Origin of the sequence: Acidovorax sp. 22279 (assembly GCF_052045435.1) — a bacterium.
GTDB classification, from domain to species: domain Bacteria; phylum Pseudomonadota; class Gammaproteobacteria; order Burkholderiales; family Burkholderiaceae_C; genus Acidovorax; species Acidovorax delafieldii.
Genome location: NZ_JBQEOV010000014.1, coordinates 1 through 53,123, shown reverse-complemented (window position 1 = coordinate 53,123; position 53,123 = coordinate 1). Strand labels below are relative to the sequence as shown.

The window sequence follows — 53,123 nt, the reverse complement described above, 5'->3', positions numbered from 1 at the left end:
AATCCAGCCCATGGGCGCCTGGATGATGGGGTAGCGCGCGCCCGTGTGGGCAAGGACGCGGTTGGTGGCGGGTGAGGTCATGGGCAAGGTCTCCTGATTTTTTGAGAGCGCCCATTATTTCGACGGGCATGCCGTCGCCGTGTCGCCCGCGTTACGGGGCCTGGGCGGGGGGCTCGTGCCAGGGCAGCTTGGCAAACAGGCGCTGCCAGTCGGCACATGGCACGGTGGAGTCGTCGGCGGGGGCGTGCCCGCAGTCCCAGTCCGCGGGCCCCGGCCAGCGCAGCCCGCTGTCGAAGGTCATCGCCACCCCCAACACCGGGTGCGGCACCGTCAACTGCCAGGCATGCAGCCACAGCCGCTGCTGCCCCAGCCGCTCGGCCCACCAGCGGTTGAGCGGGCCCTTGCCGTGCGTGGCATCGCCAATGATGGGGTGCGCCAGGTGCTTGAGGTGGCGGCGGATCTGGTGGCGCCGCCCCGTGGTCGGAATGGCCTCGACCAGCGAGGCGCGGGTGGTTGCAAAACGCGCGTCGCTGGCCTCGGGCAGCGTGAGCTGCGCCAGCCGCCGAAAGCGTGTGTGGGCGTCCTGTACGGCGGCGTCCGCAGGCGCATCGTCGGGCTTCAAGGCATGGTCCACCTCGATGGCCTCAGGCGCCCAGCCGCGCACCATCGCCAGGTAGCGCTTGTGCGTGGCGCCATGCTCGAATGCCTGTGACAGCGCGCGCGCCGCATCGCTGTGCAGCGCCATCACCAGCACGCCGCAGGTGCCCTTGTCGAGCCGGTGCACGGGGTACACATGTTGGCCCAGCTGGTCGCGCAGGGTCTGCATCACAAACCGCGTCTCGCCCGCGTCCAGCCCCGTGCGGTGCACCAGCCAGCCTGCGGGCTTGTACACGGCCACCAGGTGCTCGTCGCGCCAGAGGATCTGCAGGGGAGGGGGCATGGAGGAATGTGTGTGGGCCATCGCGGGCTAGGGGAAGGCGCGGATTGTGCCGCACGCCCCGCTGCCTACACTGGCCCCGTTCAACCCTTGCAAAGGATGCCCAGGTATGTCCGCTGGAGACTGGAAAGACATGTACGCCGCCGCCGTGGCGGGCGACCTGGCGCTGGTGCGCCACCACATCAGTGCAGGCGTGAACCCCAACTACCAGCATCCCGAGATCCTTTGCACGCCGTTGGTGGCGAGCCTGATCCACGGCCACCACGAGATCGCTCACTACCTGCTGGCGCATGGGGCTGACCCAGGGCTGCGGTCGGACTTCGACGACATGACCCCGCTGGAGGCCGCCCGCCGCTACCGGCGCACCGAGTTCATCGCCTTGCTACAGGCGCAAGGCGCCAAGGAAGAGCGCAAGCCGTTCTGGTGGCGCTGGTTGCCCATTTAGCCCCCTGGGTTGCTTGGCGTCCTTTTTTCCCAAAGGGACGCCACCCGTGCGCTGCGGCGCACACCGGGGCCGCGTCCGTCTCAATGGGGCGACTGGCCGGCGTGTGCCGTTTCTTTCGCCCTGAGCTTGGCGCCGATGTACTCGCCATGCGTCACATGCAGCAGGCCGGCCACCTTGCTGATGGTGTGCATCTCGTTCTCGTCAGGGCGTGCGTCCGCGTAGGCGACCTGCCACATGGCTTCAACGAGCTGGATCTTCTCGTCCTGCGTGAAATGCTCGTTCAGCTGGCTGGTGAAGCGCTGGTAGTCGTAGGCGGTTCTGGAGGTGGCTGCGGCCTGTTCCAGCAGGCGCTGCAGTTCATCGTCACTTAGTGCAAATTGCCGGTGCAGTGCAGTCTGCATCACGCTGCGCTCCGCATCGCCCACCGCCGACTGGGTCCGTACCACCTCCACCAGCAACACGGCGGCTGCCAGTTGCACAGACCGCGCACGCTCTGCAGGAGATGGCGTGGGGTTGAACGGGGTGAGGCTTTCAAGCAGGTCTTTGAGGGCTTGGAACATCGTGTGGTTTGCTGGCTGCGTCAGTAGGGTGGAGGCGTTGGGGGTGGGGTTGGTTCCGCTGACGTGTGCTGGCTGCGCACGTTGCGCTCGCTGCGGCACAAAGCCCCGGCGACAATCGGGGGCCATGACGAAGAAAACCATACTCCCCTTGCAACTGCTGGTTGCCCCCGACAAGAACGACCCCGCACCGCTGATCCTGTACCACGGGCGCAATTGCCCCGATGGCTTTGGTGCGGCGCTGGCGGCATGGCTGTACTACGGCGACCAGGCTGAATACGTGGGGCTGGACCACGGCGATGTCAAGACCGTGGACGACCTGCCGCCCCTGCAAGGCCGCGCGGTCTACATCCTCGACTTCTCGTTTGCCAACGAGGTGATGGCCGCCATCGACGAGCGCGCCGCCAAGCTGGTGATGCTGGACCACCACAAGAGCGCGGCCGAAAAGCTTACCGGCTTTGCCTGCCGCTGCGGTGTGGTGCACTTCGACATGAACAAGTCGGGTGCGCGGCTGGCGTGGGAGTTTTTCCATCCGCACGAACCGATGCCTGCCCTGTTCAAATACGTGGAAGACCGCGATATCTGGAAGTGGGAGTTTGCCGAGAGCGCTGCCTTCCTGTCAGCCCTGGACATGGAAGAGCAAGGCTTTGCCCGCTGGCGCGAGATTGCCGACTTCACGCCCGATCAGCTCCAACAGTTCATGGTGCGCGGCGAGGCCATGGACCAGAAGTACCGCAAGCTCTGCGCCGACATCGCCGAAGGCGCGCAGCCGCTGGTGTTCAACGGCATCACCGGCCTGATGGTCAATGCCCCCGGCATGTTCCACAGCCTGGTGGGCGACATCCTCTCGGCCAAAACGGGCACCTTTGCGCTGATGTGGAGTGCTGGCGAAAAGGGCGTGAAGGTGGGGCTGCGTGCGCAGCGCAACTTTGACTGCATCGCGCTGGCCGAAAGCATGGGCGGCGGTGGCCATGCGCAGGCCTGCGGCTTCAAGATGAAGGTGGAGCGCCTGCCAGAGCTGCTGACAGGTACCTTCAACGCGTGATGCCCGGGCGATTTTGAGGATAAATCGCCTGTAGCGCTACATCTACATGCCTGAGTAGCTATCAAAAATATAGTGAATGATGTGGGGCGCCAGCGCGGCTAAACCAGCCGCAGGTCGGCCCCCTGGGTCCCTGGAAACACCCGCGCCACGGCCGCCGGGTTCAGCCCGTACATGCGGGCGAACAGTCCCCCCAACACACTGCGGTAGTCGTTGAGCACGGGGTAGTCGCGGTTCTGGAACAGCGTGGTGGCGGTCAGCGCCTGCTGCTCGCCCGCAATGCGGCCGCCATTCACCCCGCCGCCCAGCACCCAGAACACCGTGCCGTGGCCATGGTCCGTGCCCCGGTTGCCGTTCTCGCGGAAGGTGCGGCCAAACTCGCTGATGACCACCACCACGGTGGACTTCCACGCGGGGCCCATCTCGTCGGCAAAGCCTGCCAGGCCCCGGCCCAGTTCCTCCAGGCGGTTGGCCAGCGTGCCGGTGGCGGCGCCCTGGCCCACATGGGTGTCCCAGCCGCCCACGTCCACAAAGCCGAGCTGGTAGCGCGACTGCATGAGCCGCGCCATGCGCTGGGCCGTGCCCTCAAAGCCCTTGGTACTCAGCGCATTGCGGCTGGCGGCCTCCATCTCGCCCTGCATGGTGCGGGCGACCTCATCGCGGGTGGCAAAGCCTTCGTTCACAGGCGTGGCCAGCGGTGTGCCCCGGTACATGGAGGCGATGAGTTCGGCCTGCCGCGCATCCACACCACCGCGCCCCGCGCCTGCGCTCAGTGCGGTGTTGGGCACATCCACCGCCCCGCGCAGCACCAGGGGTAGGGTGCTGGTGAACGCCATCGGCTGCAGCGCCACCGGGGCACCGTCGGCGCGCGGGTTCAGCTCGGCCACCAGCCGGTTCAGAAAGCCCGATCGGTAGTCGCGCCGCCCGCCCAGGGGCTGGCCCAGCTCAATGCTGTCCTGGGTGTCGAAGTGGCTGCGGGAGAGGTCGTCCGTGCCTGCAAACGGAACAAAGGCGAGCTGGCGCTGCTGGTAAAGCGGCAGCATCGATTCAGCCAGTGCTGGGTGCAGGCCCCAGTCGGGCGTGAGCGGCAGGGCGCCGCCCTCCTGCCCCGGCCGGGCGATGGCGATGTTGGGCCGTGTCTCGTAGTAGTAGCTGCTGGCCGTGGGCACGAGCAGGCTGGCGCAGTCGTAGCCACCGCGCAAGAATACAAGCAGAAAGCGCGCGTCCTGCGCGCGGGGTGCGGCGAGCACGCTGGCGCTGTGCACGCCCAGGCCTGCGCCGAGTGCGCTGGCGCCCAGGGCCTGGAGAAGGTGTCGTCTGTGCAGCATGAATCTTCTCCTCATCCGTGCATGAACTCGGGGGATGCGAGGAACAGCAAGTTCCATTCGCGCGGTGAGGTGGCCTGTGCCAATGCACCGCGCGTGGCTGGGGACCAAGTGGGCTCCAGCGTACGCACGTAGGCGGTCTGCGCCAGGGCCGGGGGCGTGCGCGGCGCGGCGCGGGGTGCCGCGTCATCGTTCGCTGGTGGGGCGGCCATGGCGCCTGCACCCAAGGCCCGCGCCATCTCAAAGCGTGTGCTCATCTGCCCCGAGCCTGACCATGTCGCGGAGTCCAGCGGGTAGCCATCGGGCGTGACACGGCCATACAAAGGCTCGGCCAGCCGTTGCAGCCAGGCCAGCGCAGGGTCGGTGCTGGGCAGCACGGCATCGCCGTGGGCCAGGCGCAGGCCCGCCAGTGCGTAGTGCACCGGGTCCCGAAAACGCTGGCCCAGGGATGCGCGGAACTCTGGTGTGTGGAACAGCGTTTCCAGCACTGCCGCAATGTCGCCGTCCGTGCGCTCAAAGCTGCGGGCCAGGGTCTGCAGCAGTGCGGGGGGCGGGTTGTCGCCCACCAGAAAGAGCGCGATCTTGCGGGTGATGAAGCGCGCGGTGGCAGGCGCGCGGGCCAGGCGGTCCAGGGCCTCGTCCACCTCGGCCAGGCCCTCGGCGCGCAGCGGCTGGCCGAGCAGTGTCTTGGGCTCCCAGTCGTGCCGCTGGGGGTTGAACTCGAACAGGCCGTCGCGCACGTAGTGGCGGCGCAGCGCAGGCTTCATGCGCGGGGGCTCGTCGCCCGGCGGCCGCTGCGACACGCCCACGCCGGTCAGCACGCGGGCCAGCTCCTGCACGTCCTGCTGGCTGTAGCCACCGTCCACGCCCAGCGTGTGCAGCTCCATCAGCTCGCGCGCGTAGTTTTCGTTGATGCGGCCTGCAGCGTTCTGCGCGTTGTCCAGGTAGCGCAGCATGGCCGGGTGGCGCACGGTGGCGCCCAGCAGGTCGCGAAAGCGGCCCAGCGCGTGGGGGCGCACCGCACGCTCTTCGTAGTCGCCCACCAGGGCGCGCAGGTTGCCTTTGCCTGCAAACACGTTGAAGTGGTTCATCCAGAACCAGGTCATCTTCTCGCGCAACTGGCTGGGCGAATACAGCGCGCGCAGCACAAACCGGGCGGCAGCCTCTTGCTGCAGGGCGCGCATGTCCTGCTGCCAGACCTTGAGCGCGGCCTTGCGCTCGTCCTCGGTGGGTTGGGCCTTGGCGGCGCGGTTGCGGGCTTCCATGTCGGCCGCCAGCGCCTCGATGGGGGTGCGCGAGATGGCCATGGCGTCGATCTGTGCCTGGGCTTCGCGGGGCAGTGCGGTGTGGACACCTGGGCGCAGTTGCGCAGCCAGATACGCGCTGATGCTCAAGCCACCCAGCGCTTGCGTGCCCTGGGCGGTGCAGCCCCAGGTCACGCGGTCCAGCAGGCGGGCCAGGGTGGATTCGTCGGCCGCGCTCCAGGTGCCCGGGCCTGTTGTGTGGGGCACTGCGGCTGCGGGGGGCGCGGCTTGTGTGGCAAGGGGGGCGCCAAAGACGGCGCAACCCGCCAGGCCGAGCAGCAGGGTGCGGCGGTGGAGGTGCAGTGGGTTAGTGGGGGTCATGGGGCCTCGCGGGCAGCCAGCCAATGGCTGTCCGCATGGTGCCGCTGCCACCACCCGCATGCAAGCCCGCACGGCGGGTTTTACCTGCGCGACACAAACGCCAGGGAGGATGTATCGAGGGGTATCTTCAAACCCCCAGACATGATCGCCTGAGAACAGGTTCTCGGTGCTATGGCGCTGCGCCCGTGGCCTGTGCGGCCTCCTCAAAGCGGTCTACCTTGCGCAGGGTCTGGAACGCCATCATCCAGCCACCCACCACACCCAGCGTGCACAGGCCGCCCACGATGGCGGCGGGCACCACGCCCAGCCATGCGGCGCTGGTGCCCGCGCGGAATTCGCCCAGTTCGTTGGACGAGCCGATGAACAGCATGTTCACCGCGTTCACCCGCCCGCGCATGGTGTCGGGCGTGGAGAACTGCACCAGAGCGCCCCGGATGTACACGCTCACCATATCGGCCGCGCCTGCCACCAGCAGCGCCGCAAACGACAGCCAGAACAGCGTGGACAGCGCAAACACCAGGTTGGCCACGCCAAACACCGCCACCGCGATGAACATGGTGCGGCCCACTTGGCGGTTGAAGGGCCGCATGCTCAGGTACAGCCCGGCGCTGACTTCGCCCACAGCCATGGCACTGCGCAGCGCACCCAGGCCCGCCGGGCCCACGTGCAGCACCTCTTGCGCATAGATGGGCAGCAGCGCCACCACGCCGCCCAGCAGCACGGCAAACAGGTCCAGCGAGATGGTGCCCAGGATGATGGGCCGCGTGCGGATGAAGGTGATGCCCGCGCCAAAGCGCTCGAACATCGTGCCTTGCGCGGGGCCGGGTGCCGTGGCATGGGCCACCGCCACGCGCAGCAGCAGGGCCACCCCGAGCACAAAACACGCGCAGCAGATGGCATAGGTCAGCTCGCCGCCGCCCAGCGCATACAGCAGCCCGCCCAGCAGCGGCCCGCCAATGCTGGCCACACGCATCAGCATGCTGTTGGCGGCGATGGCCTGGGCCAGTTGTGCACGGGGCACGATCTGTGGCAACAGGCTCTGCATGGCCGGGCCCGAGAACGCGCGGGCACAGCCATACAGCACCAGCACGGCATAGATGCCCGCCACCCCACTGCTGCCGTGGCCAGACAGCCACCAGAGCAGGGCGCTGCACAGGCCGCCCACCGACCAGGCGATCGCCAGGATGCGCTTGCGGTCAAAGCGGTCGATCAGGTCGCCCGCGGGCAGCAACAAAGCCAGCATGGGCAGAAACTGCGCAAGCCCCACATAGGCCAGCGCGAGCGGCTGCCGGGTCAGGTCGTACACCTGCCAGGCCACCACCACCGCCTGTACCTGGGTGGCGATGACGGCCACCACGCGGGCTACCAGAAAGGAGACAAAACCGTTGTGGCGATAGACGCTCTGAGCGTCGCTGGCGGCGGGAACAGGCGAAGTGGGCTCGGGAACGGGCATGGACAAGGCGTGGGAGCAGAGAGGCGGCCCAGGGCTGCGCGGACCTGGGGAGAACCCTGATGCTAGCGCCCTCGGCGCGGGCGCGCTGTGAAGGCGGGGTAAAGCCCGGCGCCCAGGCGGTGCGCCCGGACCTCAGGTTCTCTGTCGACCTGCCGAAAAGACGACAGAGGCCCTGAAAAGCAGGCCTGCTCCGCCCGTGGCGCCTGTGCGCTGCGCCGATTCACCCCCTGGAGACCAATGGTCGAGCCATGGCGTTGACGATCAACACCAATGTGATGTCGCTGAATGCGCAGCGCCGGCTCGGCAATGCACTGGGCGACCTGGCGACGACCGTGCAGCGCCTGTCTTCGGGCCTGCGCATCAACACTGCCAAGGACGACGCGGCGGGCTTGGCCATCTCGGAGCGTTTTACCTCCCAGGTCCGGGGCATGAACCAGGCGGTGCGCAACGCCAACGACGGCTTGTCGCTGATGCAGACGGCCGAGGGCGCCCTGCAGGGCGTGGCCGCCAGCCTGCAGCGCATCCGCGAACTGGCCGTGCAGGCGGCCAATGACACCAACAGTGCCTCCGACCGGGAGGCCATTCAGGCAGAGGTCTCGCGCCTTGCGCAGGAGATTGACCGCACCGGCCGCACCACCCAGTTCAATGGCATGAATGTGTTCGACACCTCCAGCGCGAGCGTGGTGGGCGATGAAAACCTGCTGGGCGTGTACGACGGCTTGACCAGCGCGGGCAGCTGGCTGGAAAGCAGCGAACAGCTCATCCGCACTTACTACGGCCTCAAGGCCGATGGTGCCAAGCTCGATATCCGCTACACCGGCTACACCGACGGCGCCGGCGGGGTGGCTGCCTATGTGCAAAACACGGGCTATGACGCCAACGGCCGGGGACTGAGTCTGGTGTTGCAGGTGGACATGGCTGACTTTGTGCCCCCCAACCTGCCCAACGGCGGCACCGCGCCGTACTACAACGACCGCATCATCGGCCACGAGATGGTGCACGCCGTGATGGCCCGCAGCACCAACTGGCAGAACCTGCAGGCCGGCAACCTGTGGTTCATCGAAGGCACGGCCGAGTTCATCCAGGGGGCGGATGAGCGGGTCAAGAACGACATCGCTGCAGTGACCACGGCAGGCGTGGTGGCCGCCATCAATGGCCCCACCAACACCAGCGAGTTCTACTCGTCCAGCTATTCGGCGGTGCGCTACATGCATGACCGCATCAAGGCGGCGGGGGGCACAGGGGTCAAGGATGTGCTGACCTACATGACCGCCAACCCGGGCGCCACCCTCGACACCGCCATCGCCAATGCCTCGCACGGCGTGTTTACCAACGCAGCCGATGTCAAAAGCCAGTTCGCCACCAACGGCGCCGCGTTCATCGGCACCTTTGACCTGAACAACGACGACACGGGGGCGATCGGCGGGCTGGATGTGGACGGCGGCGCCGCGCGCAATGCCAAGGCCGCCATTCCCAACATGGGCAGCCGCTCCGGCCAGGATGTGCTGGAGGGGTTCACCGAGTCGTACGAAACGATTGCCAAGAACGCCGGGGCCGTGAGCACCAAGGTGTTCCAGGTCGGCGCCAATGCCAACCAGACGCTGGAGACACGGGTGGGCGTGATCAGCCTGGGGGCGCTGGGCCTGCGCAACACGCTGGACGTCACGGTGTCGCCCGCACAGGCCATCGTGGCGGTGGACCGCGCGCTGGACTATGTGAGCAGCCAGCGCGCCGTGCTGGGCGCCCAGGCCTCGCGCCTGGAGGCCACCATCGGCAATCTGCAGGTCAGCAGCGAAAACCTGTCGGCCAGCCGCGCACGCGTGGTGGACACAGACTTCGCAGTGGAAACTGCTTCGCTGGCGCGCCAGCAGATTCTGCAGCAGGCTGGAAACGCCATGGTGGTGCAGGCCAACCAGATGCCCCAGGGCGTGCTGGCCTTGCTGCGCACCTGATCGCCTTCCGCTCAGGATCGTCAGCGAGGCGGTGGTGCGCGCCGTTTCCCTGGCGAATCAACGGCGCTGCCGGTGCCGGTAGTCCCAGGGCGCCAAAGGCCGCTTCTGGGACCACAGGCCCGCATGCTGTGCCTGTGCAGAGCGCTGCAAGGGCGCCAGGTGCGGGTAGTGGCTGGCGTAGGGCGTGTACACCCAGGCCATGCCTGCGCGCACCTGTGCCGTGGCGACATCGGTGCCACCACAACGCACCTGCGCCACCATGCGTCCGTAGCTGTCCTCATCCACGGGTTGTAGCGTGGCCCGTTGTCGAAAGCACAGCTGTGCCAGGTGCTGCCGCGACTTCTGCCCAAACGCTTGCCGCGACTCGGGCGCATCGATGGCGGCGATGCGCACCTTCACCTGCTGGTAGGCACCAGGTGGCCCGCAGCGGGCAGTGAGGGTGTCGCCGTCGCTGATGGCAACGACCAGGCAAAACAGGGAAGCGAGGGGCACAGGGAGCTTGGGTGTGTGTTTGCAGGCACTGGCGCCAGTGTTTCTTGCAAAAATGGAGCGATTTGGCTGGGTGCGCTACAACAGCATGCTTTTGTAGCTATTAATAGTATAGCGGCGTGCTGCGTGATGACGGTGACACAACAAGGGCTGGTATGGGGGCATGCGCCTGCCGCCGCCCTGCGTAGCATCTGGCGGGCCACAGGTCTGCTTTGCTTCAAGGTGAGACCACGCTGTGGTGTGCATGGCATGAAGAATCTGGGGAACCGGGAGCGGTTACTGCCGTCAGACACCCCAGGCGCTGTGACAATGGGGTGCATTGTCCAATGCGCTCGCGTCGCGTTTGCTTCGCGCTTGTTATCGTCGGCGATAGCCGCCCACCCCCAAGGAGTCCCGGTTTTGCGTTTCCCCTGGTCCACAGAATCCCATGCCCTCCAACCAGCGCTCCTGCGCACCGCTGCAGTGGCCCTGGCCTGTGGCGCGACTTTGGTCATGGCAGGCTGTGCCGGCACAGGGGCCAAGACGTTTGGCGTGCAGGAGAACTTTGGCTCAGTCGCCACGTACTCGCGCCTGTTCGATGCCACGCCGGCCCAGACGTGTGAAGCCTCGCGCCGCGCGCTGCTCAGCCAGGGCTACGTCATCTCGTCCAGCGCGGCCGACCTGGTGGAAGGCAAGAAGAGCTTCCAGCCCGAGCCCGAGTCGCACCTGCAGATGGTGGTGCGCGTGGTGTGTGTGCCCGAGGCCAACGACGGCAAGGTCAGCCTGGGCTTTGTGACGGCCACCCAGGACACCTACGCATTGCGCAAGACCAACAACTCGGCCAGCGTGGGTGTGGGCGCCATCGGCTCAGTGTCGCTGCCGTTCTCATCCAGCAGCGAGTCCCTGGTCAAGGTGGGCAGCGAGACCATTGCCAAGGACACCTTCTACGACAGCTTTTTTGATCTGGTCAAACGCTACCTGGTCATCGACCAGGCGCTGGCAGACTGAGCAGCCGGGGGCGTGCCCGGCTTTTTTTCGCTCGTCTCTCGGCCCACTTCCCGCCGGTGCTTTATCAGGCGGCGCGCCAGCGTTGTACCCAGGCCCAGCCTTCAGGCCAGTCGCCCAGGCCGCTGTCGGCATTGATATGCCCCTTGGCCCCCAGGTCCACCTGCTGGGCACCCCAAGCGGCTGCGCAATGGGCCGAGAAGGCAGGAGTGGAATACGGATCGTCGCTGCTGCTCACCAGCATGGCCTGCCGCGCAGGCTGACCCGGGGCGGTCAGCGCCGCAGGCACGGGCGTGAAGCCTTTGGCATCCGGTGGAAAGTCGGGCCCATCCGGGTCTGGTACGGCCACCAGCAGCAGGGCATGCACAGCGGTCAACACGCTGGCAGCCCACCGCGCCAGTGCCAGGCAACCCAGGCTGTGGGCCACCACGATGGGGGGCTGGCCTGCTGCGGTGATGGCCGCTTCAATGGCCTGCACCCAGGCGTCGCATTGCGGGTGTGCCCAATCGGCCTGCTCCACCCGCACCACGCCCGTGTGCTGGGTTTGCCACAATGATTGCCAGTGGCGGGGGCCGGAGTTGTAGATGCCGGGAACAAGCAAAACAGGTCTCATCGTCAAAATTCCTTCAGGTCAAAAAAGCAGTGGTGTCACTGCCTGCCAACGATAGGTGCCGCGCCTGTGGATGGGCAGGGGGCATCATCGGAAAGTGGCCCTCCAAACCTTGAAGTCATCGCCAAGGGAGCATTGCACCGTGGAGCTGGACAAAAAAGACCGACAGATCCTCATGGCCCTGCAGGCCGACGCTCGCCAGAGCCTGTCTGCCTTGGGCAAGCAGATCGGTCTGTCGCAGCCTGCGATGAGCGAGCGCGTCAAGAAACTCGAAGACGCCGGTGTGATCGTGGGCTACCAGGCCCGCATCGACCTGGCTGCCGCTGGCCTGGGCTTGCAGGCCGTGGTGCGGGTGCGCACCACGCACGAACACATTCAGCGCTACGTGCAGCTGTTTCAGACCATGCCCGAGGTGCTGGACGCCGTGCGCGTGACGGGAGAGGACTGCTTTGTGGTGCGCTGCGCATTTGGACAGCCGGCAGACCTGGAGCGCGTGGTGGATGCCCTGGCGGCGTTTGGCAGCGTGTCTACCGCCTTGGTGCTGTCGCACCCCGTGAGCAAGATGGTGCCGCTGGCATGACGCGGCGGGTCAGCAGAACCTGCGGGTGAACTTCGCGGGGTGTCGTCTGCTCAACGGGTGACCAGGTACCGCAGCTCCGCAAAAATGCCGCCCAGCGTTGTCACTGACTTGAGCTGCAGCGGGGGTTGCATGATCTGGCGCGGCAACAACGGCGTGCCTGCGCCCAGCGTGACGGGGGCGATCTGCACGATCAGCTCGTCCAGCAGGCCCGCGTCGTAAAACTGCCCCACCAGGTCACCCCCACCCACGACCCACACATTGCGCCCCGCTGCAGCCTGCACCATGGCCTGGTGCACGGGCCGCACATCGCCACGCACAAAGCGCACATCCGCGCCTTCAATGCCGCGCAGCGTGCGTGCACTGAACACCCAGGTCGGCGGCGTGTAAGGCCAGGGCTGGCCCGCATCGATGGCATGTTTCAGCATCCATTCGTAGGTGTGCGATCCCATCGCCAGCGCACCCACGTCGCGGATGAAAGCGGGGTAGCTGGAGCCATCGATCTCGCCAAATTGCAGCAGCCAGCCAAGGTCATGGTCGGGCGTGGCGAGGAAGCCATCGAGGCTGGCTGCGCCATAGAACTGGGTCTTGCCGGGGCGGGGGTGGTTGCCTTGTGGGGGCATGGTGGGGCTCCTCTCTGAGGGTGGGTAGGTGCGCGGGCCCGGTGCAGGTGCGGCGGGCACGGTGGGGCACAGTCACTGTAGAGAGGGGCTGCTGACAACGGCCTGGCAGCAGATGTCAGGCCGGGGTCAGCCCGGGCTGCGGGCACCGGCCTGCAGGGCCTGCACGGCAGCTACCAGCACGCCGGTGGCTTCTTCGGCGCTGAGCAGTCCGGCGCTCACGAATGCGCCGTTCACCACCACCGCGAGCTGGGCGGCCAGCTGCTCGGGGTGGGGGGCCTTCAACCGCACCGCGACCTCGTGCAGGCGCCCCCGCAGCGCTTGCATGTGCCGCCGCGCCACGTGCCGTGCAGGGTGGTCCTGCTCGGCGAACTCGGCGGCCACGTTGATCTGGGGGCAGCCCCGGTAGTTGGAGCGGGCCAGGCGCTCGCCAATCCAGCGCATGTGGGCCTCCAGTTCACCGGCGGGGTCGTCGGCGAACTGGGCTGCCACGCTGTCCCACTGGTCCCAGAACTCGACGTCTTCCCGCTCCAGGAAGGCCACGATGAGGTCGTCCTTGGTGGGGAAGTAGCGGTACAGGCTGGTCTTGGCCACGGCGGCTTCCAGCACGACCAGGTCCACGCCCACGGCGCGCACGCCGCGTTCATAGAACAGCCGGGACGCGGTGTCGAGGATACGGCTGCGGACATCGGCGGCGGGCTCGGCCACAGCGGCCGGGCCGCTGGTGGGGGAGAGGTCTCTGGTGGAACGGGAATTTGTGGTGCGCATGCTTGACATGATACAGACCTGTCTGTAATCTTAAAAAAACAGACAGGTCTGTATCGTTGAATTTCAACCACCCACCCAACGCAAAGGATGACCATGAACCCGCAACAACACCGCCCCATCGCCGTTTACGGCGCCACCGGCCACACCGGCCAATTTGTCGTGCAGGAAGCACAGCGCCGCGGGCTGCCCGTGGTGGCCGTGGGGCGCAGCGCCGCCCGGCTGGACGAGGTGTTTGCCCCTGGCGTGACCCGGCGCATCGCCGATCTGGCCGACCCCACCAGCCTGGAACAGGCGTTTGCCGGCTGCGCCGTGGTCATCAACTGCGCGGGCCCCTTTCTCGACACGGCTGCCCCGGTGGCGCAGGCCGCGCTGCGGGCAGGCTGCCACTACATCGATGTGACGGCCGAGCAGGCGAGTGCGCAGGCCAGCCTGGCCGATTTCGATGCGCCGGCCCGCGCTGCGGGCAAGGTGGTGATTCCGGCCGCCGCCTTCTATGGCGGTCTGGCCGACCTGCTGGCCAGCGCGCTGGCCAGGGCCGGCACCATCGACGAGATCACTGTGGCGATCGGGCTGGACCGCTGGTGGCCCACCGCCGGCACGCGCAAGACGGGTGAGCGCAACACCGTGCCGCGCCAGGTGGTGGCCCACGGGCGCCTGGTGCCGCTGGTGCCTTCCGAGCACGTGCCGGACTGGGCGTTTGCCGCGCCCCTGGGCAGCCAGGCCATGGTGGAGATCCCGTTCAGCGAGGTCATTACCATCGCCCACCACCTGCCTGTGGGCCACATCCGCTCGCTGCTCAACCGCTCGGCGCTGCAGGACATCCGCGACACCGGCACCCCGCCGCCCACGGCCGCGGACGACAGCGGACGCTCTGCGCAGCGCTTCGAGCTCATGGTGCAGCTGGTGCAAGGCGGCCGGACCCGCACCGCCGGCGTGCGCGGGCAGGATATCTATGCCGTGACGGCGCCTATCGTGGTCGAGGTGGCCCAGCGCCTGCTGGCGCCTGCCTACGCCCACAGCGGTGCACTGGCCGTGGCGCAGGCGGTGGACCCGGTGGACATGCTGCGCGCGTTGCACGGCACGGCGCTGGAGGTGTTCGGCGACGCCTTGCCCGGCTGATGTCCAGGGGCGCTCAGGGCAGCTGCACGGTCTCCGCCAGATGCCCGTACACCGCTGCAATGCGCCGCAGGTGCCGCGACTCCGGGTGGGTCAGCAGCCACAGCTCGGTCTCGCCGTCGGCCAGCGCGCCCGTGAGCGGGCGCAGGTCGCTGCGGCCCTGGGCCAGAAAGAGGGGCAGCACCCCCACGCCCATGCCCAGGGCCACCAGTTCCATCACGGTGAGCAGGCTGTTGACGCGGTAGGTGGGCTGTGCCCTGGGGTATTGCTTCTTGCGCCAGCGCACTGAGGGGTGGTCGGGCAGGGCGTCGTCAGGCGCAATCCAGGCGGCGCGGCCCGCCTCCACATCCGACAGGGCCAGGGTGCTGGCGGTGCCTGCGTAGAGGGCCGAGCGGATCATGCCCAGCTGCCGCCCCACCAGGTGCTGTGGCGGGCGCTTGGTGGCGCGCACGGCGATGTCGGTGTCGCGCCGCGTCAGGCTCACCAGCTCGTTGCCGGCGTGCAGCTCGTACCCCAGGGCCGGGTGCCGGGGCTGCAGCATTTGCAGGGCTGGGGCGATGAGGCCGTGCAGGATGGTGTCGGTGGTGGAGATGCGCACCGTGCCCGACACCTGTTCGGGCTGCGCCTGTGCGGCAGAGCGCGCGGCCTCCAGGGCGGCTTCCACCCGCTCGGCCTGTTCGGCCAATGCCTGGGCCAGTTCCGAGGGGCGGTAGCCGGCGCGCGACCGGTCGAACAGCGACTGGCCCAGCCCCCGTTCGATGCGCTGGATGGCGCGGAACACCGTGGACGCATCCACACCGAGCCGCTCACCGGCGGCCGCCAGGGTGCCGGTGCGCACCATGGCCAGCAGCACTTCCAGCTCGGCCGCGCCCAGTTGGTATTGCGCTGATGCAACGGTTGATTTCATGGGTGCTTATTTTGTTTGCGTTGTTGCAAGCATAGATTCTGCCTGTCGCCGGGCCTTGCCGTGTACCGATGGGTGTCTGTGGCTGCCAAGGGGCGACATATTCCAACCGTTTTTACAGAAAGCCCCGTTCCCATGAAGCTCTACTACGCCCCCGGTGCCTGCTCGCTCGCCGTCCACATTGCCCTGCGCGAGGTCGGCGTTGCGTTCGATCTGGTCAAGGTGGACCTGGTGCACCACACCACCGAGACCGGCGCCAACTATCTCGACATCTCCCCGCGCGGCTATGTGCCCCTGCTGGAGCTGGCCGACCAGTCGCGCCACACCGAAGCAGCGGCGCTGCTGCAGTACGTGGCCGACCTGGACCCGGCGCGCGCACTCATCGGCCAGCCCGGCTCCAGCGAGCGGCTGGCCGTGCTGGAGTGGCTCACCTTCGTCAGCACCGAACTGCACAAGGGCTTCAGCCCCTGGCTGTGGCACAAGGAGACGGCCGACTCCACGCGCCAGGCCGTCAAGGCCAAGCTGGCCGTGCGTTTTGCCGAGATGGAGGCCGTGCTGTCGCGCAGCGATTTTCTGGCAAGCGGCTACAGCGTGGCCGACGCGTATGGCTTCACCATCGTCAACTGGTCGCACCTGCTGGGCATCCCGCTCACTGCCTACCCGGACCTGCAGGCCTGGATGGCACGCGTGGCGGCCCGCCCGCAGGTGCAGGCTGCGCTGCGGGCTGAGGGGTTGCTGTCGTGATGGCCCAGACCACAGCGCCCGCTGCGCTCACTCTGGTCTCGCACGCGCTGTGCCCCTATGTGCAGCGCGTGGCCATCGTGCTGCACGAAAAGGGCCTGGCGTTCGAGCGCCGCACCATCGACCTGGCCCGTAAGCCCGACTGGTTCCTGGCCCTCTCGCCGCTGGGCAAGACCCCGGTCCTGCAGGTGCGCGGCCAGAGCCTGTTCGAGTCGGCCGTGATCTGCGAATACCTGGACGAGGTGGCCATGCCCGTGCTGCACCCGCCAGATCCGCTGCAGCGCGCACGCCACCGGGCGTGGATGGAGTTTGGCTCTGCGGTGCTGAACACCATCGGCGCTTTCTACGCCGCGGCGGATGAGGCCACGCTGCAGGCCCGCGCGCAGGACCTGCGCAGCCGTTTTGTGCAGATCGAAGAGGCCCTGGGCCAGCGCAGCGTGCCGGGGCCGTACTTTGCCGGGCCGGACTTTGGCATGGTGGACGCGGTGTTCGGCCCGGTGTTCCGGTACTTCGACGTCATCGACACCTTGCCGGGCATGGATGACCCGGGGCTCTGGCACGGCTTGCCGCTGGTGCAGCAGTGGCGGGCTGCGCTGGCGGCACGCCCTTCGGTGCAGCAGGCCGTGGGTGTGGACTATGCCGAGGGCTTGCGGGCCTTTTTGCGCGCGCGCGGGTCAGCGCTGTCGCGGCGCATGCAGGCGGTGGCCGCGTAGACCCCGCACGCCTGCCGGCTCAATCCGCCCAGGTGCCCGGCGCCAGCCCGTCCAGCGTGTACGGACCGATGGCCGCGCGGATGAGCCGCAGCGTGGGGTGGCCCACGGCAGCCGTCATGCGGCGCACCTGGCGGTTGCGGCCTTCGCGGATGATGAGTTCGATCCACGCGGTGGGGATGGCCTTGCGCTCGCGGATGGGCGGGGTGCGGTCCCACACCGCAGGGGCGGGCTCCAGCAACCGTGCGCGGGCGGGCAGGGTGGGGCCGTCGTTCAGCACCACGCCGCTGCGCAGCGCGGCCAGCGCGGCCTCATTGGGGATGCCCTCTACCTGCACCCAGTAGGTCTTCTCCATCTTGAAGCGCGGGTCGGCAATGCGGGCCTGTTGCTTGCCGTCGTTGGTCAGCAGCAGCAGCCCTTCACTGTCGGCGTCCAGCCGCCCGGCCACGTACACGCCGGGCAGGTCGATGTAGTCCTTCAGGCCCTGCCACTTGCCCTCGGGCGTGAACTGGCTCAGCACGCCGTAGGGTTTGTTGAAACGGATCAGGCGCGGGGTCATGGGGGCGGTTTCAAGCAAAAAGGGCCGGATGCGCTAGTGCAATATGCGCTGGGTGCTATCAAATGCATAGTAATGAAGCCCTGCGCCATCAGGCCGGCACGAACAGCGCCGGGTCCACCATGGTGCGGTTCAGCATCACGCCCCAGTGCAGGTGCGGGCCGGTCACGCGGCCGGTGGCGCCCACCTTGCAGAACGCGTCGCCCGCCTGCAGCACATCGCCCACCCGCACCTCCATGCTGCTCAGGTGGCAGTACATGGTGAGCAGGCCCTGGCCGTGGTCCAGCCACACCGTGCCGCCGTTGAAGAAGTAGTCGCCCACGTCAATCACCCGGCCCGGCAGCGGCGCCACGATGGGCGTGCCGGTGGCGGCGGCAATGTCCATGCCGCTGTGCGGATTGCGCGGCTGGCCGTTGAACACGCGGCGCAGCCCGAACGAGCTGGACCGCCGCCCCGGCACGGGCACGCGCATGCGCAGCGATGCCAGCGCCACGCCGGCGGGCTGCTCGGTGAAGGTGGCCATCACCTGGGCCTGGTGGTCGCGCTCGCGCTCGTAGCGGGCCTGGTCCTCGGGCGAGAGGTCCACCGTGCGGGGCGACACCTTCAGGTGCTGCTCCTTGTATTGCTTGGGGGCCACGCTGTAGTGCACCAGGCGCGGGCTGCCGCCGCCCTCGGGCAGCACGCTGATGAAGGCATCGCCCGGCGCTGCCGCCAGCGGTATGCCCACGATGGCCGTCCACTCGATGGCATCGCCCACCACCCGCAGCGGCACATCCACCTCGCCCTGGCGCACCTGCGCCACCGGCCGCGTGGCCGCCGGGCCCAGCGACAGCCGTGCCACGCCCCCGGGCACCTGTAGCGCCTGGGGCCACACCGTGGGCGCGGGTGGCACAGGCTTGGCATGCAAAGGGGCCACCAGGGCAGGCTGCGCCAGCAGGCCCGCCGTGCCGATCAAGGCGCTGCGGCGGGTGATGGAGAGGGCGGGGCGGGCGGAAGCAGGGCGGGCAGATTCAGACACGGCAGAGGAAGGCATGAACAAAAACAAAGTGGCTGCGCGGGGGGCTGGTACGGGTGCAAAGCGCCCCGCTGTCGCGGCCGACAGGGGCAATTGTGCCCCCGGTGTTGGCGGCGTCCGCCTACATCGCGCCTGCATGTCGGCACCTACCATCGCGCCATGCCACCCGCCGCCCCTTGCCGCCGTTCCACCATGCTCACTGTCTTGCTCACGGCCCTGGCCACGGGGGCTCTTGTCTTGTTGGCACTCAACTTCACGGCGGGCGAGAAAAAAGTGCAGCAACAGCTGCCGCGCCTGTACAGCGCCGCCCACCCGCAGTTCGAACGTGCCCTGGGCAGTCTGCTGGGCCCGGGCATTGTGGGCGGCAATGCGGTGACCGAGCTGCTCAACGGCGACCAGATTTTTCCGCCCATGCTGGCCGCGATCAAATCCGCTCAGAAAAGCGTCACCTTCGAAACCTACATCTATTGGTCGGGCGACATTGGCAAGCAGTTTGCCGACGCCCTGAGCGAGCGCGCCCGCGCCGGTGTGCCCGTGCATGTGCTGCTCGACTGGGTGGGCAGCGCCAAGATGGAAGAGAGCTACCTGGCCGAGATGAAGGAGGCCGGGGTGTTGATTGAAAAATTCCACAAACCGCACTGGTACAACCTGGCCCGGCTGAACAACCGCACCCACCGCAAGCTGCTGGTGGTGGACGGGCAGGTGGGCTTTACCGGCGGCGTGGGCATTGCCCCGGCATGGACGGGCCACGCGCAAGACCCCGACCACTGGCGCGACTCGCACTACCTGGTGCGCGGCCCCGCCGTGGCGCAGATGCAGGCCACGTTTCTGGACAACTGGCTCAAGGTCACCGGCAAGGTGCTGCATGGCGAGGCGTACTTTCCGGCCATTGCGCCGGCGGGTGGGCAGAAGGCGCAGATGTTCTCCAGCTCGCCATCGAGCGGCAGCGAGAGCATGCAGCTCATGTACCACCTGGCCATCACAGCGGCCGAGCGCAGCATCGACCTGTCGGTGGCGTACTTTGTGCCCGACGACCTGACCCGCAAGCTGCTGATGGCTGCGCTGGCGCGCGGCGTGCGCGTGCGCCTGGTTACCCCCGGCGAGCACACCGACACTGAAACGGTGAAGGCCGCATCCCGTGCCACCTGGGGCGAGCTGCTGCAGGCCGGGGCGGAGATCTACGAATACGGGCCCACCATGTACCACTGCAAGGTCATGATCGTGGACGAGTTGCTGGTGTCGGTGGGCTCCACCAATTTTGACAACCGCTCGTTCCGCCTGAACGACGAGGCCAACCTGAACGTGTACGACGCTGCCTTTGCACAGCGCCAGACTCAGGTGTTTGAAGACGACATCCGGCGGTCACGCCGCGTGACCTACGAGGCCTGGCAGGACCGCCCGCTGCGCGAGAAAGTGCACGAGACCTTGACCGGCTGGATGCGGTCGCAGCTGTGACGATGTTTGAATGAAATCAGCCGCTGGCGCCAGTGAACAATGCGCCAGGCGCTATCAAAAGTGTAGTCGCCGGTGGTGGATGCGCGGCGGCGGTTGCGGTGCGCCGCCGGGGCAGTGTTTGCCCTGGCGGGCATCTCCGCCGTGCTTATGGATCAGTGCGTCACGAACTCGTAGGTCACGGCTTCGCTGTCCACCATGTCGAGGATGTCGTCCAGCACGTCTTCGTCTTCGGTGCTGGCCCACAGGTCTTCGGGGTCTGTGGCAAACAGGGGTTCGATGGCGATGTCCATGAACTTGCCATCGGGCAGCTTGATGACCGGCGTGCCCTCAGAGGTATCGACCAGCTCCCAGTTGTCGGGCACGGTCATTTCGAGCTGGATGGTGACGTTGAGTTTTTTCATGGCGAATCCTTGTTGCAGAACCAGCCAGGGTAACCCAGTTTGGTGCCAGATGGATGTCTGGCGCCGAACGGATATGCCTAATGTGCTATAAAAATTAGAGCATCCGAAGGATTTGTGACTGCAGGCGCTCATGCCTGCGCCGGGCGAACTCCGTGCTCTCGCGTCTGGCATGGGCTTTGCGTCATGCAGGGCGCAACGTGTCGCGATGCAGACCGTGGGCCGCCGATGTGCCCTTGTACTGCGTGCCATTTGCTGTAACGTGTCTGGCCCAGGCCCCTGTGAGTCCGCATTCGCTGCGGGCCACGGAAATGCCTGTTTTTGTCCCATCTTCTGACCTACTGGAGAACCTGCCCATGATCATCAAGAAAACCCTGGCCCTTGCCGCAGCCGCCGCCGTGGTCGCCAGCCTCGCCTTCAGCCCGGCCGCGCAGGCAGGCCCCCGGCTCGACAAGATCATGGAGGCCAAGGTCATCCGCGTGGGCACGCCCGGCGACTACCGCCCGTTTGCCATCAAGACCGACGCGGGCTACAGCGGCCACGACATCGATGTGATCGAAACCATGGCCAAGGAGCTGGGCGTGAAGATCGAATACGTGCCCACCACCTGGCCCAACCTGGTGAAGGACCTGCAGGGCGACAAGTTTGACGTGGCCGTGGGCGGCATCACCCGCAACGTCAACCGCATGCGCATTTTTGACATGCTGCCCGGCTACGCCCCGTTCGGCAAAGTGGCCCTCGTGCGCGCGGCCGACAAGGCCAAGTACACCAGCGTGGACGCCATGAACCAGCCCACCGTGCGCGTCATCAAGAACCCCGGCGGCACCAACGAAACCTATGTGCTGGCCAACCTCAAGGCCGCCCAGGTCAGCACACACGACAAGAACGCCGAGATCCCCGCGCTGATCGCTGAGGGCAAGGGCGACGTGATGATCACCGAGACGTATGAAGCCCTGCACTACGCCAAGGCCGACCCGCGCCTGCACGCCGCGTTTGTGGACGCACCGCTCACGCCCAAGAACTACCTGGGCTTCATGCTGCCCACCGACGACGCCGACTACGTGCGCGTGATGGGCTTTGTGTGGGGCCTGGTGGACAGCCGGGGCACCATCAAGCAGGCCGCAGACAAGTGGCTGAAGTGACGGCTTTGAAGTGACTTGGGTCGGGCGCAGTGGACCTGTGGGCTACTCGCCCGGAATCTCCGGCTCCACCAGCAGCGCCAGCAACTGCAGCGACTCCTGCCAGCCCAGGTAGCACATCTCGGTGGGGATCACCGCCGGGATGCCTGCCTGCACGATGGACACCTCGGTGCCCGTCATCACTTTTTTGAGCTGAATGGTCGTGCGCATCTCGCCGGGCAGGTTGGGGTCGTCAAACCGGTCGGTGTGCACGATGCGCTCGCCCGGCACCAGCTCCACATACTCGCCGCCAAACGCGTGCGTGCCGCCGCTGCTCAGGTTGGTGAACTGCATGCGGTAGCTGCCGCCCACGCGCGCATCCAGGCTCAGCACCCGGCCCGTGAAGCCGTGGGGTGGCAGCCATTTGCACATGGCATCGGCATCCAGAAACGCGCGGTAGATGCGCTCGGCCGGTGCGCGCAGCACGCGGTGCAGGGTGACGGTGCCGGTGGTGGTGGAGGGGGTGGGGGTCGTCATGCAGGGTCTCCTTGCGGGAATCGGGGTGGATGGATGACAGCGTGCGCTCCAACACCATGACGGTCAATGGCCTGGGGCTTTTACGCGTTCACACCTCTACGACGAACGGGCCGGTGCGTTTTCGACAACCGGCCCTTTGCATCACCACATTTTTTTGTGGCGCCGGCTCAGGCGGCGATGGTGCGCACCTCAAAGCTCTCGCTGCCCTGCGCCCAGGCCAGCAGCCGGTCGATGTTGGGGTGCTTGCCCGGAAAGGCGCGCGCATCCGCCACATGCTCCGCATACCACTCCAGCCCCAGGCTGGCGGCTGCAGGCGTGATCTGCCCGCCATACAGGGCCGCCAGTGCGGCATACACCACCAGCGACCCGGTCTGGCCGGGCTTGTTCTCGATGGTGGCCTGCACCTGGCCGTCTGCGCCCAGCAGTTGCAGGGCGGCGAGGTGGCTGGCGGAAGGGAGTTGCTTCAGGCGGTCTGCGAAGTTCATGGCGGTCAAATTCAAGTGAAATGAGCCGCAAGCGCTAGAAGATCATGCGCGAGCAGCTATAAAAATGTGAGTAACGGAATCAGCGGGGCGGAATCTTAAAGGATGCGCGAAGGGGTCAAGACTTTGAACAGGCTCTGACTTTTGAACACACGCTCACGCCTGCCACACCCCAAACCCGGCCGAGCGCAGGTCGATGCCAATCTCGATCTCCCGGTCCACGGCCTCCTCGTAGGTCATGGGGTTGAAGCCCTCGTACAGGTCCGGCAGCAGCCGCAGGCCGTACTGCGTCACAAACCGGTTGGCCTGGATGCCCGCCTTGTGCTTGTCAAACCGCACATCCGGGTCCAGCCCCGTCATGCCCACGTACACGCAGGGCTTGCCGTCGATGTAGCCGGGGTTGCACTTGCGAAAGCGCGGCTCCAGCAGCACGTCTTTGGAGAGCTCGACCACGTAGACGTGGTGGTGGGGCTTGCGGCGGCGCATGGGGCAATGGCAGGTTAGAAGCAGGCCGTCTGGTCACCTACTCGTCGTCCTCATCCGCCAGCCCGTCATCCCGCAGGCGCCGGTCCAGCTTGCCGCGCAGCGCATCGGCGTCTTGCAGGAACTGGTCCACCGGCACCGCAGGGGCCACGCGCAGGGCGGGCGGGAACAGGCTGCTCATGTACAGCTCGTTGCCCAGCCGCATGCGGTTGAGCCACTGCGCGCCCAACCACGACGGCACACCCAGCAGCACCACAGCCGCCATGGCCCAGGCCAGGCCCACGCGGCGGCGGGGCAACACGGTGGCCAGGTGGGCGTACAGCGCGCCGGCCAGCACCAGCACCATCAGCACCGGGGCAAACCGCGACAGCGACTCCAGCGAGAACGTGAACGCCGTCAGATAGCTCAGCAGCTGCACCGCGTCGGCCACCAGCACTGCGGCGCACGCGATGCGCACATGGCGCCAGAAGCGCAGCTGGCTGCCAAACAGCTTGTTGGCCACGGACCACAGACCCGCCCAGGCCCCCACCACCGCCAGCGTGGTCAGCAGCAACAGGGGCAGCGACTTCAGGTACTGCGCGGCGTCGCGTGCCTCCAGCCACGACTCTCCCAGCCCGGCCAGCAGCACCAGCACCGCCAGCGCGGCCGTGGTGCCCACCGTGCGCCACGGAAACTGCGGCAGCGCCTGCTCCTCGGCAATGGGCGCATCGGCCAGGCGCAGGTGGATGTGGGTGTGGCCCAGGTCGATGGGCATGCCATCGGGCCAGTCAAAGCGTTCGCCCTGGGCATGCAGCTTGCGCTGCAGGCGTGCGCCGTTGCGTGTCTCCAGCACCTCGACCTGCACGGTGCGGGGCTCGTCCACCGCGCGGTCAATGCGCAGGTGCCGGGGCGCCACAAACGGGTCGTCCAGCACCAGGTCGCAGTCCAGCGCGCGGCCCACCGTCACGGGCCAGCGGGTGATGGGCGCACGCGCCAGCAGCGCGCCGTGGCGGTCAAACGCCTCGATCAGCCCCAGGGTGGTGGTCGGCATCGCGCTCATGGTGCGGCCTCCCAGCGAAAGGCCTTGAGGTAGTGGCTGGCCAGCTTCATGCCGTTGTCAAACGCAATGCCTTGCACATCCAGGCGGCCCAGCACGCCCCGTGTGGGCTGGTTGACCGAGGTGGCCAGCACCGTCATGTTGTACAGGCCGGTCAGCTTGCGGTAGGCCGACAGGCACACCACCGCACGCAGCGGCACGGTGCCGGGGTCCACAAACCGCTCGGTGCACTCGGCCGCCGTCTGGTGGCGGTTGCCGCGTGTGGGCAGGCGCTCGTTGGCAAAACTTTGCGAGTACATGCGGGCAAACCGGGCTGCGCCCAGCGTGGGCGCGTTGTAGGCCTCGTAAGACAGGCGCACCGCGCCGGTGCTGAAGTCGCCCGCCACCACATCGCTGTCGGCCTGGCACTGCGTGCGCTCCAGGTTCAGCCCGGGGAAGGCCGGGTCACGCCCCGATCCCCAGCACCGCGCCAGCGCATCGTCGGGCACGGGCAGGCGGTAGTTGCCATGGCGCTGCTCACGAAACGGCGCTTTCAAAAACCGGTCCGTCAGCAGTTGCTGGTGCTCCATCAGCTGCCGGGTCATCTCGGCATGCGCGGCCTGGGTGATGGGCTGGGCGTTGGCTGCGCGCTGCACCAGCGCCTGCGCAAACTCGGCAGGGATCAAAAAGCTGACCTGGTCGCCATCGAGCCGCTTGGCAACGTTCACACCCAACACCCGGCCTGCGTCGTCCACGGCGGGGCCGCCGCTCATGCCGGGGTTGAGCGCGCCGCCAAAAAAGATGCGCGGATAAAAGCTGCGCTTGACAAGCCCGTTGTAGGTGCCCTCGGTCACGGCAAAGCCGATGTCCAGCGGGTTGCCCAGCGAGTAAATGCGTTCGCCCTGCGCCAGCGCGTCGGTGTCGGGCCGAAAGCCCAGCACAGGCGCAGCGGCCGTGCGCCCTTTGGCGCGCAGCACGGCCAGGTCGCGCTGCACGTCAAACGCCAACAGCTCCACCTCGCCCTCCTGCCCCTCCATCGTCACGTACACGCCCCGGTAGCGCTCGGGCTCCAGCGCGAGCTGGCTGGCCACGTGAAAGTTGGTGACGATCAGCCCATCGGCCGACACAAAAAAGCCCGAGCCAATCGACGCTTGCGTGTTGGCGTTGCGCAGCAGCGTGCGGATCTGCACCAGCTTGTCGCGCGACAGCTCGTAAATGCGCCGCGCGTCGCGCGACAGCAGGGCCGCATCGGCCGCTGTGGGCGCGGCGGCTGCGGCGCCCCCCGCTGTGGGTGTTGTGCCATCCACAGGGGCACTGCCTGCCGGGCGCGTGGCCGGGGTGCTGGCAGCTGCGGGTTGGGGGGCGGGCTGTGCGTGCGCCAGCGCACACAGCAGCAAAAGCAGCGACGAGGTCGCCAGCCGCAAGGGCCGAATCGAAGGGAAGGGCATCGCGGTATTCTATGAACGCCCTGCGACAAGCCTTAGAGCGGCTAACAAAACTCTTCTGGCGTCGTTGCTGTGTCTTGTCGTACTGCTCGTACTGCCTGCGACACAGCGCCTAGCCAGAACCGCTTCGCTGAGTTTTGTTAGCCGCTCTTGTTGGCGTTGTCCGTTCCGTCGGCCCCGTTTGCCGCCGGGCCTGCCATTCACCTGCCACTCCATCCCACGCACCCATGCAACCCACCTCCACCTATCCCATCGGCACACCCGGCCAGCCCTGGGGCGCGGCAGAACGCGACCAGTGGCGCGCACGCCAGGTGCGCCAGCGCAGCTACGCCGACGACGTGCTCACGGCCATCGAGGCACTGCGGGGCCGGTTTGACGTGGAGATGTATGGCGACGTGATTTATGCCGACGCACAGCACCCGGCAGAGCGCTTTCCCCTGCGGGCCCTGCGCAGCCGCGAGTGGCAGCCCGGCCTGCCCACCGTGCTGGTGACCGGGGGAGTGCACGGCTACGAGACCAGCGGTGTGCACGGCGCTCTGCGGTTTGTGGACACGCAGGCCGAGCGCTTTGCAGGCCGCGCCAATCTGCTGGTGGTGCCGTGCGTGAGCCCCTGGGCGTACGAGCGGTTTCAGCGCTGGAACTTTGACGCCATCGACCCCAACCGGTCGTTCCGCGACGGCTCGCCCGCTCAGGAGTCCGCGGCCCTCATGCGCCTGGTGGCGCCACTGCACGGCCAGTTTGCCGCCCACATCGACCTGCACGAAACCACCGACACCGACGAATCCGAATACCGCCCCGCCGTGGCCGCGCGCGACGGCAAGGTGTTTGAACCCGGCAGCATCCCCGACGGCTTCTACCTGGTGGACGACACCGACAACCCGCAGCCCGCTTTCCAGCAAGCCATCATCGAGGCCGTCAGCCGCGTGACCCACATTGCGCCGGCGGATGACAAGAACGAAATCATCGGCACGCCCGTGGTGGCGCCGGGCGTCATCCACTACCCGATGAAGCAGTGGGGCCTGTGCGCGGGCGTCAGCGGCGCGCGCTACACCACCACAACGGAGGTCTACCCCGACAGCCCCCGCGCCACGCCCGAGCAGTGCATTGATGCACAGGTGGCGGCGGCCTGTGCGGCGGTGGAGTTTGTGCTGGCCGACGCGCAACTCTGAGAGTTGCGGCCCTGTGCGGCGCGGCTTCGTATTTTTGGTGCTTTCTTGGCGCTCGTTACCCAGCGCTTCCCAACGCGCCCATCAGCCGGGCACTCACCTCGGCCTCATCGAGCGTCGCGAATGCCATGTTGTGCTGCTCCGTCAGCGGCCCATGGCCCGGCTCCATGCGACCTGCGGCGTCGTAGCCCATGGCCTTGAACTTCCAGACCCCGCCGACCAGCTTGAGGGAACCCAGATGCGCGCCATCGGCCGTGTGCACGGACACCACGCCAGCGTTGACGGGCACCAGCTGCAACGGCCCTGCCAGCGGGCCGGGCGGTATGTGGGCGAAGGTGGGGTGTTTCAATCCTGCTCTTCCAGAAGAGTCTGTACCGCGCGCAGCAAGGCGGGCAGGGCTGATTGGGTGATGTTCCACACAGTACCCACGTTCACCGTCGCATAGCCGTGGATGAGTTGGTTGCGAAACGCCACGATCTGCGCCAGGTCAGGAATGCGGGCGGCCATGGCCGCATCCAGCTTGGACAGTTGGTTGAGTGCTTCGCCAATGATTTCAAATTTGCGCTCTACCGCCGCCTGGGCCATGGCGTTGGCGCCATAGGCTGCTGCATCCATGCCCTGGGTAAAAGACTCAATGGCGGCAGCCGCCTCGCGCACATCCCACAAAAAGGCGCGCGGGTCACGCTGCATACACAGCCTCGCGGTGGCGGTTGATGTTGGCTAGCACGTACGGGTTGCGCACAGCGCCGGGTTCCACCAGGTCCACGCCCCGGCCCAGCAGTGCTTCCAGATCGGCCTTGGCGCCAAAAATGGAGTGGAGCCCGGGTTCGACACCCGGAGCAAACTCCACCAGAAAGTCGGCGTCGCTGTGGGCGGGGTCAAAGTCACTGGCCCGTGCCGCCGAGCCAAACACCTCCAGCCGCCGAATGCCGTAGCGCTGGCAGATAGCGGCAATGCCGGAGCGGTATTGGGCGATGGCGGGATGCATGGGCGCAGTTTAATCGAGCACCTCATTGACCACCATATTGGCCTACGCTTGTTTGATAAGCAGTAGGCGCTATGAAGAATATAGCGAATTGGTGCGATGCCTAAAACGACGACCCCGGCTCGCTCAGAAACGCCAGTTCTTCGGCCGTGGAGGTGCGGCCCAGCAGCGCGTTGCGATGCGGGTAGCGCCCAAAGCGGTCGATGATGGCCTTGTGCCGTCGCTCAAAGTCCAGGTTGTTTTCCATGCCCGGCTGCGCAAACAGCTCAAGCGCTTGCTCGTGAATCACGGCAGATTCGCTGTGCATGTACGGCATGTAGGCAAACACGCGCTGCGCCGTGGGCAGGCTGCGGTCCTGCCCGCTGGCCACCAGCTCTTGCGCAAGGGCAAGGGCCAGTGCGTCTTGCGCAAAGGCGCGGGCGGTGTCGCGGTACACATTGCGCGAGAACTGGTCCAGCACCAGGATTTCTGCCAACCGGCCTTCTGGGGTAGCCCGCCAGGGGAACAGTTCACAGCGGGCTGCGGCCTCCAGCGTGGGGCCGCAGCGGGTTCGGATGGACTCGTCCAGGGCGGCGTCTTTGACGAAGTGCTGCTGGGGAGTGAGTTCGGCGAACCAGAAGTAGAGGATTTGGGTCGGTGATAGCGGCGCCATATCGTGTGATCCGTGGGGGTACTGTTCGTGCCTGCATACAACCAAGATCGGCGGTTCGCAGCGAATTAAGTCAAGAGAATTAGGTTTTGATGGAGACAATCCCCACCTCGAATCACCAACGGTGAGCATTCCAAATGCAAGCAGATTACCTTCGGCTCTACCAGCAACTCGGTCGACTTCTTGAGATGGCACCGGATGTGTCTACGTATCAAGCTTGTAGTCAACCAGCAGTTCTTCAATGGTTGGGGCGAGGTCACGCACTGGTCAAGGCCGTCAATGTCGGTGCTGGCTACGATGCCATCGCGTTTACAAGCGCAATGGATGGTTTGCGAACCGCGGGTTGGTCGTCAGCCATTGCACAGATTTTTCAGATTCTGTATCGCGCGATTGGTCACTGCGAACTTCAATTACCGGCAGGATCTGGTGGTTCTTTTATCGCGGTTGGGAATAGCTTTGACGCATTTACAGCGGTTACAAAAATTTTTGATGATGCAAAGCTAGACGTCCTGATCGTTGATCCATATTTGGATCAAACTGCTCTCGTCGATTTTGGTCTCGCTGTTCCGGAGGGCGTACACCTCAGACTTTTGGCCGACACCGCTGATCACAAAGCAACCTTGAAACCTGCCGCTGAAAAGTGGATTTCCCAGTACGGAGACAGAAGACCATTAAGTGTTCGCCTGGCGCCTGCCAAATCTATACATGACCGGGCAATCTTCATAGATCAACGAGAAGCCTGGACGATTACTCAGTCCTTGAAGGATCTTGCGAAGCGTGCTCCCGCCGAGATTATTCGGGCGGACTCTATTGCTGCACTCAAAGTGGAGGCATATGAGCAAATATGGGCAACGTCCGTGAGCTTGGTTTAGGCGAGTGATTCACTGACAGCTTCGGGTCAAGCTGTCTCCAGCCGATAAAAAAGGCCAGCAGAAGCTGAAAGTCTGCCGGCCATTTTCATCAATGGAGAATTACTTTCCCCAAGAATCCTTCAACCCCACCGCCAAGTTAAACACCGGCTTTCCTACCTTGTGGTCAATACGGTCCGCCACAAAGTACCCATGCCGCTCAAACTGGAACTTGTCGTCCGGTTGGGCATTGGCCAATGACGGCTCCACGATGGCGGTCACCACCTTCAGGCTGTTCGGGTTCAGGCTTTCGATGAAGTCCTTGCCGCCCGCGTCGGGCTGGGCGTCCAGGAACAGGCGGTCGTACATGCGCACTTCGGCGTTCACGCCGTCGGCCACACCCACCCAGGTCATGGCGGCTTTGACCTTCACGCTGTCGGCGCCGGGGGTGCCGCTTTTGGTGTTGGGCACCACGGTGGCCAGCACTTCGGTGATGACTCCGTTAGCGTCCTTGGTGCAGCCGGTGCATTCAATGACGTAGCCGCCCTTCAGGCGCACCTTGTTGCCGGGGAAGAGGCGCTTGTAGCCCTTGGGGGGCACTTCTTCAAAGTCTTCGCGCTCGATCCACACTTCCTTGCCGATGGTGAAGTGGCGGACGGGGCTTTCCACGCCTTCGGGCGGGTGGGGCAGGGCGGGCAGGCTGCAGGGCTCCAGGTGGCCTGCGCCCATCACGTCGTCCCAGTTGGTCAGCACCAGCTTGACGGGGTTGAGCACGGCCATGCCGCGGTGGGCCTTGAGCTCCAGGTCTTCGCGCAGGCAGCCTTCCAGGGTGCTGTAGTCGATCCAGCTGTCGGATTTGGTCACGCCAATGCGCTCGGCAAAAGTCTGGATGGCGGCGGGTGTGTAGCCACGGCGGCGCAGGCCCACGATGGTGGGCATGCGGGGGTCGTCCCAGCCGCTGACCTTGTGGTCGTACACCAGCTGGGCGAGCTTGCGTTTGCTGGTGATGACGTAGGTGAGGTTCAGGCGCGCAAATTCGTACTGGCGGGGGGGCGGGCTGGCCAGCAGGCCGCCTTCGGTCAAACGTTCCAGCAACCAGTCGTAGAAGGGGCGCTGGTCTTCAAACTCCAGCGTGCACAGGCTGTGGGTGATCTGCTCCAGCGCGTCCTCGATGGGGTGCGCGTAGGTGTACATGGGGTAGATGCACCAGGTGTCGCCCGTGTTGTGGTGCGTGGCGCGGCGGATGCGGTAGATGGCCGGGTCGCGCATGTTGATGTTGGGGCTGGCCATGTCGATCTTGGCGCGCAGCACCATCGATCCGTCTTCGTGCTGGCCGTCCTTCATCTCGCGGAAGATGCGCAGGTTCTCTGCCGGGGTGCGGCTGCGGAAGGGGCTGTCCACGCCGGGCTTGCTGAAGTCGCCCCGGTTTACGCGCATTTGTTCGGCGGTCTGTTCGTCCACGTAGGCGTGGCCAGCTTCGATCAGGTATTCGGCCGCGCGGTACATGAAGCCGAAGTAGTCGCTGGCCTGGTAGGGGGCAGCGCTGCCGGGGGTCTGGCCGATCTGTGTCCAGTCAAAACCGAGCCACTTCACGGCGTCGATGATGCTGTTGACGTATTCGGTGTCTTCTTTTTCGGGGTTGGTGTCGTCAAAGCGCAGGTGGCACACGCCGCCGTAGTCGCGCGCCAGGCCAAAGTTGATGCAGATGCTCTTGGCGTGGCCCACGTGCAGGTAGCCGTTGGGTTCGGGCGGGAAGCGGGTGCGGATCTTGGCGGGGTCGGGCTGGCCGGCCGTGTGGTGGGCGGCGTCGCCGGGGGTGCCAGCCCAGCGGCGGGTGGCGTAGGTGCCTTTGTCCAGGTCGTGTTCGATGATCTGGCGCAAAAAATTGCTGGGCTTGACGGTTTCAGGGGCCGCAGAAGTGGCAGTGGCGGCGGTATTGGCGGGGGAGGGGGTGCTCATCCAGCCATTTTAGGCGGCGGTTTCGTGACGGTTTACGCATTAAAACCAGCGCGTGTACGTTCAGACACAACGTAAAGACGATTTTGTGCCATCCTTTTAGGCACTTGGTGCGTTGTGTACCGGTGAGGCGTGTCCTTTTGGCTGGCCGCCCTCATTCACTAGGAGATTTCCATGACGAAAACCCGTTCTGTTTCTACTGCGGCCGCTGTGGCGGGTGTAGCGCTGGCCCTGTTGGCCGGTGCTGGCTCCGCCCAGGCCCGCGATGTCAATTGGTCCGTGGGCATTGGCGTGCCCGGCGTGGTGGTGGGGGCCAGCAATGGCTACTACGCCCCCGCCCCGGTGTATGTGGCACCGCCCCCACCGGTGTACTACGCTCCCCCTCCACGCCCTGTGTACTACAACGCTCCCCCGGTGTACTACACGCCACCCCCAGCGGTGTATTACGGCGGTTATGGTTACGGCCACCGCCACCACGGGCACGGCCACGGTCGCCACTGGGACCGTTGATCAGCCCCCAGCGGCTGGTTTGTCACCAACCTCTTGGGCGCGAGTCGCTCACAGGCAGCGTTGCACAGGCTGCCTTTTACAGCGGTCCTTCGGGGCCGCTTTTTTATTGGGGCGGCCCCTGCGCTGGGGGGCGCCGCATAATCCCGCACTCTGGCCTGCCAGCGTGGCAGGCGCATTGCCCCGGAGACTTGTCTGTGACCGCCAATAAAACCGTTTTTGTCCTCAATGGCCCCAACCTGAACCTGCTGGGCACGCGCGAGCCTGCCGTCTACGGCGCGGCCACCCTGGCCGATGTGGAAAAGCTCTGTACTGACGCCTGCCACCGCCACGGTTTTGCGCTGCGTTTTCACCAAAGCAACCACGAAGGGGCCTTGGTGGACTGGATTCACGAGGCGGGCCGCCTGCACGCAGCGGGCGAGCTGGCGGGCGTGGTCATCAACGCCGGGGCCTACACCCACACCAGCATTGCCCTGCACGACGCCATCAAGGGCACGGGCATCACCCTGATCGAGCTGCACATCAGCAATGTGCACGCGCGCGAGGCCTACCGCCACCATTCGTACATGGCCGCCGCCGCCAAGGCGGTGATGTGTGGCTTCGGCGTGCTGGGCTATGGCCTGGCGATTGACGGGCTGGCGCAGTTGCTGGCCCAGCAGCCAGCGGCCTGATGGCTGGGCGCGGGGGATTCCACGGCCATGGCCCCGCTGCCCCTGCAGGTCTCTGAGGACGAGGTTGAAATCACCGCTATGCGCGCGCAGGGCGCGGGCGGGCAAAACGTCAACAAGGTGTCCAGTGCCGTCCACCTGCGGTTTGACGTGGTGGCGTCGTCGCTGCCCGAGGGCGTGAAGGAGCGCCTGCTGGCCCTGCGCGACACCCGCATCACCCAAGACGGTGTGCTGGTCATCAAGGCCCAGCAGTACCGCAGCCAGGAGCAAAACCGTGCCGATGCCCTGGAGCGGCTCAATGCGCTGGTCAACAGCGTGGCCGTGCCGCCCCGCGTGCGCCGGGCCACCAAGCCCACCTATGGGTCGAAACAGCGGCGCTTGCAAAGCAAAACGCAGCGGGGCGAGACCAAGGCGCTGCGGGGCAGGGTGCGCGACGGCTCCTGACCCGCGGGCCAGAGCAGGCCTGCGTAGGGGCTGGTGGGCGTTGCGCGCTGTGCACCAGGGCGCTGTCAATGTTTGATTGGCATCATCCGTAGAACAATCTGTCTGCCTTGCAGGGCTTGGTGTCACGGGCTATCAGTCCTACATTCATGGTGTCCTTTGTTGGAGTTGTCATGTCTGCCTCTGCCCAAGTCCCCGTTCCTGTTTCTGCCGCAGTCCCCGCGCTGTTTGTGTCGCATGGTGCGCCCTTGTTTGCGCTGGATGCGGGCACCACCGGCCCGGCGCTCACGCAATGGGGCCAGAGCCTGAAGTCGCAGTACCCCGGCCTGCGTGGCGTGGTGGTCATGTCGCCACACTGGATGGCGCGCTCGGCGCAGGTGATGACCGGGCCGCAGCCTGCCACCTGGCACGACTTTGGCGGATTCCCTCCCGCGCTGTACCAGCTGCAGTACCCCGCTCCGGGCTCACCCTCGTTGGCGCAAGAAGTTCTGGGCCTGTTGCAGGCCGCTGGCGTGGCGGCCCAGGGCGATGCCGCGCGTCCCTTTGACCACGGCGCCTGGGTGCCGCTGATGCACTTGTTCCCGCAGGCCGACGTGCCTGTGGTGCAGGTGGCGCTGCCCGTGGGCGCAGGCCCGGCCGAGGTGTATGCACTGGGAGCCGCCTTGCGCAGCCTGCGCAGCCAGGGCGTGCTGGTGGTGGGGTCGGGCAGCATGACGCACAACCTGGCCGAGTTTTTTGGCGGCGAGCGCGCGCCCGCGCCCTATGTGCTGGAGTTCAGCCGCTGGATCGAGGACGCCCTGGCCCGTGGGGACATGGCAGCACTGCTCAACTACCGCAGCCAGGCGCCTCAAGCCCACCGTGCGCATCCGACCGAAGACCACTTTTTGCCGATCTTCTTTGCACTGGGTGCAGCAGGCGACGACCTGCACGCAAACTACTTGAGCCGCGAGGTGATGTACAGCATGCTGTCGATGGACGCTTTTGCCCTGGAGCCGGCGCACTGACACGGAACTCCTTGCATTCCACCCGTTTTTGGCCCTAAACCATTCGAGGCACACATATATGTTTACCTTGCCGCTCACATTTTTGCAGCGTCCCGCTGCCGCCACCGCACCCCGGCCCTGGCTGCTGGTGCTGATGCATGGCGTGGGCAGCAACGAGCAGGACCTGTTCAGCCTGGCCCCGCAGATCCCGGACCGGTTTCATGTGCTGAGCCTGCGGGCGCCGTTTCGCATGGGGCCGGGCTCACACGCGTGGTTTGATTTCTCCATCGAGCCCAGCGGCGAGCGCACCATCAACGAAGAGCAGGAGGCGCAAAGCCGCGCCCTGGTGGCCCAGGCGGTCGAGTCTGCCGCCGAGCAGCTGGGCATTCCGCCCGAGCGGGTGGTGGTGGGCGGCTTCAGCCAGGGCGGCATCATGGCGCTGTCGCTGTTGCTCACCCGGCCCGCGTTGATGCATGCGGGCCTGGTGTGGCACAGCCGCCTGCTGCCGCAGGTGGTGCCGCTCACCGCACCTGCCGATGCGCTGCGCGGCAAGCAACTGTGGCTGAGCCACGGTACCCACGACAACGTGATCCCGCTGGCCAACGCCCAGGCCATCGCCCACCACATGGCGCCACTGCCGGTGACGGTGACGTACCGCGAGTTCCCCAGCGCACACGAGATTCGCCCCTCCGAGCTGGCCGCCACCGTGGCCTGGCTGGAGTCGCTGTCCACCACACCGACGGCGTTTTAAGCAGGGCATTCTTCCGGGCCGGCCCCGGGGCGGGCTACATCGCGTTACCGGGGTCTGGGTGGGCGGTTGTCCAATCGTGCACGCCCCATGTGGGACTGAGAGGGAACGACTGACGCCATGGAGGCTCGGACAAGGGTTGTTCCCGTGTTGAAGGAGAGCCCATGCCCGATCAAGACACCGCAGAATTCCGCCCCGCGCCAGAGCGCACCTCCGCCGCACTCTGGGTCTTGCTGGCCGCGCTGGTGTGCGCCGTGGCGGCTGGCGCGGCATGGTGGTTCTGGCTGCGGCCGGTAGAGCTCGCATTGGCGCCACCCCCTGTGGTGGCCGCTCCACCAGCTCCGGCAGCGCCCACGCCCGCTCCCGAGGCGTCGGGGCCGCAGAACCCGGTGGATGCGCTGGCACCGCCCGACGCTGCCTTGCCTGCGCTGGCCGAGTCCGACGCCAGGGTTACAGAGCTGTTGGCCGAGCTGCTGGGCCGCGACAAGCTGGCGATGTTTCTGCAGACCGACGGTTTTGTTCGTCGTGTGGTGGCCACGGTGGACAACCTCGGCCGCGCCCACGCGCCATCGCGCATGTGGCCGGTGCAACCTACGCTGCAGCGGTTTGTGGTGGATGGCACTGGCGACGCGCCCACCACCGTCGCGGCGGCCAATGCCGCGCGCTACAGCGCCTTCTTGGCGTTTGCTGAAGCGGTACCGATGGAGGCCGCCGTGGCGCTGTACGCGCGGCTGTACCCGCTGTTTCAGCAAGCGTATGAAGAGCTGGGCTACCCCCGGCGCTACTTCAACGACCGCCTGGTGGCGGTGCTGGACCAACTGCTGCAGGCGCCCGAGCCCGCGGGCCCGCTGCAGGTCAAGCTCACGCCCGTGAACACCGAAGTGCCCAACCTGCGGCCCTGGGTGCGCTACGAGTTTGTGGACCCCGCGCTGGAGGCGCTGCCCAGCGGCCAGAAGATCCTGCTGCGCATGGGCCCTGCCAACGAGGCACGTGCCAAGGCGCTGATCCGCGAGCTGCGCAAGCGCGTGGCGACGAGCGGCGTGGCGCGCAAGTAAGGCCCTCTAGCCTGTCATGGGGTGGGAAGTGGCAGAGCCGTCTTGTAGCGCACCTGCTTGAGTGCAAAGCTCGACCGGATCTTCTCGACGCCCGGAATGGGCGACAGCTGCTCCAGAATGAAACGCTCCAACGCCCCAATGTCGGCAAGCGCTACGCGGATCAGGTAGTCGCTGTCGCCGCTCATCAGGTAGCACTCCATCACCTCATCGTGCTCGGCAATGCGGCGTTCAAAGTCGGCCAGGGCTTCCTTGCTTTGCGCCTTGAGGCTGATGCTGATGAACACATTCAGGCCCAGCCCCAGCGCCGCCGCATTGGCCAGTGCCACATAGCGACTAATGACGCCTGCCGCCTCCAGTGCCTTTACCCGCGCCAGGCAGGGCGAGGGCGACAGGTGCACGCGCCGTGCCAGTTCCACGTTGGACAAAGATCCATCGGCCTGCAGCTCGGCCAGAATGCGCAAATCGAGGGTATCCAGTTTCATATGCCGCAGTTTATGGCTTTGGCGGCATAAAGTGCTATGGGCACGCGTCGCGAAAGGCAAAACGGCAACTCATTTGGAGTCAGCCTCGCTACAGTGGCATCCATGAACGCCCTCACACCCCACGCCCTGCTGCAACAAGCCACCGGCGCCCCCCTGGACGCCGACCCCGAAGAAACCGCCGAGTGGCGTGATGCCTTCCTGGCACTCGTCGCCACCGAAGGCCCCGAGCGAGCGCGGCACATGCTGCAGGAGCTGGTGCGGGTGGCGCGCGCGCAGCGCATTGGCTGGCAGCCCGACCTGAACACGCCGTATGTGAACACCGTGGCGGTGCAGGACCAGCCCGTGTTCCCGGGTGACCTGGCCATCGAGGAGCGTGTGGCTTCCATCGTGCGCTGGAACGCGCTGGCCATGGTGGTGCGCGCGAACCAGGCGTATGGCGAGCTGGGTGGGCACATTGCCAGCTACGCCAGTGCTGCGGATCTTTTCGAAAGCGGGTTCAACCATTTCTTTCGTGCCCGTGAAGGCCTGGGCGAAGGGCAGCACCGGGGCGATCTGGTGTTCTTCCAGCCGCACAGCGCGCCCGGCGTGTATGCCCGCGCCTTCCTGGAAGGGCGCCTGTCCGAGCAGGACCTGATGCACTACCGCCAGGAACTGACGGCGCCGGGTGCAGGCGCGCAGGGCCTGTCGAGCTACCCGCACCCCTGGCTGATGCCGGACTTCTGGCAGTTCCCCACCGGCTCGATGGGCATCGGCCCTATCAGCAGCATCTACCACGCGCGCTTCATGCGCTACCTCACGCACCGCAACCTGCTCAACTGCGCGGGGCGCAAGGTGTGGGGCGTGTTTGGTGACGGCGAGATGGACGAGCCCGAATCCATGAGCGCCCTGACCCTGGCCGCGCGCGAGGGCCTCGACAACCTGGTCTGGGTGGTCAACTGCAACCTGCAGCGGCTGGACGGCCCCGTGCGCGGCAACGGCCGCATCATCGACGAGCTGGAGCGCCTGTTCGCCGGCGCGGGCTGGAACGTGGTGAAGCTCGTGTGGGGCAGCGACTGGGACGGCCTGTTCGCCCGCGACCTGACCGGTGCGCTGGTGCGCACGCTCGAAGGCACGGTGGACGGCCAGATGCAAACCTTCGCGGCCAAGGACGGTCGTTTCAACCGCGACAACTTCTTCGGTCAGAACCCTGAGCTGGCGGCCCTGGCCCAGGGCATGACGGATGAGCAGATCGACCGCTTGAAGCGCGGCGGGCACGACCTGGTGAAGATCCACGCCGCCTACGCCGCCGCCGCTGCGCACAAGGGGCAGCCCACCGTGATCCTGGCCCACACCAAGAAGGGCTACGGCATGGGCACTGCCGGCCAGGGCAAGATGACCACGCACAGCCAGAAGAAGCTGGACGAGACCGACCTCATCGAGTTTCGCAATCGCTTCAACCTGCCGCTCAGCGACGAGCAGGCCACCAGCCTGGCCTTCTTCAAGCCCGCCGAAGACAGCTCGGAGATGCGCTACCTGCGCAGCCACCGCGACGCACTGGGCGGCTACTTGCCGCGCCGCGAGACGGCGTGCGACGCGCTGCCCGTCCCATCCATCGATAGCTACGCGCAGTTTGCGCTGCAGGCCGATGGCAAGGAGATGAGCACCACCATGGCCTTCGTGCGCATGCTGGGCACGTTGCTCAAGGACGCCACGCTGGGCCCGCGCATCGTGCCCATCGTGGCCGACGAGGCGCGCACCTTCGGCATGGCCAACCTGTTCAAGCAGGTAGGCATCTACAGCAGCGTGGGCCAGCGCTACGCGCCCGAGGACATCGGCTCGGTACTGAGCTACCGCGAGGCGCTGGACGGCCAGATCCTGGAAGAGGGCATCAGCGAGGCCGGCGCCATCGCCAGCTGGACGGCCGCTGCAACGAGCTACAGCGTGCACGGCCTGGCCATGCTGCCGTTTTATATCTACTACTCGATGTTCGGCTTCCAGCGCGTGGGCGACGCCATCTGGGCGGCGGCGGACCAGCGTGCGCGGGGCTTCCTCTTGGGCGCGACCTCGGGCCGCACCACACTGGGCGGCGAGGGCCTGCAGCACCAGGACGGCAGCAGCCACCTGGTGGCCGCCACCATTCCCAACTGCAAGGCCTACGACCCGGCCTACGCGGGAGAAATGGCCGTCATCATCGACGCCGGCATGCGCGAGATGGTGACCGAGCAGTGCGACGTCTTCTACTACGTCACGCTGATGAACGAGAACTACGCCCAGCCCGACCTGCCCGCCGGTGCGGCAGAAGGTGTGCTGCGTGGATGCTATGTTTTCAGGAGCTATCCAGGCAATATGCACCAGCGCGACAGCGCGATTTCGTCCAAAAGCGTCACCCTGATGGGCTCTGGCGCCATCCTGACCGAGGTGGTCAAGGCCGCAGAACAACTTGCGAGTGAGGGCGTGGATGTGACCGTGCTCAGCGTCACCAGCTGGAGCGAACTGGCCCGCGACGGCGTGGCCTGCGAGCAGCGCTGGCTGGCGGGCGATGCCCAGCCTGCACCCGCATGGCTGACGCAGCAACTGGCCACGACCCGCGGACCAGTGATCGCCGCCAGCGACTATGTGCGCGCCGTGCCCGAGACGGTGCGCGCCTTCATCCCCGAGGGCCGCAAGTATGTGACCCTGGGCACGGATGGGTTTGGACGCAGCGACACGCGGGCAGCGCTCCGGCAATTCTTTGGGGTGGATGCAGCCAGCGTGGCCCAGGCAGCGCGGCGAGCGCTGGCCGCTGGCTGATGGGTGCGGGGGGCGAGCGCAGGCGCCTGCCGTCGTTTTACAGTGCCTCCGCTCTGTCGCCTGATGACAGCGGGGGTGGGGTGAACGCCATTGCCCAATTTCGCGCAGGCTTCCTACAATGGTTTAGCAACCGTGAGAGGGCGCCATGGCACATGTCATCTGGGACCATAACCCGCCGACCACCTGGATAGCCAACGTGGACGGGCAAGCACTTTGCTCCATCAAGCGCAAAGACATTGGCGGATGGACCGCCGCCTGGGCAGACGACCGCCTGTGGCCGCCGCCCGCCCATTTGCCCAAGGCCATGCCGCAACCCACCCAGTTTTTCAGCAGTCTGGAAGAAGCCAAGCAGGCGGTGGAAAACGCGCTGGGCGCTTGAGGCGGGGCCCTGGAGCACTGCCGCAGTCTGAGTGACTGCGCTTGCGTGTACCGGCGGCGGCAAGCGCAGGGCTTCCAGCCAGTCTACGAGGGGCGTGGGCCCCTACGCATGCGGCCAACCTCAGCCCGCAGGGCGCTGGAAGAATGCATCCAGCACCGGCATCAACCCCGGAAACTCCAGAGCAAACCGTTCGCGGTTTACAAAATACGCCTCGCAGGCCACGGCAAAGAATTCGGACTGCGAGGTCGCCCCGTACGCGTCCAGCCAGGGCCGTTCGGCGCCAAAGCGCTCGGCCATGATCACGCGTTCGCGAAACTGTTCGTAGGCGGGCTCCCAGGCTGCCCACCATGCCTCATACGCCGCACGGCCGGTGCGTGTGCCTATGAAGCCTGCGGGCAGGGGCGGGCAGCCGTTGGGTTGGCCGTTTTTCATGTCGAGCTTGTGGACGAACTCGTGCACCACCACGTTGTGACCGCGCGCTGTGTTCTCGGCAGCGTTGTTCACATGCTGCCAGCTGAGCATGATGGGGCCGCGCTCCATGGCCTCGCCCAGCAGCACTTGGGTGTGCTCGTGCACCACGCCCGCTTCGTCCATCGTCTGGCGGCGGGCCACGGCCTCGCCAGGGTGCAGCACGATGCCCACAAAATCGTCGTACCAGTCGAGTGCCTTGGCGGGGTCGCCCCAGTGCAGCAGGGGCAAGCAGGCCTGCGCGGCAATGTCGATGGCCATGGCGTCGGTCACCACGAGGCCGTGGGCACCGTGGAATTCCTTGTGATGCAAAAAGAGCGCGCTCAGCACACGCAGTTTGGCCTGGTCGTGCAGCGACAGTGCGGCCAGAAATGGGTAGCGCTGCACGGTCTGCAGCCACAGCGTGGCAGAGATGTCCGGTACCGGGGCCACGGTGGCGCGCACGCGGCGCCAGAGGCGGTTGAGCAAGGGGGGCATGGCGATCGGGCTGCGGGAGGTGGGCCCGCTCAGTTCATGACCGCTGTTACTTGGGGGCCAGGGGCAGCCGTTCCAAGCCCGCGCTGGACAAACGCAGTGTTTCCAGCCGGGGGGACAATGCTGCGGCATCCCAGTCGCTCAGCACCACGCGTTGCAGACCCGGAGCCAGCACATGGTCGGCGGGCCGGTGGGTGTGGCCGTGGATGAGGGTGTGGGCGCCTGCGGCCTGCAGCCAGGCGATGGCGGCGGGGCTGTCCACATCGGCGTACGTGGCCCCCGACTGCTTGCGCGCCTCGCTCTCCTGGCGGATGCCGCGCGCCTGCACGCGGCGCGTGGCCAAAGGCTGGGTCAGAAATTGCTGCTGCCAGGCGGCGCTGCGGGCCTGCAGGCGAAAACGCTGGTAGTCCACATCGTCCAGGCACAGCAGGTCGCCGTGGCTCAGGACATACCGCTGGCCGCCAAAGACCAGGACTGTGGGGTCTGCCAGGCCGGTGATGCCGCACCCAGCCAGGAAGGCAGGGCCCGCCAGGAAGTCGCGGTTGCCATGCATGAAGTACACCGGCAGGCGCTGAGCGGCGGCCCGAAGGAGGGCGCAGCCCCGGGCTTCGAAGCTGCTGGGCTCGCTCATGGCATCGTCGCCCACCCACACTTCGAACAGGTCGCCCAGAATAAAGAGGGCGTCTGCCGTGGTGCCTTCCAGATACTGCTGGAATGCGGCCACCGTGGCGGGCTCGCTGGCCTGCAGGTGCAGGTCTGAAATGAAATCGACCGTGCGCCAATGCGAGGGAGCGACAAGCTCCTCGAACCGGGGCACGGTCGTGGTCACGGGGGGGGCTGGGTGGTTCATCCCTTGCGCTGCGGCCTGCAATGGGCGGCCGACATGGGCGTGGCCTCCGCGGGGCGCGCAGCGCCACAGGGGAATGCCATGCTTAGAGAGCGACGGCCTTCTCGATGATCACGTCTTCCTTCGGCACGTCGTCATGGAAGCCCTTGCGGCCCGTCTTCACGGCCTTGATCTTGTCCACCACGTCGGTGCCCGACACGACCTTGCCGAACACGGCATAGCCCCAGCCCTGGGCCGAAGGTGCGGTGTGGTTCAGGAAGCCGTTGTCGGCCACGTTGATGAAGAACTGGGCGGTGGCCGAGTGTGGGTCGCTGGTGCGTGCCATGGCCACGGTGTAGTTGGCGTTCTTCAGGCCGTTGTTGGCTTCGTTTTCGATGGGCGCGTCGGTGCCCTTCTGGGTCATGCCGGGCTCAAAGCCGCCGCCTTGCACCATGAAGCCGGGGATCACGCGGTGGAAGATGGTGTTGTTGTAGTGGCCCTTGTTCACGTAGGCCAGGAAGTTCTCGACCGACTTGGGTGCCTTGGCGGCGTCGAGTTCGAGGGTGATGACGCCGTAGCCGGCGATGTGCAGTTCGACTTGGGGATTGCTCATGGCTTTGCTTCTTTCAAAAAAATGGGCGCGTCACTTCACCACGGTGGCGGAGTTGATGGTGATGGGGGTGGTGGGCACGTTCTGGTGGCCGCCCTTGTTGCCGGTGGCCACGGCCTTGATCTTGTCCACCACGGCGGTGCCTTCGACCACCTTGCCGAACACGGCGTAGCCGTGACCATCGGGGTTGGGAGCGTTGAGCATGCCGTTGTCCTTCACGTTGATGAAGAACTGCGCAGTGGCCGAGTTGGGATCGCCGGTGCGCGCCATGGCGATGGTGTACGTGTCGTTCTTGAGGCCGTTTTTGGCTTCAAGCGGGATGGGGGCCTTGGTGGGCTTTTGCTGCATGTCAGCCGTGAAGCCGCCGCCCTGGATCATGAAGCCGTCGATCACGCGGTGGAAGATCGTGCCGTCGTAGTGCTTGCTGTTCACGTAGGCCAGGAAGTTCTCGACCGTCTTGGGGGCCTTGGCGGCGTCGAGCTGCACGACGATGTCGCCCATCGACGTGGCCAGCTTGACCTTGGGGGCATCTTGTGCTTGTACGGGTGCTACTGTAAACATAGCAGCCAGGGCAATGCTTGCTAGCGCTACCGTCGAATTTCTTCTGGAAATCATCCAATCACTCCTTCGAAAAAGATCTGCCATTGTTGGCCGCGGCGCGTCCAGTACTGGCGCTTGACCGGGCCTGTGCGGGCGCCTTCGGCGACTTCGCCGAACGTTACCACCATGGTGTCGGCCGAGTCTGTCCACCGCAGGTAAGACTTGTCCTTGAGCTGGAGTTCCCGGCCCTTGAGGGCGCGGGCCTCGGCCTGCAGCACCTGGGTCCATTCCTCCAGCGGCTTCTTGCGGTAGCTCTGGAAGTCGGGCGCATAAAAGCCCAGCAGGCGCTTCATGTCGCCCTCGGTCTTGGCGGTGCGCCAGGCGTTGAGCACCGCTTCAAACGATTTGCGGTCGGCCGCCACGCTGTGGGGCTGCACCCATTGCAGCTGGCGTGCAATGACCACGGGGGTGGAGCGGGGCTCCACCGTGCGCAGGATGCGTTCGAGGTCGGGGTTGGCCAGCACGAGGCAACCGTCGGTCGCCAGTGGCGCGCGCGAGAATTGGTCGGGCGGCGTGCCATGCAGCCAGATGCCGCTGCCCGTCTTGCCCCGGCTCTGGTCCAGGGGGTTGGGATAGTTGATGGGCAGGGCGCCCGCGCCGTAGAAGTCCTTGAGCTTGGCCGGGTCCAAGCGGCTGGTGATGAAGTACACCCCCAGCGGTGTGCGCTGGTCACCCTCCACCTCTTTTTCGATGCCGAGCTTGCCCACGGAGGCATAGTAGTCGGCCACCAGCCGCAGGCCCTGGGCGGTGTTTTCAAAGAGGTACAGGCGAGAGCGCGAGGTGTCTACCGCAATCGCGTGGCGCGAGCGAGGGGACAGCTCCAGGAACTGTGCGGGGATGGCATTGACCGGGGGGCGGCTGCGTTGTGCATCCACACGCTGGCGCGATTCGGTGCGCAGTTCGGCCAGTGCTGCAGCGGCCTGGATGCTGCGGGCCGAGTCCGGCTCAGGGGCCACATCGCCCATATGCCGCAGTGGGCGGGTTCGCGACATGAGCAGGTCACCGACCGCCAGTTGCGCCAGCTGGAAATTGGGGTAGTCGCGCGCCAGGCTTTCGGCCTGGGCCAGCGCCTCGCGACCCCGGCCTTCTGCCACCAGCTTGTAGACCGCCATGAGGCGCGTCTCCGCTTGGCCGTCGCGCAGCTCGGCAGGTGTGGGCGCCACCGGGGGTGTGGTGGATGCCGCATGCGCAGCAGCCGCCCGGCGGGCCTTGGCACCCTGCGGCAGGGCTGGCGTGGCCAACGAGAGGCCCAGCAGCAACAGCACCGCCGATGCTGCCCTGCGGCCTGCGTTGGTCAGGGGCACAAACATGCAAACCATCTATCAGCTGACTGTCAGGGCAAAAAAAAAGCCCGCGCGGAAGGCGCAGGCGCCGCATCGGGGGCCATGGTCAACCGCCTGTGGATTCGCGAACGATGGTCCAGCGGCCGTTGTTATTGACGAGGTCCAACGTCTTGCGGCTGCTCACGTTGAGCGAGTCGGCACTGTATGCCTGGCGAAACCGGGCCGTGGCCTTGTCACCTTGTACGGACACGGTGATGTCAGAAAGCTTCACGCTGATCTTGGATTTGCCGACGATGCGCGCCTCGCGTTCCTTCTCCCAGGCAGCGCGGCCTTGGCGACCAGGTGGATCGAACGACTTGTCGTACGCGCCCAGGTACCCCTTCATGTCCTTGGACGACCAGGCCGCAGCCCAGGCCTGTACGGCGGAGGTAACGGCCTGGGTGGACGCGTCGCTGGCAGCTGCAGGAGCTGGGGCAGGTGCCGGTGCAGCGGGAGCAGGGCTGACAGTTGGAGCTGGGGCGGCGGCAGGCGCTGGCGCCGGGGCTGCAGCTGCTGGCGCAGCGGCGGGCGCTGGAGCGGGTGCAGGGCGCTGGGTTACCACCACGGCAGGCGCGGGCGCTGCGGCGGCAGGGCGACCGGTTTTGCTGCCGGGTTCGTTGGAGAACAATTCGCGGATCAGCGCCAGCTTGGGCTTGACGGAGTTGGCGTTGTTGGCATCCAGTTGCAGCGCCTTGTTGTAAGCCTGGCTGGCCAGCTTGGCGTAGATGTCGCCCAGGTTTTCCTGTGCTGTGGCATAGCTGGGGTTGGTGCGGATCGCCATTTCCAGCGCCGTGCGGGCCTTGTCCAGCTGGTTCTGGTTGGCGTACAGCACAGCCAGGTTGTTGTAGGGCTCGGGCAGCTCTGGGTACTCTTCGGTGAGCTTGGTGAAGGTGGCGATGGCGTCGGCCTGCTTGCCCGAGTCGGTCTGGGCCACGCCACGCAAGAAGCGCAGCTGCGGGTCACGTGGGTTGGCGGCCAGGCGCTGATCGGCCTTGGCCAGCGCCTCGGACGCCTTGCCAGCCTTGAGCAACTGGGTGATGTCGGCATAGTCGTCCGCGTGGACCACGCCCGTGCCCATCAGGGCGGTCAGTGCCAGAAGGCGCAGTAGGCGTGGGAGTGTGCGTCGGACTTGCTTCATGGGGGTACAAAGGAGTTGGGCGGCAGCCAGCCCGGGCGGGGGCTTATACTGCGGCGGATTGTAGCTGAGGGGGTTGTCATGACGGTACGCTGTTGCCGCTGGTGATTTTGCTGGACGCCCCTTGCCGGGCCACCCCCTGTCAAGGGCCGAGTTCCGCTGCTGCCGGGTGAGTTTCTTTGCCTCGCCCACCCCATCAAGTCCCCGTTACTGAAATCCCATGAGTTTGCGCATCTACAACACGCTGTCGCGTGCATTGGAAGACTTTTCCCCGCTCGAACCTGGCCATGTGCGCATGTATGTGTGCGGCATGACCATTTATGACCTGTGCCATATCGGCCACGCCCGGATGATGATGGCGTTCGACGTGGTGCAGCGCTGGCTCAAGGCCAGCGGCCTGCGTGTGACCTACGTGCGCAACATCACCGACATCGACGACAAGATCATCAAGCGTGCGCTGGAGCGTGGCATCACCATCCGCCAGCTCACTGACGAGATGATTGCCGCCATGCACCAGGACATCGGCCTGCTGGGCATCGAGCCGCCGTCGGTCGAGCCCCGCGCTACCGAATATGTGCCCCAGATGCTCTCGCTCATCGGCCAGCTGGAAGGCAAGGGCCTGGCCTACCGGGCGAGCAACGGCGATGTGAACTACTCCGTGCGCAAGTTCGATGGCTACGGCAAGCTCTCGGGCAAGTCGCTCGACGAGCTGCGCGCCGGCGAGCGGGTGGCTGTGCTGGACGGCAAGGAAGACCCGCTCGACTTCGTGCTGTGGAAAGCCTCCAAGCCCGAGGAACCCCCCGAGGCCAAATGGGACAGCAGCTTTGGCTCGGGCCGACCCGGCTGGCATATCGAGTGCTCGGCCATGTGCGGCGCCACGCTGGGTGAAACCTTCGACATCCACGGCGGCGGCGCGGACCTGCAGTTCCCCCACCACGAGAACGAAATCGCCCAGAGTGAAGGTGCCACGGGCAAACCGCTGGCCAAGTTCTGGGTGCACAACGGCTTTGTGCGCGTGGACAACGAGAAGATGTCCAAGAGCCTGGGCAACTTCTTCACCATCCGCGACGTGCTCAAGACGTATGACGCAGAAACCGTGCGCTTTTTCATCGTCCGCGCCCACTATCGCAGCGCGCTGAACTACAGCGATGCGCATCTGGATGACGCGCGCCAGGCGCTCAAGCGGCTGTACACCGCGCTGAGCTTGGTAACTCCCTCACAAGCGACTTCTATCGACTGGTCCAACCCTTACGCGGCCCGCTTCAAGGCCGCAATGGACGAGGACTTTGGCACTCCCGAGGCCGTGGCCGTGCTGTTTGACCTGGCAAGCGAGGTCAACAAGACCCGCTCCGTCGAGCTGGCGGGGTTGCTCCAGGCGCTGGGTGGCTGCCTGGGGATCTTGCAGGGTGACCCCAAGGCTTTTCTTCAGTCCGGGGCCGCCGGTGTGGATGAGTCTGAGATTCAGGCACAGATTGCTGCCCGGGCCGCAGCCAAGGCGGCCAAGAACTTTGCCGAGGCCGACCGCATCCGCAACCACTTGCTGGCCCAGGGCATCGTGCTCAAGGACTCTGCCGCCGGCACCACATGGGAAGCTGCCCAATGAGCATTGTTTTGATGCTAAATATGCCAGTAGTGCAGGTGGAATAAGCGGTGGCAGCTTCTAAAAAGATAGCGGGTGACGCTGTGGCACCGTCGCTGGTGCTGGCCACGCCCGACTACTGGGCCGAGGCCTGCAAGCACCTGGTGAAAAAAGACCGGGTGATGAAGCGCCTGATACCGCAGTTTGGCGACGCCGCGCTGCAAACCAAGGGCGACCCCTTCATCACACTGGCGCGTTCCATCGTGGGACAGCAGGTGTCAGTCGCGTCAGCACAGGCCGTATGGGAGCGTTTTGTGGCGCTGCTGCCGCGCGGCATGAAGCCCGCCAGCGTGCTCAAGCTCAAGATCGACGACATGCGGGCCGCAGGCCTGTCTGCCCGCAAGGTGGACTACCTGGTGGACCTGGCCATGCACTTTGAAGGCGGCAAGCTGCACGTCAAGGACTGGGCCGCCATGGACGATGAAGCCATCATTGCCGAGCTGGTGGCCATCCGTGGCATCGGCCGATGGACGGCCGAGATGTTTTTGATCTTCTATTTGATGCGGCCCAATGTTTTGCCCCTCGATGACGTGGGGTTGATCAGCGGGATCAGCCAGAATTACTTCTCTGGCGACCCGGTGAGCCGCAGCGACGCCCGTGAGGTGGCCGAGGCCTGGAAGCCCTGGTGCAGCGTCGCGACTTGGTATATTTGGCGGTCTCTGGACCCCCTGCCTGTAACCTATTGACACCACTGCAGGCACGCCGGTTACAGTGCGTGCCATTCGTGGCAACCCCGCCGGGTGCGATCCCCAAGGAGAAAAACGTTGGCGAAAAAGACCTTTCTGGATTTCGAGCAGCCCATCGCCGAGCTGGAGTCCAAAATTGAAGAACTGCGCTACGTGCAGACCGAGAGTGCCGTCGATATCTCGGAAGAGATCGACCAGCTGAGCAAGAAGAGCCAGCAGCTCACCAAAGACATTTACAGCGAACTGTCGCCCTGGCAGATCACCAAGATCGCCCGCCACCCTGAGCGTCCCTACACGCTCGACTACGTGCGCGACATCTTCACCGACTTCGTCGAGCTGCACGGCGACCGCCACTACGCGGACGACTTGTCCATCGTGGGCGGCCTCGCGCGCTTCAACGGCCACGCCTGCATGGTGCTGGGCCATCAGAAGGGACGCGACACGAAGGAGCGCGCCATGCGCAACTTTGGCATGAGCAAGCCCGAAGGCTATCGCAAGGCCCTGCGCCTGATGAAGACGGCCGAGAAATTCAAGCTGCCCGTGTTCACCTTTGTGGACACGCCCGGCGCCTACCCGGGCATTGACGCCGAAGAGCGCGGCCAGTCCGAGGCCATTGGCCGCAACATCTTCGAGATGGCGCAGCTCGAAGTACCCATCATCACCACCATCATTGGCGAAGGCGGCTCCGGCGGCGCCTTGGCCATCAGCGTGGCCGATCAGGTTGTGATGCTGCAATACGCCATCTACTCGGTCATCAGCCCCGAAGGCTGCGCCTCCATCCTCTGGAAGACCAGCGACAAGGCGCAAGAGGCAGCTGACGCCCTGGGCATCACCGCCCACCGCCTCAAGGCCCTGGGCCTGGTGGACAAGATCGTGAGCGAGCCCGTGGGCGGCGCCCATCGCGACCACAAGCAGATGGCCGCATTTTTGAAGCGCGCTTTGGGCGATGCCTTCCGCCAGGTGGCAGACCTCAAGACCAAAGACTTGCTGGACCGCCGCTACGAGCGTCTGCAGAGCTACGGCCGCTTCAGCGACACCAAGGCGGACGCCCGCTAAGCCCGCTGAGGGCAGGCTCTGGCCTGTCGTTGCTGGCACCGAATGCACCAGCTTGGTGCGGTTCCAACGGCCCTTCGGGGCCGTTGTTGTTTTTCTGGCCGACTCCTTGCAGGGGCGCACAAACCCGCACTGGCGCATGGACTGCTACCGGATGTAACATGCCTGCAGACCGCCTGCGCGGGCGGTTCAAGGAGGGCTTCATGTCGCTTCTGAAGACGCTCAAGGGCCAGATCCTGGTCCTCTCTGCCACCTGCATGGTGGCTGCCCTGATGGTGTTGACGTTGGTCAACTACCTGTCGGCGCGTGCGCAGGCGCAGGTTTCACTGGCCGAAGAGGGCATGGCGACCGCTAAGAGCCACGCAGAAACCATTGAGGAGTGGGCGCGGGCCAAGGCCACGATCATTGCGGCCTCCGTCGCCGCCTTTGAAGATCCCGAACCTGCCAAGTCACTGGCCATGCTGCGCGACGCGGGCAAGTTCAGTACGGCGTATTTTGGCTACGCGGACAAGAAGTACGTTTTTTCAGAGACTCGCAGCCTGCCCGCCGACTACGACCCCACCGCACGTCCCTGGTACAAGCAGGCCGCGCAAGCGGGCGGGTCTGTGGTCACGCCGCCCTACATCTCGGCGTCCGACCAGAAACTGGTGGTGACTTTTGCGACCCCGGTGGGCGCCGGCGCAGCGCTCAAAGGCGTGGCGGCTGGTGATGTCTACATGGAGTCAGTGGTTGCCAATGTGGCTTCCATCCAGCCCACGCCGCAGAGTTTCGGCTTTCTGGTGTCTGCCGACGGCAAGATCATCGCCCACCGCGACCAGGCGCTGACCCTCAAGCCCATTGCCGATTTGTCCAAGGACCTCGTGACCGACAAGCTGCTCGCAGCATCCAAGGACAAAAGCTTGCTGCAGGCGGACATCGCGTCGCGCAGCCGGTTACTCAGCGTGGTGCCGATCGCGGGCACCTCATGGATGCTGGTGGTGGCCCTGGATGAAAGCGAGGCCATGGCACCGATCCGGGCCATGCTGGCCACATCGCTGATCTCCAGCATTTTGGTGTTGGTGGTGGCCGTAGGGCTGCTGGGCGTGGTTCTGACGCGGCGCCTGCGCCAGCTCACGCTGGTGCGTGACGCGATGCATGAAATCGGCGCCGGTGATGGCGACCTGTCGCGCCGCATCGACGCCCACGGTGAGGACGAGCTGGCCCAGATCGCCGGTAGCTTCAACAGCTTTGCGGGCAAGCTCTCCGGTGTGCTCTCGCAGATCCGTGACGCCAGCAGCTCGGTACGCGTGGCCGCCGAAGAGATTGCCACCGGCAACCATGACCTGAGCGGGCGCACCGAACTCACGGCATCCAGCCTGCAGCAGACGTCAGCCTCCATGCAGCAGCTGACCGAGACCGTCCGGCACAACGCAGACTCGGCACGCCAAGCCAACCAGCTGGTGGCCCAGGCGTCCAGCGTGGCGCAACATGGTGGGCAGGTGGTGGGCAATGTGGTGACCACCATGGACCAGATCAATGCGGCCTCGCGCAAGATCAACGACATCATTGGCGTCATCGACGGCATTGCCTTCCAGACCAACATCCTTGCGCTCAATGCTGCGGTGGAAGCCGCCCGCGCGGGCGAGCAGGGCAGGGGCTTTGCGGTGGTAGCAGGCGAGGTGCGCAGCCTCGCCCAGCGCAGCGCCGAGGCCGCACGCGAGATCAAGACCCTGATCAATACCTCGGTCGAGCAGGTGGAAAACGGCTCGCGGCTGGTACACGACGCGGGCACTACCATGACCGAGATCGTGACCTCGGTGCAGCGTGTGACGGACATCATGGCCGAGATCACGGCGTCCACCAATGAGCAAAGCACCAGCATCAACGAGGTCGGCCAGGCCGTGGCCCAACTCGACCAGATGACCCAGCAGAACGCAGCGCTGGTGGAGGAGAGCGCTGCTGCGGCACAGAGCCTCAAGGACCAGTCGGTGCGGCTGTCGGAGGTGGTGGGTACCTTCCGCCTGTCCACCGACCCTGCCCACGCTGCGCCACGGCTGTCCTCGCCGGGCGGTTAAGTTGCCAGGGGCGGGGCGGCGCCCCCCATGCACCTTACTGTCGGAGTGCGGGGCACTGTGATAATCGGCGCCCATGCGCCGCCATTTCTCCCTTGTTCTCTACGCCCTCCGGGCACGTCCGGCGGTTGTGACGGGTTCAGGTACAGGGCCTGAAGGGCGGATGCGATGACGCAATCAATGGACGCCGCCCTGCGGGCCTTTGCGCCCGCGTTGCCGATGGCCGTGGCGTTGAGCGGGGGCGCAGACTCGACCGCATTGCTCTTGGGCTGTGCACGCCGCTGGCCCGGGCAAGTGCTGGCGATCCATGTGCACCATGGGCTGCAGGCGGCCGCCGATGGGTTTGAGCAGCATTGCGTGGCCTTGTGTAGCAAGCTGGGCGTGCCCTTGCGTGTGCAGCGGCTGGACGCGCGCCCCGCGCCCGGCCAGAGCCCCGAGGATGCCGCTCGGCAAGCCAGATACCAGGCTTTGACGGCAGTAGCGCTAGAAGATCATGCCTTGGGTGCTATTCAATCCATAGCAATTGCACAGCACGCCGACGATCAGGCCGAAACCCTGTTGCTCGCCCTGTCGCGCGGAGCGGGCGTGGCCGGCCTGGCCGCAATGCGCGCCCAGTGGACGCGTGCTGGTCTGGTCTGGCAGCGCCCCTTGTTGCAGGTGTCAGCGGCGGACGTACGCGATTGGTTGAAGGCACAAGGCCAGGCGTGGGTGGAAGACCCCACCAACTCCGATGAGCGCTTCACGCGCAACCGCATTCGGGCGCAACTGCTGCCTGCGCTGCATGCCGCATTCCCGTCCTTTCGCGATACCTTTGCACGGTCGGCCGCCAATGCAGCCCAGGCTGCTGAGCTGCTGAACGAGATGGCACAGCAGGACCTGTCCTTGGTGGGCGTGCCCCCCGGTATCAAGGCGCTGCAGGGGCTCACCCGCGCCCGCCAGGCCAACGTGGTGCGCCACTGGCTGCGCCATGCCCACCAAACCACCCCGGGAGCCGCGCAATTGGGCGAGCTGCTGGATCAGATCCAGGCCTGTACCACACGGGGTCACCACATCCGCATCAAGGTAGGAAGCGGCTTTGTCGTGCGGTCTGGTCTTACGCTGGAATGGCTCAGGCAGTAGCTCTCAGGTGTCTTTTTGCCCGCGTCACGGGACGACACCCACAAACACGGGAGCAAACCGCCGTATCCGGCACGTTGGCCAATCGCGAAGATTGCCAGCTCTATGAGCTCGGTGCATCCAATAGAAAGCCCGAGTCCGTCCTTGCCCCCTGTCCAACAGGCTCAACACACAAGCCATCCGCGCTCGAATGGCCTCCATATGCGACATCAAAACCTGGGCGGCAATCGGCAAAAAAGTGACTCCAGCTATCAGCGCCTGGCGTGCACGAGGACTCTGGATCAGCCCACCTATGCTGCTGCAACCAGCGGAACAGCCCCTGAAATGAGGCATAATAGCGGGATTGGAAACGTGACCGAGTGGCCGAAGGTGCTCCCCTGCTAAGGGAGTATGGGGTGTAGAGCCTCATCGAGGGTTCGAATCCCTCCGTTTCCGCCAACCATCAGGAAAAGCTGCAAGCATGGCCTTAAAGCCATCTGCAGCTTTTTTTTCGTCTGCGTTGTCTGACGTTGACAGGTCTTCTGCCATTGCCGCGACAAATGCGTGAGCAGGGTCCTGCCCCAGTATCACGCGCAGCTTTCCCCGAACTCGCCAGTTCGCGGGGCGTTCCCCCTTCTTAATTTTTGCCAAGTTCGCGTGCTCCATGTCGAGCATGGTTGCGAGCTTGCGTTGGCTTCCAGCTATCGATGCTGCCTCTTCGATAAGAGAATTCAATTCTTCATTGGTATACATGTGACACCACCCCTGTGTAAGATTGGTGTCGAAATGACACCGATGTCGTTTTGACATCTTACACAGAGCCGCCATGACTGCCACAAGTCCCGTTCGCACACCCCCAGCCACCCAAGGCGCTGCACGCGCTGTGGCGGCTCCTGCAGCGCCTGTGCTGGGGGTGTGCACCCGCTCTTACGTCAAGGTCTCTTCCTCCGTGTTGCGCTGGTCGCGTATCCAGATCAAGGGGCAATCGCTATGAGCTTTCAAGCTATCGAGTGCTTGAACCTTGCCCATTTCGTTCTCGGCTGCGCAGTGCTGTTTTTTTTCGCTGTCTTAGGTTTATTGGCCGTGGTTTCGTTTGCTTTGAGATTGGCTCGGCCCACGACTGGAGCGCAAAAATGACCCGCCCCCGCAACCTCTCGCAGTGGCTGCACATCGCGGCCTTTCTTGACCTCTTCCCTAATCGCCCCCTTGAAGACCACGCCCGCCGCATTGGTGCGCTGGTAGCGAAGCGCGCGGAGGGGCCCCGCGCCAGCGGGGGGGATGCCGCGCGCGAAGCGCAATCTTTTGCTATCAATTTTGGGGGGTGCGTAGCACCTCAGACAGCTTCGGTCCCCGATGGTAATCACGGGGACAACTTTCCAGAGTCAGCCGCATGACCCATCCCACATCGCTCGTTCTAGAGGGCAATGAGGTCAAGCTCCGTTTGCAAGCGGAGCGCGTCCAAACCGGTTCGCCCGTTCATGTCGATTGGCTCCGCTTCACCGTCAATCTGCGGTTTGCTCCCATCCCCACGGTTGAGCATCTTTTCCCGCCCGCCCAGGCATCCGAGTTCGATTTGCGCTCAGAGCATCAACTGAGCGAAGACGACCGCCGCCGCGCCAAGCTCTGCCACCTGCTGCGCGACATTCCAGACCCGGACTTTGCCGCCAGCACACAAGCGCTTGAGCTTGCAAACAACGTGTGCGAAATCCTCGGTGAAGGCTTCACCGTGGACCCCGAAATGAAGAAGGGGCACGACTTCTACCGCCACCGCTGGAGCATCCTGCGCGCAGGCAATGAATGCGGCTGGGTCGGCTTCCTCGCCTCCGGCGAAAGCCCACGGCAACGCGCCCAGTCAAAGACCATTCATTGCAACCTGTACGGCGTCGCCTGCACGTTTGCTGCCCCAGGCTGGGCACCACGCATGGCCGATTACATGGACGAACACCGCGCCCTGGTCACGCGCTGCGATCTGGCTTTGGACTTCTTCGACGGCATCAGCGGTGGCATGGACCGCGTTGTCAGCGACTACGACGCCGGAGCCATGGACCACTACGGCCACCGGCCCGAACACAACTGCGTTGGCGCATGGCGCGCTGGTGGTGTGGGTCGCTCCTTCTACTTCGGCAGCAAGGCCGCAGGCAAGCAAACCAACGTCTATGACAAGGGCGT

General features: G+C 65.8%; 59 protein-coding genes and 1 tRNA gene (1 of these 60 running past the window's edge). 28 read left to right on the top strand and 32 right to left on the bottom strand.

Features of this window, described 5'->3' with window-relative positions; genetic code table 11:
• Together ACTJKQ_RS18170 and ACTJKQ_RS18165 are read right to left on the bottom strand one after the other, a co-directional pair.
• A protein-coding gene (locus tag ACTJKQ_RS18170) for an NAD(P)H-dependent flavin oxidoreductase (protein WP_440597652.1) crosses the window boundary here: on the bottom strand, positions 1–81 show its 5' portion. The gene continues 870 nt to the left of window position 1, outside the view; the window shows 81 of its 951 coding nt (coding positions 1–81); its start codon is at positions 79–81; the stop codon falls past the left edge of the window.
• 70 nt (positions 82–151) lie between these two features.
• Entirely contained in the window at positions 152–940 is a 789-nt protein-coding gene (locus ACTJKQ_RS18165; RefSeq protein ID WP_440597651.1) for a pseudouridine synthase, read from the bottom strand.
• A 106-nt stretch (positions 941–1,046) separates the two neighbouring features.
• On the opposite strand from ACTJKQ_RS18165, the gene ACTJKQ_RS18160 reads away from it, so the two are divergent.
• Positions 1,047–1,382 (top strand): ankyrin repeat domain-containing protein, encoded by a 336-nt coding sequence (locus tag ACTJKQ_RS18160; protein ID WP_056064787.1) that lies wholly within the window; start codon positions 1,047–1,049, stop codon positions 1,380–1,382.
• A gap of 80 nt (positions 1,383–1,462) precedes the next feature.
• On the opposite strand, the gene ACTJKQ_RS18155 is transcribed toward ACTJKQ_RS18160, so the two are convergent.
• Entirely contained in the window at positions 1,463–1,942 is a 480-nt protein-coding gene (locus ACTJKQ_RS18155; protein WP_440597650.1) for a TerB family tellurite resistance protein, read from the bottom strand.
• A 124-nt stretch (positions 1,943–2,066) separates the two neighbouring features.
• Here ACTJKQ_RS18155 and ACTJKQ_RS18150 point away from each other — a divergent pair, with 124 nt between their 5' ends.
• Positions 2,067–2,984 carry a DHH family phosphoesterase gene (locus tag ACTJKQ_RS18150; protein ID WP_099730750.1) on the top strand — a complete coding sequence of 306 codons (918 nt, stop codon included), beginning with the start codon at positions 2,067–2,069 and terminating at the stop codon, positions 2,982–2,984.
• Between the two features lie 98 nt (positions 2,985–3,082).
• On the opposite strand, the gene ACTJKQ_RS18145 is transcribed toward ACTJKQ_RS18150, so the two are convergent.
• From ACTJKQ_RS18145 to ACTJKQ_RS18135, 3 genes are all read right to left on the bottom strand, one after another.
• Positions 3,083–4,309: a DUF1501 domain-containing protein gene (locus tag ACTJKQ_RS18145; protein ID WP_440597649.1), complete on the bottom strand. Its 1,227-nt coding sequence runs from the start codon at positions 4,307–4,309 to the stop codon at positions 3,083–3,085.
• A gap of 11 nt (positions 4,310–4,320) precedes the next feature.
• Positions 4,321–5,931 (bottom strand): DUF1800 domain-containing protein, encoded by a 1,611-nt coding sequence (locus ACTJKQ_RS18140; protein WP_440597648.1) that lies wholly within the window; start codon positions 5,929–5,931, stop codon positions 4,321–4,323.
• Positions 5,932–6,100: 169 nt separating this feature from the next.
• Entirely contained in the window at positions 6,101–7,384 is a 1,284-nt protein-coding gene (locus ACTJKQ_RS18135) for an MFS transporter (RefSeq protein ID WP_440597683.1), read from the bottom strand.
• 248 nt (positions 7,385–7,632) lie between these two features.
• On the opposite strand from ACTJKQ_RS18135, the gene ACTJKQ_RS18130 reads away from it, so the two are divergent.
• On the top strand, positions 7,633–9,336 hold the full coding sequence (locus tag ACTJKQ_RS18130) for a flagellinolysin (protein WP_440597647.1): 1,704 nt from the start codon (positions 7,633–7,635) through the stop codon (positions 9,334–9,336).
• Between the two features lie 57 nt (positions 9,337–9,393).
• Here ACTJKQ_RS18130 and ACTJKQ_RS18125 read toward each other — a convergent pair whose 3' ends face one another.
• The gene (locus tag ACTJKQ_RS18125; RefSeq protein WP_146871460.1) at positions 9,394–9,828 is read right to left on the bottom strand and encodes a thermonuclease family protein; all 435 of its coding nucleotides are present in this window, start codon (positions 9,826–9,828) and stop codon (positions 9,394–9,396) included.
• Positions 9,829–10,317: 489 nt separating this feature from the next.
• Here ACTJKQ_RS18125 and ACTJKQ_RS18120 point away from each other — a divergent pair, with 489 nt between their 5' ends.
• Positions 10,318–10,812: a DUF2242 domain-containing protein gene (locus tag ACTJKQ_RS18120; protein ID WP_056747050.1), complete on the top strand. Its 495-nt coding sequence runs from the start codon at positions 10,318–10,320 to the stop codon at positions 10,810–10,812.
• A gap of 64 nt (positions 10,813–10,876) precedes the next feature.
• On the opposite strand, the gene ACTJKQ_RS18115 is transcribed toward ACTJKQ_RS18120, so the two are convergent.
• A complete protein-coding gene (locus ACTJKQ_RS18115; protein ID WP_440597646.1) occupies positions 10,877–11,422 on the bottom strand; it encodes an RBBP9/YdeN family alpha/beta hydrolase in 546 nt (181 codons plus the stop codon).
• Between the two features lie 139 nt (positions 11,423–11,561).
• Here ACTJKQ_RS18115 and ACTJKQ_RS18110 point away from each other — a divergent pair, with 139 nt between their 5' ends.
• Positions 11,562–11,999 carry an Lrp/AsnC family transcriptional regulator gene (locus ACTJKQ_RS18110; protein ID WP_056064760.1) on the top strand — a complete coding sequence of 146 codons (438 nt, stop codon included), beginning with the start codon at positions 11,562–11,564 and terminating at the stop codon, positions 11,997–11,999.
• A 50-nt stretch (positions 12,000–12,049) separates the two neighbouring features.
• On the opposite strand, the gene ACTJKQ_RS18105 is transcribed toward ACTJKQ_RS18110, so the two are convergent.
• Positions 12,050–12,619: a dihydrofolate reductase family protein gene (locus ACTJKQ_RS18105; RefSeq protein WP_440597645.1), complete on the bottom strand. Its 570-nt coding sequence runs from the start codon at positions 12,617–12,619 to the stop codon at positions 12,050–12,052.
• A gap of 126 nt (positions 12,620–12,745) precedes the next feature.
• The gene (locus ACTJKQ_RS18100) at positions 12,746–13,384 is read right to left on the bottom strand and encodes a TetR/AcrR family transcriptional regulator (RefSeq protein ID WP_082565059.1); all 639 of its coding nucleotides are present in this window, start codon (positions 13,382–13,384) and stop codon (positions 12,746–12,748) included.
• A gap of 93 nt (positions 13,385–13,477) precedes the next feature.
• Between ACTJKQ_RS18100 and ACTJKQ_RS18095 the strand changes: the two genes are divergently transcribed.
• Entirely contained in the window at positions 13,478–14,503 is a 1,026-nt protein-coding gene (locus tag ACTJKQ_RS18095) for a saccharopine dehydrogenase family protein (protein WP_440597644.1), read from the top strand.
• 13 nt (positions 14,504–14,516) lie between these two features.
• Here the strand turns inward: ACTJKQ_RS18095 and ACTJKQ_RS18090 are convergent, their stop codons facing one another.
• Complete coding sequence (locus ACTJKQ_RS18090) at positions 14,517–15,407, bottom strand: LysR family transcriptional regulator (protein WP_440597643.1); 891 nt, start codon at positions 15,405–15,407, stop codon at positions 14,517–14,519.
• Positions 15,408–15,539: 132 nt separating this feature from the next.
• Between ACTJKQ_RS18090 and gstA the strand changes: the two genes are divergently transcribed.
• Positions 15,540–16,148 (top strand): glutathione transferase GstA, encoded by a 609-nt coding sequence (gene gstA / locus ACTJKQ_RS18085; protein WP_440597642.1) that lies wholly within the window; start codon positions 15,540–15,542, stop codon positions 16,146–16,148.
• Positions 16,148–16,858: a glutathione S-transferase family protein gene (locus ACTJKQ_RS18080; protein ID WP_395453628.1), complete on the top strand. Its 711-nt coding sequence runs from the start codon at positions 16,148–16,150 to the stop codon at positions 16,856–16,858. Before gstA ends, ACTJKQ_RS18080 begins: the two co-directional genes overlap by 1 nt.
• 19 nt (positions 16,859–16,877) lie before the next feature.
• Here ACTJKQ_RS18080 and ACTJKQ_RS18075 read toward each other — a convergent pair whose 3' ends face one another.
• A complete protein-coding gene (locus ACTJKQ_RS18075) occupies positions 16,878–17,414 on the bottom strand; it encodes a pseudouridine synthase (protein WP_440597641.1) in 537 nt (178 codons plus the stop codon).
• Positions 17,415–17,502: 88 nt separating this feature from the next.
• The gene (locus ACTJKQ_RS18070) at positions 17,503–18,444 is read right to left on the bottom strand and encodes a M23 family metallopeptidase (protein ID WP_099732173.1); all 942 of its coding nucleotides are present in this window, start codon (positions 18,442–18,444) and stop codon (positions 17,503–17,505) included.
• A gap of 174 nt (positions 18,445–18,618) precedes the next feature.
• Here ACTJKQ_RS18070 and ACTJKQ_RS18065 point away from each other — a divergent pair, with 174 nt between their 5' ends.
• Positions 18,619–19,881, top strand: coding sequence for a phospholipase D-like domain-containing protein (locus ACTJKQ_RS18065; RefSeq protein ID WP_440597640.1), 1,263 nt, complete (start codon positions 18,619–18,621; stop codon positions 19,879–19,881).
• Positions 19,882–20,033: 152 nt separating this feature from the next.
• Here the strand turns inward: ACTJKQ_RS18065 and ACTJKQ_RS18060 are convergent, their stop codons facing one another.
• Positions 20,034–20,282 carry a hypothetical protein gene (locus ACTJKQ_RS18060; protein ID WP_056064732.1) on the bottom strand — a complete coding sequence of 83 codons (249 nt, stop codon included), beginning with the start codon at positions 20,280–20,282 and terminating at the stop codon, positions 20,034–20,036.
• A 353-nt stretch (positions 20,283–20,635) separates the two neighbouring features.
• Between ACTJKQ_RS18060 and ACTJKQ_RS18055 the strand changes: the two genes are divergently transcribed.
• The gene (locus ACTJKQ_RS18055) at positions 20,636–21,421 is read left to right on the top strand and encodes a transporter substrate-binding domain-containing protein (protein WP_199170829.1); all 786 of its coding nucleotides are present in this window, start codon (positions 20,636–20,638) and stop codon (positions 21,419–21,421) included.
• 42 nt (positions 21,422–21,463) lie between these two features.
• Here the strand turns inward: ACTJKQ_RS18055 and ACTJKQ_RS18050 are convergent, their stop codons facing one another.
• The 5 genes from ACTJKQ_RS18050 to ACTJKQ_RS18030 form a co-directional block, all read right to left on the bottom strand.
• On the bottom strand, positions 21,464–21,934 hold the full coding sequence (locus ACTJKQ_RS18050; protein WP_440597639.1) for an SRPBCC family protein: 471 nt from the start codon (positions 21,932–21,934) through the stop codon (positions 21,464–21,466).
• A gap of 167 nt (positions 21,935–22,101) precedes the next feature.
• Entirely contained in the window at positions 22,102–22,419 is a 318-nt protein-coding gene (locus ACTJKQ_RS18045) for a DUF2322 family protein (RefSeq protein WP_440597638.1), read from the bottom strand.
• Between the two features lie 153 nt (positions 22,420–22,572).
• The gene (locus ACTJKQ_RS18040; RefSeq protein WP_015014990.1) at positions 22,573–22,902 is read right to left on the bottom strand and encodes a hypothetical protein; all 330 of its coding nucleotides are present in this window, start codon (positions 22,900–22,902) and stop codon (positions 22,573–22,575) included.
• Positions 22,903–22,939: 37 nt separating this feature from the next.
• Positions 22,940–23,938 (bottom strand): FHA domain-containing protein, encoded by a 999-nt coding sequence (locus ACTJKQ_RS18035; protein ID WP_440597637.1) that lies wholly within the window; start codon positions 23,936–23,938, stop codon positions 22,940–22,942.
• A complete protein-coding gene (locus ACTJKQ_RS18030) occupies positions 23,935–25,362 on the bottom strand; it encodes a S1C family serine protease (protein ID WP_440597636.1) in 1,428 nt (475 codons plus the stop codon). Before ACTJKQ_RS18030 ends, ACTJKQ_RS18035 begins: the two co-directional genes overlap by 4 nt.
• A gap of 224 nt (positions 25,363–25,586) precedes the next feature.
• On the opposite strand from ACTJKQ_RS18030, the gene ACTJKQ_RS18025 reads away from it, so the two are divergent.
• The gene (locus ACTJKQ_RS18025; RefSeq protein ID WP_440597635.1) at positions 25,587–26,528 is read left to right on the top strand and encodes a M14 family metallopeptidase; all 942 of its coding nucleotides are present in this window, start codon (positions 25,587–25,589) and stop codon (positions 26,526–26,528) included.
• Between the two features lie 55 nt (positions 26,529–26,583).
• On the opposite strand, the gene ACTJKQ_RS18020 is transcribed toward ACTJKQ_RS18025, so the two are convergent.
• The 4 genes from ACTJKQ_RS18020 to ACTJKQ_RS18005 form a co-directional block, all read right to left on the bottom strand.
• Positions 26,584–26,874: a hypothetical protein gene (locus tag ACTJKQ_RS18020; RefSeq protein WP_440597634.1), complete on the bottom strand. Its 291-nt coding sequence runs from the start codon at positions 26,872–26,874 to the stop codon at positions 26,584–26,586.
• Complete coding sequence (locus ACTJKQ_RS18015; RefSeq protein ID WP_440597633.1) at positions 26,871–27,215, bottom strand: HepT-like ribonuclease domain-containing protein; 345 nt, start codon at positions 27,213–27,215, stop codon at positions 26,871–26,873. The genes ACTJKQ_RS18020 and ACTJKQ_RS18015 overlap by 4 nt, the downstream gene beginning before the upstream one ends.
• Positions 27,205–27,513 (bottom strand): nucleotidyltransferase family protein, encoded by a 309-nt coding sequence (locus ACTJKQ_RS18010; protein ID WP_440597632.1) that lies wholly within the window; start codon positions 27,511–27,513, stop codon positions 27,205–27,207. The genes ACTJKQ_RS18015 and ACTJKQ_RS18010 overlap by 11 nt, the downstream gene beginning before the upstream one ends.
• 100 nt (positions 27,514–27,613) lie before the next feature.
• Positions 27,614–28,162 (bottom strand): DUF924 family protein, encoded by a 549-nt coding sequence (locus ACTJKQ_RS18005; RefSeq protein ID WP_440597631.1) that lies wholly within the window; start codon positions 28,160–28,162, stop codon positions 27,614–27,616.
• 134 nt (positions 28,163–28,296) lie between these two features.
• On the opposite strand from ACTJKQ_RS18005, the gene ACTJKQ_RS18000 reads away from it, so the two are divergent.
• A complete protein-coding gene (locus ACTJKQ_RS18000) occupies positions 28,297–29,031 on the top strand; it encodes a hypothetical protein (RefSeq protein ID WP_440597630.1) in 735 nt (244 codons plus the stop codon).
• Positions 29,032–29,130: 99 nt separating this feature from the next.
• Here the strand turns inward: ACTJKQ_RS18000 and ACTJKQ_RS17995 are convergent, their stop codons facing one another.
• Positions 29,131–30,966 (bottom strand): glutamine--tRNA ligase/YqeY domain fusion protein, encoded by a 1,836-nt coding sequence (locus tag ACTJKQ_RS17995; RefSeq protein ID WP_440597629.1) that lies wholly within the window; start codon positions 30,964–30,966, stop codon positions 29,131–29,133.
• Between the two features lie 171 nt (positions 30,967–31,137).
• Between ACTJKQ_RS17995 and ACTJKQ_RS17990 the strand changes: the two genes are divergently transcribed.
• The 6 genes from ACTJKQ_RS17990 (at position 31,138) to ACTJKQ_RS17965 (ending at position 35,365) form a co-directional block, all read left to right on the top strand.
• Positions 31,138–31,473, top strand: coding sequence for a hypothetical protein (locus ACTJKQ_RS17990; protein WP_056064701.1), 336 nt, complete (start codon positions 31,138–31,140; stop codon positions 31,471–31,473).
• A gap of 194 nt (positions 31,474–31,667) precedes the next feature.
• The gene (gene aroQ, locus ACTJKQ_RS17985) at positions 31,668–32,141 is read left to right on the top strand and encodes a type II 3-dehydroquinate dehydratase (RefSeq protein WP_116747514.1); all 474 of its coding nucleotides are present in this window, start codon (positions 31,668–31,670) and stop codon (positions 32,139–32,141) included.
• A gap of 27 nt (positions 32,142–32,168) precedes the next feature.
• A complete protein-coding gene (arfB, locus tag ACTJKQ_RS17980) occupies positions 32,169–32,582 on the top strand; it encodes an alternative ribosome rescue aminoacyl-tRNA hydrolase ArfB (RefSeq protein WP_056747066.1) in 414 nt (137 codons plus the stop codon).
• A 170-nt stretch (positions 32,583–32,752) separates the two neighbouring features.
• A complete protein-coding gene (locus ACTJKQ_RS17975) occupies positions 32,753–33,583 on the top strand; it encodes a DODA-type extradiol aromatic ring-opening family dioxygenase (protein ID WP_288851049.1) in 831 nt (276 codons plus the stop codon).
• A gap of 58 nt (positions 33,584–33,641) precedes the next feature.
• Positions 33,642–34,313 (top strand): alpha/beta hydrolase, encoded by a 672-nt coding sequence (locus ACTJKQ_RS17970; protein ID WP_288851051.1) that lies wholly within the window; start codon positions 33,642–33,644, stop codon positions 34,311–34,313.
• A gap of 161 nt (positions 34,314–34,474) precedes the next feature.
• Positions 34,475–35,365 (top strand): DUF3014 domain-containing protein, encoded by an 891-nt coding sequence (locus tag ACTJKQ_RS17965; protein WP_288851053.1) that lies wholly within the window; start codon positions 34,475–34,477, stop codon positions 35,363–35,365.
• A 14-nt stretch (positions 35,366–35,379) separates the two neighbouring features.
• Here the strand turns inward: ACTJKQ_RS17965 and ACTJKQ_RS17960 are convergent, their stop codons facing one another.
• Positions 35,380–35,847 carry an Lrp/AsnC family transcriptional regulator gene (locus tag ACTJKQ_RS17960; protein WP_056064679.1) on the bottom strand — a complete coding sequence of 156 codons (468 nt, stop codon included), beginning with the start codon at positions 35,845–35,847 and terminating at the stop codon, positions 35,380–35,382.
• Positions 35,848–35,949: 102 nt separating this feature from the next.
• Between ACTJKQ_RS17960 and mdeB the strand changes: the two genes are divergently transcribed.
• Entirely contained in the window at positions 35,950–38,616 is a 2,667-nt protein-coding gene (gene mdeB / locus ACTJKQ_RS17955) for an alpha-ketoglutarate dehydrogenase (protein WP_288851055.1), read from the top strand.
• A 145-nt stretch (positions 38,617–38,761) separates the two neighbouring features.
• Positions 38,762–38,995: a hypothetical protein gene (locus ACTJKQ_RS17950; protein ID WP_108498826.1), complete on the top strand. Its 234-nt coding sequence runs from the start codon at positions 38,762–38,764 to the stop codon at positions 38,993–38,995.
• Between the two features lie 120 nt (positions 38,996–39,115).
• On the opposite strand, the gene ACTJKQ_RS17945 is transcribed toward ACTJKQ_RS17950, so the two are convergent.
• The 6 genes from ACTJKQ_RS17945 to ACTJKQ_RS17920 all read right to left on the bottom strand — a co-directional run bounded on the left by ACTJKQ_RS17945 (position 39,116) and on the right by ACTJKQ_RS17920 (position 44,433).
• A complete protein-coding gene (locus ACTJKQ_RS17945) occupies positions 39,116–39,940 on the bottom strand; it encodes a zinc-dependent peptidase (protein ID WP_108498825.1) in 825 nt (274 codons plus the stop codon).
• 46 nt (positions 39,941–39,986) lie between these two features.
• Entirely contained in the window at positions 39,987–40,787 is an 801-nt protein-coding gene (locus tag ACTJKQ_RS17940) for a UDP-2,3-diacylglucosamine diphosphatase (RefSeq protein ID WP_440597628.1), read from the bottom strand.
• Positions 40,788–40,869: 82 nt separating this feature from the next.
• Positions 40,870–41,376, bottom strand: a complete 507-nt coding sequence (locus ACTJKQ_RS17935) for a peptidylprolyl isomerase (protein WP_056064668.1) — start codon at positions 41,374–41,376, stop codon at positions 40,870–40,872.
• 30 nt (positions 41,377–41,406) lie between these two features.
• Positions 41,407–41,988 (bottom strand): peptidylprolyl isomerase, encoded by a 582-nt coding sequence (locus tag ACTJKQ_RS17930; RefSeq protein WP_146871425.1) that lies wholly within the window; start codon positions 41,986–41,988, stop codon positions 41,407–41,409.
• A complete protein-coding gene (locus ACTJKQ_RS17925; protein ID WP_167514357.1) occupies positions 41,985–43,283 on the bottom strand; it encodes a L,D-transpeptidase family protein in 1,299 nt (432 codons plus the stop codon). Before ACTJKQ_RS17925 ends, ACTJKQ_RS17930 begins: the two co-directional genes overlap by 4 nt.
• A 79-nt stretch (positions 43,284–43,362) precedes the next feature.
• Positions 43,363–44,433, bottom strand: a complete 1,071-nt coding sequence (locus tag ACTJKQ_RS17920; RefSeq protein ID WP_440597627.1) for a L,D-transpeptidase Cds6 family protein — start codon at positions 44,431–44,433, stop codon at positions 43,363–43,365.
• Between the two features lie 217 nt (positions 44,434–44,650).
• On the opposite strand from ACTJKQ_RS17920, the gene cysS reads away from it, so the two are divergent.
• From cysS to ACTJKQ_RS17890, 6 genes are all read left to right on the top strand, one after another.
• The gene (cysS, locus tag ACTJKQ_RS17915; protein WP_440597626.1) at positions 44,651–46,033 is read left to right on the top strand and encodes a cysteine--tRNA ligase; all 1,383 of its coding nucleotides are present in this window, start codon (positions 44,651–44,653) and stop codon (positions 46,031–46,033) included.
• Positions 46,034–46,080: 47 nt separating this feature from the next.
• Positions 46,081–46,755 (top strand): DNA-3-methyladenine glycosylase family protein, encoded by a 675-nt coding sequence (locus ACTJKQ_RS17910; RefSeq protein WP_056747082.1) that lies wholly within the window; start codon positions 46,081–46,083, stop codon positions 46,753–46,755.
• A gap of 78 nt (positions 46,756–46,833) precedes the next feature.
• On the top strand, positions 46,834–47,811 hold the full coding sequence (locus ACTJKQ_RS17905; protein WP_056747083.1) for an acetyl-CoA carboxylase carboxyltransferase subunit alpha: 978 nt from the start codon (positions 46,834–46,836) through the stop codon (positions 47,809–47,811).
• Between the two features lie 200 nt (positions 47,812–48,011).
• Positions 48,012–49,862 (top strand): methyl-accepting chemotaxis protein, encoded by a 1,851-nt coding sequence (locus ACTJKQ_RS17900; RefSeq protein ID WP_288851142.1) that lies wholly within the window; start codon positions 48,012–48,014, stop codon positions 49,860–49,862.
• A 165-nt stretch (positions 49,863–50,027) separates the two neighbouring features.
• Positions 50,028–50,978 carry a tRNA lysidine(34) synthetase TilS gene (gene tilS, locus ACTJKQ_RS17895; protein WP_440597625.1) on the top strand — a complete coding sequence of 317 codons (951 nt, stop codon included), beginning with the start codon at positions 50,028–50,030 and terminating at the stop codon, positions 50,976–50,978.
• A 342-nt stretch (positions 50,979–51,320) separates the two neighbouring features.
• Positions 51,321–51,413: transfer RNA gene (locus ACTJKQ_RS17890), tRNA-Ser, on the top strand.
• On the opposite strand, the gene ACTJKQ_RS17885 is transcribed toward ACTJKQ_RS17890, so the two are convergent.
• Complete coding sequence (locus ACTJKQ_RS17885) at positions 51,381–51,707, bottom strand: hypothetical protein (RefSeq protein ID WP_440597624.1); 327 nt, start codon at positions 51,705–51,707, stop codon at positions 51,381–51,383. The genes ACTJKQ_RS17890 and ACTJKQ_RS17885 overlap by 33 nt on opposite strands.
• A 73-nt stretch (positions 51,708–51,780) precedes the next feature.
• Here ACTJKQ_RS17885 and ACTJKQ_RS17880 point away from each other — a divergent pair, with 73 nt between their 5' ends.
• Positions 51,781–51,948, top strand: a complete 168-nt coding sequence (locus ACTJKQ_RS17880) for a hypothetical protein (protein ID WP_440597623.1) — start codon at positions 51,781–51,783, stop codon at positions 51,946–51,948.
• 396 nt (positions 51,949–52,344) lie between these two features.
• The coding region (locus tag ACTJKQ_RS17875) for a replication initiation factor domain-containing protein (RefSeq protein ID WP_440597622.1) at positions 52,345–53,123 on the top strand (779 nt) is incomplete at its 3' end.

Bases quoted from the DNA above. Each gene is read 5' to 3' on its own strand.
- ACTJKQ_RS18165 (WP_440597651.1), bottom strand. From the start codon at position 940: ATGCCCCCTCCCCTGCAGATCCTCTGGCGCGACGAGCACCTGGTGGCC.
- ACTJKQ_RS18160 (WP_056064787.1), top strand. From the start codon at position 1,047: ATGTCCGCTGGAGACTGGAAAGACATGTACGCCGCCGCCGTGGCGGGC.
- ACTJKQ_RS18155 (WP_440597650.1), bottom strand. From the start codon at position 1,942: ATGTTCCAAGCCCTCAAAGACCTGCTTGAAAGCCTCACCCCGTTCAAC.
- ACTJKQ_RS18150 (WP_099730750.1), top strand. From the start codon at position 2,067: ATGACGAAGAAAACCATACTCCCCTTGCAACTGCTGGTTGCCCCCGAC.
- ACTJKQ_RS18145 (WP_440597649.1), bottom strand. From the start codon at position 4,309: ATGCTGCACAGACGACACCTTCTCCAGGCCCTGGGCGCCAGCGCACTC.
- ACTJKQ_RS18140 (WP_440597648.1), bottom strand. From the start codon at position 5,931: ATGACCCCCACTAACCCACTGCACCTCCACCGCCGCACCCTGCTGCTC.
- ACTJKQ_RS18135 (WP_440597683.1), bottom strand. From the start codon at position 7,384: ATGCCCGTTCCCGAGCCCACTTCGCCTGTTCCCGCCGCCAGCGACGCT.
- ACTJKQ_RS18130 (WP_440597647.1), top strand. From the start codon at position 7,633: ATGGCGTTGACGATCAACACCAATGTGATGTCGCTGAATGCGCAGCGC.
- ACTJKQ_RS18120 (WP_056747050.1), top strand. From the start codon at position 10,318: ATGGCAGGCTGTGCCGGCACAGGGGCCAAGACGTTTGGCGTGCAGGAG.
- ACTJKQ_RS18115 (WP_440597646.1), bottom strand. From the start codon at position 11,422: ATGAGACCTGTTTTGCTTGTTCCCGGCATCTACAACTCCGGCCCCCGC.
- ACTJKQ_RS18105 (WP_440597645.1), bottom strand. From the start codon at position 12,619: ATGCCCCCACAAGGCAACCACCCCCGCCCCGGCAAGACCCAGTTCTAT.
- ACTJKQ_RS18100 (WP_082565059.1), bottom strand. From the start codon at position 13,384: ATGCGCACCACAAATTCCCGTTCCACCAGAGACCTCTCCCCCACCAGC.
- ACTJKQ_RS18095 (WP_440597644.1), top strand. From the start codon at position 13,478: ATGAACCCGCAACAACACCGCCCCATCGCCGTTTACGGCGCCACCGGC.
- ACTJKQ_RS18090 (WP_440597643.1), bottom strand. From the start codon at position 15,407: ATGAAATCAACCGTTGCATCAGCGCAATACCAACTGGGCGCGGCCGAG.
- gstA (WP_440597642.1), top strand. From the start codon at position 15,540: ATGAAGCTCTACTACGCCCCCGGTGCCTGCTCGCTCGCCGTCCACATT.
- ACTJKQ_RS18080 (WP_395453628.1), top strand. From the start codon at position 16,148: ATGGCCCAGACCACAGCGCCCGCTGCGCTCACTCTGGTCTCGCACGCG.
- ACTJKQ_RS18075 (WP_440597641.1), bottom strand. From the start codon at position 17,414: ATGACCCCGCGCCTGATCCGTTTCAACAAACCCTACGGCGTGCTGAGC.
- ACTJKQ_RS18070 (WP_099732173.1), bottom strand. From the start codon at position 18,444: ATGCCTTCCTCTGCCGTGTCTGAATCTGCCCGCCCTGCTTCCGCCCGC.
- ACTJKQ_RS18065 (WP_440597640.1), top strand. From the start codon at position 18,619: ATGCTCACTGTCTTGCTCACGGCCCTGGCCACGGGGGCTCTTGTCTTG.
- ACTJKQ_RS18060 (WP_056064732.1), bottom strand. From the start codon at position 20,282: ATGAAAAAACTCAACGTCACCATCCAGCTCGAAATGACCGTGCCCGAC.
- ACTJKQ_RS18055 (WP_199170829.1), top strand. From the start codon at position 20,636: ATGATCATCAAGAAAACCCTGGCCCTTGCCGCAGCCGCCGCCGTGGTC.
- ACTJKQ_RS18050 (WP_440597639.1), bottom strand. From the start codon at position 21,934: ATGACGACCCCCACCCCCTCCACCACCACCGGCACCGTCACCCTGCAC.
- ACTJKQ_RS18045 (WP_440597638.1), bottom strand. From the start codon at position 22,419: ATGAACTTCGCAGACCGCCTGAAGCAACTCCCTTCCGCCAGCCACCTC.
- ACTJKQ_RS18040 (WP_015014990.1), bottom strand. From the start codon at position 22,902: ATGCGCCGCCGCAAGCCCCACCACCACGTCTACGTGGTCGAGCTCTCC.
- ACTJKQ_RS18035 (WP_440597637.1), bottom strand. From the start codon at position 23,938: ATGAGCGCGATGCCGACCACCACCCTGGGGCTGATCGAGGCGTTTGAC.
- ACTJKQ_RS18030 (WP_440597636.1), bottom strand. From the start codon at position 25,362: ATGCCCTTCCCTTCGATTCGGCCCTTGCGGCTGGCGACCTCGTCGCTG.
- ACTJKQ_RS18025 (WP_440597635.1), top strand. From the start codon at position 25,587: ATGCAACCCACCTCCACCTATCCCATCGGCACACCCGGCCAGCCCTGG.
- ACTJKQ_RS18015 (WP_440597633.1), bottom strand. From the start codon at position 27,215: ATGCAGCGTGACCCGCGCGCCTTTTTGTGGGATGTGCGCGAGGCGGCT.
- ACTJKQ_RS18010 (WP_440597632.1), bottom strand. From the start codon at position 27,513: ATGCATCCCGCCATCGCCCAATACCGCTCCGGCATTGCCGCTATCTGC.
- ACTJKQ_RS18005 (WP_440597631.1), bottom strand. From the start codon at position 28,162: ATGGCGCCGCTATCACCGACCCAAATCCTCTACTTCTGGTTCGCCGAA.
- ACTJKQ_RS18000 (WP_440597630.1), top strand. From the start codon at position 28,297: ATGCAAGCAGATTACCTTCGGCTCTACCAGCAACTCGGTCGACTTCTT.
- ACTJKQ_RS17995 (WP_440597629.1), bottom strand. From the start codon at position 30,966: ATGAGCACCCCCTCCCCCGCCAATACCGCCGCCACTGCCACTTCTGCG.
- ACTJKQ_RS17990 (WP_056064701.1), top strand. From the start codon at position 31,138: ATGACGAAAACCCGTTCTGTTTCTACTGCGGCCGCTGTGGCGGGTGTA.
- arfB (WP_056747066.1), top strand. From the start codon at position 32,169: ATGGCCCCGCTGCCCCTGCAGGTCTCTGAGGACGAGGTTGAAATCACC.
- ACTJKQ_RS17975 (WP_288851049.1), top strand. From the start codon at position 32,753: ATGTCTGCCTCTGCCCAAGTCCCCGTTCCTGTTTCTGCCGCAGTCCCC.
- ACTJKQ_RS17970 (WP_288851051.1), top strand. From the start codon at position 33,642: ATGTTTACCTTGCCGCTCACATTTTTGCAGCGTCCCGCTGCCGCCACC.
- ACTJKQ_RS17965 (WP_288851053.1), top strand. From the start codon at position 34,475: ATGCCCGATCAAGACACCGCAGAATTCCGCCCCGCGCCAGAGCGCACC.
- ACTJKQ_RS17960 (WP_056064679.1), bottom strand. From the start codon at position 35,847: ATGAAACTGGATACCCTCGATTTGCGCATTCTGGCCGAGCTGCAGGCC.
- mdeB (WP_288851055.1), top strand. From the start codon at position 35,950: ATGAACGCCCTCACACCCCACGCCCTGCTGCAACAAGCCACCGGCGCC.
- ACTJKQ_RS17950 (WP_108498826.1), top strand. From the start codon at position 38,762: ATGGCACATGTCATCTGGGACCATAACCCGCCGACCACCTGGATAGCC.
- ACTJKQ_RS17945 (WP_108498825.1), bottom strand. From the start codon at position 39,940: ATGCCCCCCTTGCTCAACCGCCTCTGGCGCCGCGTGCGCGCCACCGTG.
- ACTJKQ_RS17940 (WP_440597628.1), bottom strand. From the start codon at position 40,787: ATGAACCACCCAGCCCCCCCCGTGACCACGACCGTGCCCCGGTTCGAG.
- ACTJKQ_RS17935 (WP_056064668.1), bottom strand. From the start codon at position 41,376: ATGAGCAATCCCCAAGTCGAACTGCACATCGCCGGCTACGGCGTCATC.
- ACTJKQ_RS17930 (WP_146871425.1), bottom strand. From the start codon at position 41,988: ATGATTTCCAGAAGAAATTCGACGGTAGCGCTAGCAAGCATTGCCCTG.
- ACTJKQ_RS17925 (WP_167514357.1), bottom strand. From the start codon at position 43,283: ATGTTTGTGCCCCTGACCAACGCAGGCCGCAGGGCAGCATCGGCGGTG.
- ACTJKQ_RS17920 (WP_440597627.1), bottom strand. From the start codon at position 44,433: ATGAAGCAAGTCCGACGCACACTCCCACGCCTACTGCGCCTTCTGGCA.
- cysS (WP_440597626.1), top strand. From the start codon at position 44,651: ATGAGTTTGCGCATCTACAACACGCTGTCGCGTGCATTGGAAGACTTT.
- ACTJKQ_RS17900 (WP_288851142.1), top strand. From the start codon at position 48,012: ATGTCGCTTCTGAAGACGCTCAAGGGCCAGATCCTGGTCCTCTCTGCC.
- tilS (WP_440597625.1), top strand. From the start codon at position 50,028: ATGACGCAATCAATGGACGCCGCCCTGCGGGCCTTTGCGCCCGCGTTG.
- ACTJKQ_RS17885 (WP_440597624.1), bottom strand. From the start codon at position 51,707: ATGTATACCAATGAAGAATTGAATTCTCTTATCGAAGAGGCAGCATCG.
- ACTJKQ_RS17880 (WP_440597623.1), top strand. From the start codon at position 51,781: ATGACTGCCACAAGTCCCGTTCGCACACCCCCAGCCACCCAAGGCGCT.